This is a genomic window from Pseudomonas sp. RL_105y_Pfl2_101 (assembly GCF_963970585.1).
Lineage (GTDB): Bacteria > Pseudomonadota > Gammaproteobacteria > Pseudomonadales > Pseudomonadaceae > Aquipseudomonas.
In genome coordinates this window covers 1-57,671 of record NZ_CAXAPG010000004.1, presented here as the reverse complement: position 1 = coordinate 57,671, position 57,671 = coordinate 1, and the positions used below count along the sequence as shown (strand labels likewise).

Here is a 57,671-nt window from a genome sequence, read left to right as displayed (position 1 = left end):
GGCGGGCGCGTTCGAACAGGCCCTGCAGATCCCCCAGCTCGGGCAGAGTTCGGCGCAAGGTCAGCAGCGTGGCACCATCGAATTGCAAGACCACGTCACGCCCGGGCAGGTGCTCGCCCGGTGCCAGGTCGCCCATCCAGTCGTGGGGCAAGTGCGGGCCAATCATCGCCACATGGCCAGGGCCAAACGGGCCGATGTAGTCGCCCGCCAGCAGTTTGCCGCAGCCCTGGCGGATCAGGTGGATTTCAAATTCAGGGTGATGGTTCCAGCGCGCCATCGGGTACGGGTAGTCATGCTCGTACCAGCGAAAACTGTGTTCGGGCTCAGGCAGGATGACTTCCAGTTCGGCGGGTCGCTGCTCGAACAGGGGCGTTCGGTGTTCAGGCATGTCGCGCCTCTTTTATCGTTATAGCGGGCACCTTACGCCGAGTGCGCGGCGGTTCGCCAGCCTCGGGCTGACCGGCCACTGATACTTTTTTAACCCGGATCTGTTGCACTCAAGGGCGTTAAAAAAGCATCAGCGCACGATCCTCCCTGCGTTTGTCGGCGTCCACGGGCGCTGCTGTAATCGGCTTGCCATTGGCGACGAACCGCATTGATTTCTACTCTAAAAGGAGCAAGCCATGAAACGATTGGAAGGAAAAAGTGCCCTGGTGACCGGCGCCGCCCGTGGTATCGGCAGGACGTTCGCCCTGGCCTATATCAACGAGGGTGCCACGGTGGCGATCGCCGATATCGACCTGGAGCGGGCCCAGACCACCGCCGCCGAACTGGGCGACAGCGCCTACGCGGTCAAAATGGACGTGACGGACCAGGCTTCGATCGACCAGGCCATCGAGGCCGTGGTGGCCCGGGTGGGCAAGCTGGATATCCTGATCAACAACGCCGCGCTGTTCGATCTGGCCCCCATCGTGGAAATCACCCGCCAGAGCTACGAGCGGCTGTTTTCCATCAACGTCGCCGGCACGCTGTTCACCCTACAAGCGGCGGCGCGGCAGATGATCCGCCAGGGCCATGGCGGGCGGATCATCAACATGGCCAGCCAGGCCGGTCGGCGCGGTGAAGCGCTGGTCGGCGTCTATTGCGCCACCAAGGCAGCGGTGATCAGCCTGACCCAGTCCGCCGGGCTGGATTTGATCAAGCATCGGATCAACGTCAACGCCATCGCCCCTGGCGTGGTGGATGGCGAGCATTGGGATGGCGTGGACGCGCTGTTCGCCCGCCACGAAAACCTGCCGTTGGGGGAGAAGAAGCGCCAGGTCGGGCAACAGGTGCCCTATGGCCGGATGGGGACAGCGGAGGACCTCACCGGGATGGCGATTTTCCTCGCCTCGGCGGAGGGCGAGTATGTGGTGGCACAGACCTATAACGTCGATGGCGGGAGCTGGATGAGCTGATAATCTGCGATTTTATGGCCTTGAAACGACGGAAATGGACTTATTCGCCTCAAAGTTGATCCCACTATTTGAGGATCATCCCGAACGCTACCCAGCGGTACCGTTCCAAGGGATTTCAAGAGAGCGTGAATACCGTTGCCCCAGCGGGGCAAAAATTGCGCATCATAGGCGCCGTCCGCTCAAGGGAGATTTACATGCGTGCCATTTCATCCGTCATGGGTCTTGTCGTGTTGTCGCTGGGCCTGGTGTTCGCCACCAGTGCCACGGCCACCGAAGAGACGCAACTGGTCGAGTCCATCAACCTTTACCGTAGCCAGTCCCAAAGCTGTGCCGGCCAGGCCTCGCTGGAGTTGCCACCGCTGGCGATGGATTCCCGACTGATCCTGTCGGCCAATGGCATCGGCGACCTGCAGCAGGCGCTGGCGCAGGCGGCCTATCCAATGGTCAACGTGCAGGCCATCAGCCTGTCCGGGCCACGCGATGCGCAATCGGCCATGAAAGCCGTCCAGGAAAGCTTCTGCCAGGTTGTACTCGACCCGCAGTTCATCGACATCGGCGTCAGCCGCCTGGGACGCGAATGGCGCATCGTGCTGGCGCGTCCACTGTTGTCGGCGCGCCTGGGTGACTGGCAAGCCGAGGGCCAGAAGCTGCTGAAGCTGATCAACAGCGCCCGTGCCCAGCCGCGTCGCTGTGGCACCGAAGCCTTCGCCGCCACCACGCCGCTGGCCTGGAACACCAGCCTGGCCCTGGCCGCCGTCACTCACACCCGGGCCATGGCCAACAACAATTTCTTCGACCACAAGGACCGCGACAACCGCATGCCGGGCGACCGCGCCGAACTGGCTGGCTATCTGGGCCAATTGATCGGCGAGAACATCGCCGCCGGACAAGACACCGCGCTTAAGGTGGTGGACGGCTGGCTGGCCAGCCCGGGGCACTGTGCCAACTTGATGAACCCGCGGTTCCGCGAATTGGGCGCCGGGTACGCGACCGATCCGAAAAGCGATGCCGGGATCTATTGGACGGCGATGTTTGGCACTCAATAGCGCGGTGGCCGGGCCACCGCTATCGCGAGTAGGCTCGCTCCCACAGATCTGATGAGGTGTACGACCGGGAGAACCAGGTCGTCTGTCAGGCCGCCTCGCTTTTGATCTTGATCTGGGGCGCCCCGTTAACCCCGATGGCCGAACGCAGGTATTGTGCGGTGGGCCCACGGAGCAATGCCTTCGTTCTGGCACACCAAGCCTAAGCGAGGTGCCGAGTGGTGGGGCAAAAGCGTTTTGCCGACTTTTGACTGGGCCGGCTTCCGGGCTCTTCAAAAGTGAGCCGCCGTCAGGGCGCAACCCTAAGTCGCCGTTACCGCAGCAAAGGATATGTACCCAACCCAACACCAACACCAAAGAAAACGGCGCCTTCCCCTCCCTCGGAAAAAGCGCCGTTTCTTTAAGTGAACAGCAATACGCTCAATGCGCAGCGTTCTTGTACCTCACCAGACAGCGTCCGGTTTACAGCGCCATGTCAGCCGCTGGATTCGCTTCCGAGGCGGCGGCCGGCTTGGCCGGTACCACGGCAGCGCCTGGCTTGCCGATTGCCGGTGGCGGATTCAGTTGCAGGGCCTCGCTGGTGTACGCCCATTCCTGGGCGACACGCTCAGGGCTTTCGTTGAGCTTGGTGCCGTAGCTCGGCACGATCTGACGCAGTTTTTCCTGCCAGGCCGGGCTGGCAACCTGGTCCTTGAAGACCTTCTCAAGCACGCTCAACATGATCGGTGCCGCCGTCGAGGCGCCTGGCGAGGCCCCCAGCAGGCCAGCGATGCTACCGTCCTGGGACGCGACCACTTCGGTGCCGAGTTTCAGCACGCCGCCCTTCTCTTCGTCACGCTTGATGATCTGCACGCGCTGGCCAGCCTGCCACAGGCGCCAGTCTTCCTGCTTGGCCTCCGGGAAGTACTCTTTCAGGGCGTTGAAGCGATCTTCATCCGACAGCATCAGTTGACCAGCCAGGTACTCGACCAATGGGTACTGTTCGATACCGACCTTGGTCATTGGCCACACGTTGTGGGTGGTGGTGCTGGTCAACAGGTCGAAGTACGAACCGTTTTTCAGGAACTTGGTGGAGAAGGTTGCGAACGGGCCAAACAGGATCACGCGCTTGCCATCGAGCACGCGGGTGTCCAGGTGCGGAACCGACATCGGCGGAGCGCCCACCGAAGCCTTGCCATACGCCTTCGCCATATGCAGCTGGGCGACGGTCGGGTTTTCAGTGACCAGGAACGAACCACCCACCGGGAAACCTGCGTATTCACGCGCTTGCGAGATGTCAGACTTCTGCAGCAGGTGCAAGGCACCACCGCCGGCGCCGATGAACACGAACTTGGCGTCGGTTTCGGTTTCAGTACCGTCCTTCAGATTCTTGTACGAAACGCGCCAGGTGCCGTCTTCGTTGCGGGTGATTTCTTCCACTTCGCTGGACAGCTTGAGGGAGAAATTCGGCTTGGTTTGCAGGTAAGCCGCGAATTGGCGCGTGATTTCGCCGAAGTTCACGTCAGTGCCCAGTGGACTCCAAGTGGCCGCAACTTTCTGGCTCGGGTCACGCCCTTGCATCATCAGCGGAACCCACTTGCTGATCTGCTCGCGATCTTCGGAATACTGCATACCGGCGAACAACGGGCTGGCCTGGAGGGCTTCGTAGCGCTTCTTCAGGAACGCGATGTTGTCATCACCCCATACGAAGCTCATGTGCGGCGTGGAGTTGATGAACGAGCGCGGGTTCTTCAGCACACCGTTTTTGACCTGCCAGGCCCAGAACTGACGGGATATCTGGAAAGCTTCGTTGATCTCGATAGCCTTGCCGATCTCGACCTTGCCGTTCTTGTCTTCCGGCGTGTAGTTCAGCTCAGCCAACGCAGAGTGACCGGTACCGGCATTGTTCCAACCGTTGGAACTCTCCTCGGCAACACCGTCCAGGCGCTCGACCATTTCCATGGTCCAGCCCGGCTCCAGCTCATTGAGCCAGACGCCGAGTGTCGAGCTCATGATGCCCCCACCAATGAGCAAGACGTCCACTTTTTTTGGCTCGGCGGCGTGCGTGGTCGCAAGACCCATCGCCATCGCCAGGCCCAGTAGCGCCGTGTGTGTTTTCTTCAACATGTGTGTATCCCTAGGATGAACGCCATTCCGTCCACCTGTCCTGCTCAAGGATGGACCACATACACAGCGGCAATGCCAGCAAGATGGGGATCGAGACGGATAGGAGGACGGACCTACAGGGCCGAGCAATACGTCGGCCTCTCGTTTATGTCTCTCCGGCGCTGACTTCTTGTAGGTCTTGGCTTCAGCTGGGGTGAGGGACGCTGCAAACGGTGTGCATCGGGCCAGACGTGGCCGTGCCCGATTGTCGCAGCGGGGGGAGTTTACATAAGGAAATAAACAGACCGAAGCGTCTTTTTACATTCCTGGCAAAAACGCCGACCCAATGAAGGCATATTTGCCGGCTCTCGCAACTGATTCGTGTGATCTGTGTAGGAGCTGCCGAGTATCTACGGCACCAACCTACCCGAGCATCTGACTCACCACCGCCCGCAACTTGCCAGGCTTAACCGGCTTGTTGAGCAGCGGTGCATCCAGCTTGCGCAAGGCGCGGCGGCATTGGTCGCTGCGGTCGGCGGTGATGATCACCGCCGGGATCGCCTGGCGGAAATGCTCGCGCAGATGCCTGACCACTTCACACCCCACAACCCCGTGATCCAGGTGAAAATCCGCCAGGATCAGCTCAGGCGCACGCCCTTGCAGCACATCAAGGGCGCCCGCTTCGTCGGTGGCGGTCAAGACTTCGCAGCCCCACTGCCCCAACAACGCCGCCATGCTTTGCAAGATGCTCAGTTCATTATCGATCACCAACAAACGCCGCCCCGGCAGCGGGTTGCCGGCGACCGCCTGTACTGGGACCTGCGACACCGGTAGGAGTTTTTCGCTGGACAGCGGCACCTCGATACTGAACACCGAGCCGCGTCCCAGCCGAGAACGCACCTGGACCCGGTAACCGAGGATATGGGCGATACGTTCGACAATCGCCAGCCCCAGGCCCACCCCCTTGCGATCCGCCGCCCGGCCGACGTCGAGCTGGTTGAATTCGAGGAAAATCGACTCCAGGCAATCGGCCGCGATGCCACGCCCCGTGTCCCAGACCTCGATGCTCAAGCGCCCTCCCCGACGCCGGGCCGCCAGGAGAATACCGCCCTGAGCGGTATAGCGGCAGGCATTGCTCAGTAGGTTGCGCAGGATACGGCTGATCAATCGCAGGTCGGTCAGCACGGTTTCGTCGCCAAACCGCACCCGCAGTTCCAACCCCGCGGCGCCAGCCACCGATTGAAACTCTGAAACCAGCGGCCCCAACAACTCATCCAGCCGATACGGCGCCAGGTCAGGCTTGACGGCGGCCTGGTCCAGCCGGGAAATGTCCAGCAGGTCGGTGAGCAGGTCTTCGGCCCCTTCGAGCGCCTGGTGGGTCCGTTCGACCAGCACATGCTCGGCGGTAGGCAGCTGGCGTTCACGCAACGTGGCGATCAGCAGGCGTGCCGCGTTGAGTGGCTGCAACAGGTCATGGCTGGCGGCAGCCAGGTATTTGTCCTTGCTGCGGTTGGCGGCCTGGGCAGCGTCCCGGGCATCGCGCAACTGTTGCTCGATCAGTTCGCGCTGGACAATCTGCTGCTGCAGGTTGTGGTTGGCCTCCAGCAACGCATCGGTGCGCTCGGCCACTCGCTGCTCCAATTGATCATTGAGCTGTTGCAGGTGCTGCCGAGCCTGCTCCAGCTCATCGAGGCGCGCGGCCAGTTCCGGATAGTGACTCTTGCGCGTTGAGTGATTGCCCAGTCCCAGCAGCCCGGCCAGGGCTTTTTGCTGCTCGTCAGAGGGCTTCGCCATAGACGACCTCGACATCCCGCTGGCTCGACTCCCGAGGATTGGTGAGGATGCACGGGTCGTGCATCGCATGCTGCGACAGGAACGGAATGTCCGAGGTGCTCACGCCGTGCAGGCCCAGGGTCTCGTGAAAACCGATGGTGTGCTTGAGGGCAATCAAGTGCTCCACCAGCCGAGTGCGGACCTGCCGGTGGTTGAGCCCCCGGCAATCGATGCCCAGCGTTTCGGCAATCACCTTGAAACGGTCCGGAGCCGAGTTGTAGTTGAACGCCACCACATGCTCCACCAGTACCGCGTTGCACAAGCCATGGGGCAAATCGAGGAAGCCGCCCAGGCTGTGGGACATCGCGTGCACGGCCCCAAGGATTGCGTTGGAGAACGCCAGCCCGGCCTGCATGCTGCCCAGCATGATTTTTTCCCGCAGGGCGACGTCCGCCGGGTTGGCGATCATTTGCACCAGGTTGCCGTTGATCAGGCGCATCGCTTCGAGCGCATGAGGGTCAGTCAACGGGCCATGACCGGTGGACACGAACGCCTCGATGGCGTGCACCAGGGCGTCGATGCCGGTACAGGCGGACAGGAACGGGTCCATGCTCAGGGTGGTTTCCGGATCGATCAACGAGACGTCCGGCACCGCCGCCTTGCTGACAATGGAGAATTTCATCCGCTCTTGCTGGTTGGAGATGATCACAAATTGCGACACGTCAGCCGACGTCCCCGCCGTGGTGGGAATCAGGATCAGCGGCGGGCTGGGTACGTGCAGGGTGTCGACGCCTTCGAACTCGAGGATGTTGCGGCCGTGGGCAACGACAATACCGATGCCTTTGCCGCAGTCCATGGGGCTGCCACCGCCCACCGCGACGATGACATCGCAATGGTTTTCCCGGTAAAGGTCGGCGCCGAGCATCACTTCTTCGACCCGAGGATTGGGCGAGACCGCGCTGTAGACACAGTACTCGATGCCTTGGGCCTGGAGACTGGCTTCGACGTCCGCCACCCAACCGGCGGCGATGACCCCGGGATCGGTGACGATCAGCACCTTGCGTGCACCGAAGGTCTTGGCGTAATTGCCGACATTGTGCCGACAACCGGCACCGAACATGATTTCAGGGGAAACGAACTTGCGCAGCGGGCTGAGGCTCATCTTTTCAGGTACGTGGCTCATCGGGAAGCCTGTTGTTATTGTCTTGGAATACCTTGAGCCTAAAGCATCCCACCGTGATTGCAATCAGACCAATGGGTAGCCCGGCCTGAACGCATCAGACCGGGCCGGCACTCATCGGTTGGCGAAGTACATCGTCACTTCAAAGCCAATACGCAGGTCGGTGTACGCGGGTTTAGTCCACATGGGTCTTTCCTCTTCTTGTACCGGGCGATTCCGGCAAGGTCATTAATGCACGCCACGCCAGGGGCTCGAATGCTACTTTCGAAGCGGTGGATGGGGTGCGTTGGTACTACTGGAGAAGCGAGCACCTATGGCGAGGAACACTTGCTCGCGCCAAGCCATGTAGGAGCCATATAGGAGCTGTGTAGGAGCTGTGTAGGAGCTGTGTAGGAGCTGTGTAGGAGCTGTGTAGGAGCTGTCGAGTGCAACGAGGCTGCGATCTTTCCCAATACACTTGAATCTCAAGCGAAAGATCAAAAGATCAAAAGATCAAAAGATCGCAGGCTTCGCCAGCTCCTACAGGGCTCTGTTTGCTCTTTTCAGGGTTAGAAGAACCCCAGCGGATTGATGTCGTAGCTCACCAGCAGGTTCTTGGTCTGCTGGTAGTGGTCGAGCATCATCTTGTGGGTTTCACGTCCCACGCCGGACTTCTTGTAGCCACCGAACGCAGCGTGCGCCGGGTACAGGTGGTAGCAGTTGGTCCACACGCGACCGGCCTTAATCGCCCGGCCCATACGGTAGGCGCGGTTGATGTCGCGGGTCCACAGGCCAGCGCCGAGGCCGAACTCGGTGTCGTTGGCGATCGCCAGGGCTTCGGCTTCGTCCTTGAAGGTGGTCACACCCACTACCGGGCCGAAGATCTCTTCCTGGAACACGCGCATTTTATTGTGGCCCTTGAGCAGGGTCGGTTGGATGTAATAACCGCTCGACAAATCCCCCTCGAGTCGTTCGGCAGCACCGCCGGTGAGCAGCTCGGCGCCCTCTTGCTGGGCAATTTCAAGGTACGAGAGGATCTTGTCAAATTGCTGCTCGGACGCCTGGGCGCCGACCATGGTGTCGGTGTCCAGCGGGTTGCCACGCTTGATCTTGGCGATCTTTTTCATCACCTCGGCCATGAACGGCACGTAGATCGACTCTTGCACCAGGGCGCGAGATGGGCAAGTGCAGACTTCGCCCTGGTTGAAGAACGCCAACACCAGGCCTTCGGCGGCTTTCTCGATGAAGGCCGGCTCGGCCTGCATGATGTCTTCGAAGAAGATGTTCGGCGACTTGCCGCCCAGTTCCACGGTGGACGGGATGATGTTCTCGGCGGCGCATTTCATGATGTGCGAGCCCACCGGGGTGGAACCGGTGAAGGCGATCTTGGCGATGCGTTTGCTGGTGGCCAGGGCTTCACCGGCTTCGCGACCGAAACCATGGACGATATTCAGCACGCCGGGCGGCAGCAGGTCGGCGACCAGCTCGATGAAGACCATGATCGACAGCGGCGTCTGTTCAGCCGGCTTGAGCACGATGCAGTTACCAGCGGCCAGGGCCGGGGCGAGTTTCCAGGCGGCCATCAGCAGCGGGAAGTTCCACGGGATGATCTGCCCGACCACGCCCAGCGGTTCGTGGAAATGATAGGCCGTGGTCAGTTCGTTGATCTCGGCCGCCCCACCCTCTTGGGCGCGGATACAGCCGGCGAAATAACGGAAATGGTCGGCCGCCAGCGGCACGTCGGCATTGAGGGTTTCACGCACGGCCTTGCCGTTGTCCCAGGTTTCGCTGACAGCGAGTATTTCCAGGTTCTGCTCGATGCGGTCGGCGATTTTCAACAGCACCAGGGAACGGTCCTGGACCGAGGTCTTGCCCCAGGCGTCGGCTGCGGCATGGGCGGCATCCAGGGCCTTGTCGATGTCGGCGGCGCTGGAACGCGGGAATTCGGCAATGACCTCGCCATTGACCGGGGAGGAATTGGTGAAGTACTCGCCGTTGACCGGCGCGACAAATTCGCCACCGATGAAATTGCCATAGCGCGGTTTGAAGGAAACGACGGCGCCTGGGGTTCCGGGTTGTGCATAGATCATGATGGGGCCTCTGCCTGGTCGATGCCTGTCACAGGACAGGCGATAGGCCGATGGTAGAGAGCCCCGCCTGCCGGACGAATGCGTCGTTGGCAGGGGGACTCTCGTTATTTGGTCGTAGATTTCAAGCATTGGGACGAGGGTATTTGGCGAAACGTCTGTGGGAGCGAGGCTTGCCCGCGATGAAGGCGATGCGGTCTTCCAGGAAACCGAGGCGACTGCATCGCGAGCAAGTCTTGCTCCCACAGAGCAGTCGCCACCAGGGCAACGCCCGGCTCATTGTTTATTAGCGCTTGGCCACCAAGTCCTTCGGCAACTTGAAGGTCCAGAGCATGCCGCCCTGGTTGAAGTCCTTCACGCGCTTGGCCACCTCCCCGCCCCACAGCGGCACCGCGCCGCCCCAGCCGGAAAGCACGGAGACGTATTGCTCGCCATCCATTTCCCAAGTGATGGGTGAACCGAGCACGCCGGAGCCGGTCTGGAATTCCCAGACCTTTTCCCCGGTCTTGGCGTTAAATGCCTGCAGGAAGCCTTCAGGCGTGCCGGTGAACACCAGGTTGCCCTTGGTGGTCAGGACCCCACCCCACAGCGGCGCGTAGTTCTTGTGGCGCCAGACTTCCTTGCCGGTCTTGGGGTCGATGGCCCGCAGCACGCCGATGTAATCCTCGTTCAGCGGCTTGATGGTGAAACCGGCCCCGAGGAACGCCGCACCTTTTTTGTAGGCGATGTCTTCGTTCCAGATGTCCATGCCCCACTCGTTGGACGGCACGTAGAACAACCCGGTGTCCTGGTTGTACGCCATCGGCATCCAGTTTTTCGCGCCGAGGAAGGCCGGTGCAACAAACACCGAACTGCCCTTGGCTTCGCTGCCCGGTGCCCCCGGACGGCTGGCGTCGTTGTAGATCGGCCGCCCATCCTTGTCCAGGCCAGTGGCCCAGGTGATCTTGTCGACAAACGGGAAGCCGCGGATGAACTTGCCGTTGGTGCGGTCGAGCACGTAGAAGAAACCGTTACGGTCCGCGGTCGCTGCCGCCTTGATGTCCTTGCCGCCTTCTTTGTAGTTGAACGAGATCAGTTCATTGACGCCGTCATAATCCCAGCCGTCGTGAGGCGTGCTCTGGAAGTGCCATTTGATGCTGCCATCGTCTGGGTTAAGGGCCAGACGCGACGACGAATAGAGGTTGTCGCCAGGGCGCAGGTGGGAGTTCCACGGGGCCGGGTTGCCGGTGCCGAACAACAGCAGGTTGGTTTCCGGGTCGTAGTAGCCGCCCAGCCAAGGCGCGGCACCGCCGGTTTTCCAGAGATCGCCCGGCCAGGTCTTGCCGGCCTCGCCGCCGGAAATACCGTTCTCGATGGCTTTGCCATCCTTGTAGACGTAGCCCATATGGCCTTCGACGGTCGGGCGGGTCCACAGCAGGTCACCGTTCTTCGGATCGTAGGCGCTGATCCGGCCGACCACGCCGAACTCGCCCCCGGCCACGCCGGTGATCAGTTTGCCGTTGATGACCAGTGGCGCGGCACTGATCGAGTAGCCTTCCTTGTGGTCGGCCACCTTCTTGCTCCACACCACTTTGCCGGTGTCCTTGTTCAGGGCCACCAGCTTGGCGTCGAGGGTGCCGAAGAACACCAGGTCGCCGTACAAAGCCACGCCACGGTTGATCACGTCGCAGCAAGGACGGATGTCATCCGGCAGGCGCGCATCGTATTGCCACAATTTCTTGCCGGTGCGCGCATCAACGGCAAACACTCGCGAATAGGAACCGGTGAGGTACATCACCCCATCCTTGATCATCGGCTGGGCTTGCTGGCCGCGCTGTTTTTCACCACCAAAGGAAAACGCCCAGACCGGTCTCAGGTCCTTGACGTTGTCGGTGTTGAGGGTGGCGAGTGGGCTGTAGCGTTGACCCTGGACCCCCAGGCCGTTAGTCACGATCTGTTGCGGGTTGTTCGGGTCTTGGAGAATTTCCTGGTCGGTCACGGCTGCAAGGGCCGAACCAGACAGCAGCATGGCACTGAGCAGCAGGCTCACGGCGAAGGGTTGGCGACGTGCGGGATGACTCATGACGGCTACCTCTGCGGTTATTGTTATACCCGGGAATTTTTCCCGGTCTGCCACAGATTCTTGGCCTCTGGGCCGCCGCCAACAATTGCCCGCAGTGTTGAGTTTTCTAGTTCCTTGGTACATACCAGAGAGAAGACTGGGTTCATTGCCGCGAGAAGATCCCCCACAGGAATGCAGGAGCCGTAGGAGCTGACGAGTGCAACGAGGCTGCGATCTTTCCCCAAACACTTGAATCTCAAGCGAAAGATCAAAAGATCAAAAGATCGCAGCCTTCGGCAGCTCCTACAGGATCAGGGGGCATCCACCCGCGTCATCCCCGCCCGCTCGTAGCGTGGATAGAGATGACTGACGCTGCGAATCAACTCATACCGAGTCAAGCTGATCCCGGCAAAGCGCTCGGGTATGGGGCTGCGGATCATTTCGACCATATCATCGCCCCGCGCCGCGCCGTTGCGCATCAGTTGATCGAGCCAGCCCAGGTAGTCGCGCATCTGCGAGAAAGGCCGGGCGTCGGTCGCGACCGGGCCATGGCCGGGCACGATCTGCTTCCAGGGCAAGCTCTGCAAGGTGTCCAGGTCCTGGAGCCAGACCTCCAGCCCCGGGCTGTTCGGGGTAGTCAAGGCCCGTTCGTAAAACACCAGGTCGCCGGCAAACAGCACGCCAGTGGTTTCGTCGAGAATCGCCAGGTCGGCCCCGGTGTGGCCGGCTAATGCCAGCAGACGTAACGAATGATTACCCACCGTCAACGTCCCGTCCGCCAGCACCTGGGTCGGCAACACCACCTCAGTACCGCGCATCCAGTCGCCCACCAGCCGGTACATGTTTTCCGCCAGCGCTTCACCCTGTTGTCGCAGCAGGTCGGTGGTACCCGCCAAGGCGCCAATGGGCACGTTGCTGAAAGCCTGGTTGCCCAAGACGTGGTCAGGGTGATGATGGGTCAGCAACACCTGGATGACGGGTTTATCGGTGGTCGCGGCAATAGCCTGGCGCAGCGCCTCGGCGTAGCGCTTCGACGGCCCGGTGTCGATCACCACCACGCCGGCATCGGTGACGATGAACGCGGTATTGACGATGTTGCCACCGTTGGCCTTGGCAAAATTCTCGGTGCTGCCTTCCAGCAGCCAGGTACCTTCGGCGATCTGCCGGGGCTTGAGTGCATAGTCCGTCCCGGCCCACGTCGGCCAGCACAAGCTCAGGAACATCAGCAACAACCAGCGCATGGCGCGCTCCTTGTGGTCAGGGGATCGCCGCCTCGAACGTATTGCCGCTGTTGTCGCGCAGCAGCAGGCGGGTCTGGCCCGGGCCTCGGATGTCGAAGCCCAGGTTGGGGTTTTCACTGACCGCCGGGAACAACTCCAGGCGCGCCAGCACCTGGCCGTCGGCGTCCAGCAGTTGCGCCTGGTTGAGGAAAAACTCCGGGATGCCGCTCACCAGACCGTTATCCATCGGATGGGCCACCTGCAGGCGCAGGCGACTTGAATCACCCCGGGGATAGCGGGCGCCCAGTACCTCGCCCAAGTGTTCCTCCCAACCCGGCTGGGTGCGCACCACGCTGGGCGCGGTGCAGCCGCCACCGGCCGCGTCGATCAGGGTCGAACCGACGTGCCACAAGCCATCGCGGGTCTGCACGGCGGCGCGCAATGGCGTGGCTTGCTCAATGCGGATGCGGATCGACAGCCAGGGCAGCACTCGCTCCCCCGGTTGGAAGTCGACGATTTTCGGCAACGGATTCAGCTCGGCCCACGCCAGCACCCGTACGACGTCGCCGGTAAAGGCCCGGGCATCTATTTCCAGTGGCACTTGGCGTGCGTTTTCGGCAAAGGGTGGCGCCAGCAGCCGCACCCGGTCGTCGAACACGAACGGCGCATCCCCCAGCAATTGCTTGTGATAAAAGGCCCACATCACCGACGGCACCGGATCTTTCCCTGGCTCGACCGCCGCCCACGTGGTCATCGACAGACCACACCACAGCAGGCACCACATGACCCATTTCATCCCGGCGCTCCTATTGATACATCTCCGGCACTTCGTAACGCAGGCCGTAATGGGCATAGACGGTCTTGACGCTGCCGTCACGGATCAAGCCTTCCAGCGCCTCCTCCACCGCATAGGCCAACTGACGGTTGCTTTCATGCACCGCCATGCCGATTTCCCAGCGTTGCTTGCCCATGTTCGGGTAGGCGTTTTCCGCCAGCGCCAGTTGCGGATCAGCCGCCTCGTGCACTTGCCAATCGACCTCACCGCGCATGGCCATGACGGCATCCACCTCCCCGGCCTGCATGGCCTTGAAGGCTTGGCTGACACCGGGGTAATGGTGGGTCCTGGCCCGGAGCATGCCGTTGAACACCGACGTCAGGTAGAACGACGGCACGCTGTCGACTTCAACGCCAATGGGGTGCTGCTGGAACACCGCGACACTGCCCACCGACTCCAACCGGCGCCGGTCGTACGCCACCTGCCAGGACTCCTGCTGATAAGGCCCGAACATCACCACCTGGGCGTTTGCCAGTTCGCCGATGTCGTTGCGCTTTTGCGCGTAGTCGTGATCGTAAGGCACGCGCATCATCAGGTCGGCCAATTGCCGCTCGTGCAACGGACTGCTGCGCCAGATGTAATCGCGCAGGTCGTCATCGAGTTTTTCACCCGGCGGTGCCCACATCAGTTGCAGGCGCACGCCAAGCGCTTTGGCCAGGGCCTGGGCCAGTTCCACGTCCACGCCCCTGGGTTGACCGTGGTCTTCGAAACTGTAGGGTGCGAAATCCTTGTAGACCGCGACCTTCAACTCACCGGCGGCGATCATCTGGTCGTAGCTGCGCACCTGCGCCTGCACCGCCTGGCCACACAGGAGCAGGCTGCACATTACCCACCCGAACAGGCGCATGGCGATCACTCCTCCACGTGCACGCTGTCGAGATAGGTGCGCACCGCCCACAAGGCTTCCTGGCTCAAGTAGTCGGCCATTTTCGGCATGTAGACCCGGCCGTCGCGCACCGCACCGTGACGTACGCGCTCGACAAACCACTCATCCCCGGCGTCGGCGGCGTCGAGCAGACGCAGGTCCGGGGCGATGCCACCAGACTTGGCTTCCAGGCCATGGCAAGCCGCGCAGTTCTGGTTGTAGGCCGATGAGCCGATCTCCAGTGCCCGGTCGTGTTCGGGTGAGGTGCGATAAGGGTTCACCGTCGCCCAGCCGTCACCGTCCAGTGCGACACCGGTGTCCTTGATTGGGGTCAGTCCCTTGGTTTCCACTGCTTGGGGCACCACGTTGCCATGGGCCCATGCGGAGCCTGCGCCGGCCAGCCCCATCAGCAGTGCGCTAGCGATGATGGCGTTGCGTTTTGTTGTCATTGTTATGCCCTCTAGATTGCACGCAAGACCTCTGTGAAGAAGCCGTGCCTTCATCTTAGGAACCCCCTGCCGCCAGCCGAATGCTGCTTTGGTGGTCGCGTTCTAGTTCCTTGGTAGCAGGCCATCCGACGCAGGTCGTAAAGACAGGCCGTTCGGGAAGTCTTCCCGGCAAGGGCGGGACTTTTTCCGTATCGGCAAGGGCGTGGTGCGACTCACCCTAGTCAGGCCAAAACCTTTCACTGGGAACTGCCACCATGAGAATAAAAACGCTACCCGCCCTCTCCTCCCTGACCGTTGCCTTGCTGCTGGCCGGCAGTCTGTCGCTGAGCCCCTTGGCCAGCGCCGCGGCACCAGGCGTCAGCTGGGAAGACATCGCCAACGACCACCTGACCACCCAGGACGTGCTGCAATACGGCATGGGCACCAACGCCCAGCGCTGGAGCCCGCTGGCCCAGGTCAACGACAAGAACGTGTTCAAGCTCACCCCGGCCTGGTCCTACTCCTTCGGCGACGAGAAGCAGCGCGGCCAGGAATCCCAGGCCATCGTCAGCGACGGCGTGGTGTATGTCACCGGCTCGTACTCGCGAGTGTTCGCCCTTGACGCCAAGACCGGCAAACGCCTGTGGACCTACAGCCACCGGTTGCCGGACAACATTCGCCCCTGCTGCGACGTGGTCAACCGCGGCGCGGCCATCTATGGCGACAAGATCTACTTCGGCACCCTGGACGCGCGCGTCGTCGCCCTGGATAAAAACACCGGCAAAGTGGTGTGGAACAAGAAGTTCGGCGACCACGCCAGCGGCTACACCATGACCGGCGCCCCGGTGCTGATCAAGGATAAGACCAGTGGCAAGGTGCTGCTGATCCACGGCAGTTCCGGCGACGAGTTCGGTGTGGTCGGGCAGTTGTTCGCCCGCGACCCGGACACCGGTGAAGAAGTCTGGATGCGGCCATTCGTCGAAGGCCACATGGGCCGCCTCAACGGCAAGGACAGCACGCCGACCGGCGACGTCAAGGCGCCCTCCTGGCCCGACGACAAGACCACCGAGACCGGCAAGGTCGAAGCCTGGAGCCACGGTGGCGGCGCACCTTGGCAGAGCGCCAGTTTCGATGCCGAGACCAACACCATCATCGTCGGCGCGGGCAACCCTGGCCCATGGAACACCTGGGCGCGCACGGCCAAGGACGGCAACCCTCACGATTACGACAGCCTCTACACTTCCGGCCAGGTTGGTGTCGACCCAAGCACGGGCGAAGTGAAGTGGTTCTACCAACACACGCCCAACGACGCCTGGGACTTCTCCGGCAACAACGAGCTGGTGCTGTTCGACTACAAGGACAAGAACGGCAAGGTGGTCAAGGCGACCGCCCACGCCGACCGCAACGGTTTCTTCTACGTGGTGGACCGCAACAACGGCAAACTGCAGAACGCCTTCCCTTTTGTCGACAACATCACCTGGGCCAGTCATATCGACCTCAAGACCGGTCGGCCGGTGGAAAACCCCGGTCAGCGCCCGGCCAAGCCATTGCCGGGTGAAACCAAAGGCAAGCCGGTGGAAGTCTCGCCACCGTTTCTCGGCGGCAAGAACTGGAACCCCATGGCCTACAGCCAGGACACCGGCCTGTTCTACGTTCCCGGCAACCACTGGAAAGAGGAATACTGGACCGAGCAAGTGAACTACAAGAAAGGTTCGGCCTACCTGGGCATGGGCTTTCGCATCAAGCGCATGTACGACGATCACGTTGGCAGCCTGCGGGCAATGAACCCCACCACCGGCAAAGTGGTGTGGGAACACCAGGAAGCGCTGCCGCTGTGGGCCGGCGTGCTGGCGACCAAGGGCAACCTGGTGTTCACCGGCACCGGCGACGGTTTCTTCAAGGCCTTCGACGCCAAGACCGGCAAGGAGCTGTGGAAATTCCAGACCGGCAGCGGGATCGTCTCCCCACCCATCACCTGGGAACAGGACGGCGAGCAGTACATCGGCGTGACCGTCGGTTACGGCGGCGCCGTGCCGTTGTGGGGCGGCGACATGGCCGAACTGACCAAGCCCGTGGCCCAGGGTGGTTCGTTCTGGGTGTTCAAGATTCCGAGTTGGGATAAGGCGACGGCGCAAAAATAACTGCTCCAACCTGGGCCCCGACTGCATCACGGGGCGGAGCCACACCACACCCCCTGTGGGAGCGAGCTTGCTCGCGATCGCGCAGTATCAGTCGATATCAATGCAGGCTGAACCACCGCGATCGCGAGCAGGCTCGCTCCCACAGTTACCGAGTTCCAACCATGAAATATTTCCCTGCTGTACTCCTGCTGACCATTATCCATGCCAACGCTGACGACTCTGCCCCCTCTCTGACAATCAACGGCTGCACCATCGCCGAATCCAGTCAATGCCCCGGCGCCAACCTGCGAGGCGCAAAACTGGCGAACCAAGACCTGAGCAAAATGAACCTCAGCGGTGCCGACCTGCGCGACGCCGACCTGCGACACGCACGGCTGGACCTGGCCAATCTGGAGCGCGCCCAGCTTCAAGGCGCCAACCTGACCCGGGCCAGCCTGCAACAAAGCAACCTGCGCCTGGCGGACTTCACCGGCGCCACCCTCAAGGCGATCCAGGGTTGGGGCCTGTTCGCCCAGGGCGCGCAACTCCAGCGGGCCGACTTGACGGCGGCCTACCTGCAATTCGCCCGCCTGTCCGGGGCCCGCTTGCACGAGGCCAACCTGCAGGCGGCAGACCTGGAAATGGCCTGGCTGAGCAAGGCCGACCTCAAGGGCGCCGACCTGCGCGACGCCAACCTACAGGAAGCCAAGCTCGGCGAAAGCAACCTGGAACAGGCCAACCTGAGCGGTTCTCGCCAGCATTACGGGAATTTCCAGGATGCGAACATGCAGGGCTGTACCGGGTGCCCGACATCCTGGGATCAGTGAAGACTTGATCGTTCCTACGCTCCGCGTGGGAATGCCTCAACGGACGCTCCGCGTTCGGCTCTGTCATTTCACCCCGCCACCCGCACCACCCCCATATCGATCCCCAGGTGCACCAGCTCAGCATGGGAGCTGACCTGCAACTTGCTCTTGAGCAGCGTCAGGTGGTTGGACACGGTCTTGGCGCTGATGCACAGCTGTTCGGCAATGGTCCGGGCCGGGGTGCCCTTGGCGAGCATGACGAAGATCTCCAGCTCTCGTTGGGTCATGCATTGCAGGCGCGGGTCGACATCCTGGCGCGAGCTGGCGCAGGCCAGTTGCGTGGCCAGGGATTGCTCGATGTAGACATGCCCGGCCAACACTCGCCGCACCGCCTCCACAAGCACCTGGGGTGCCGAATTCTTGGTCAGGTAGCCCGCAGCGCCGGAGTCCAATGCCTGGCGCACCAAGGGCAATTCATCGTGCATGCTGAAGAACAACACCCGCAGTTGTGGCAGGCGCTGGCGTAGCCGGCGGGTGGTTTCCAAGCCACTGATACCGGGCAGGCCGAAGTCCATGATCACCAGATGCGGCACCTGCTCCTGCACCTGACTCAACGCCTCCTCGCCGGTGGCCGCCTCGCGGACCTGCAGGTCCGGCATCAACACCCGCAAAAGGCTGGCATAGCCCTGCCGAACCACCGCATGGTCGTCCACCAACAAAATGTTCATCACGCCTCCAGGGCAATATTCAAGGCCAGCGCCCAACCGGCGCCAGGCTGGCTGATGATGCGCAGCTCACCGCCCAGGCTGCGCGCCCGCTCGGACATCGAGTGCAAGCCAACACCGGCGCGCGATGGTTGTGTCGCTCCGCAACCGTTGTCGCGCACCAGCAACCGCAGGCGCCCGGCGCGGCGTTGCAGACGAATCCGCACCTGCGTGGCGCCGGCATGCCGGGCAACGTTGGTCAACGCTTCCTGCAGCAAGCGATACAAATGGGTCTTGTCCGGGCCGGACAAGGGCGGCAGTGCTTTGTCGATCCACACCTGACAGGTGATGCCCTGGCTGGCCTGCCATTGCCCGGCCAACAGCCTGATGGCCTCGCACAACGGCAGGTGTTGCAACACCACTGGGTACAAGTCATGCACCAGTGCCCGGAAACCCAATTGCAAATGCTCGCAATGCTCTTCGAGCTGGCTGACGGTCTGCTCCAGCGCCGGCGGTTGATCCATCACCAGCCGCAGCAGGCAGGCACGGGCACGAATACCGGCCACGTATTGGCCCAAGTCGTCGTGCAGGGTCTGCGCCAGCTGGGTACGCTCCTGCTCCTGCACGGCCAGCAAGGCCTGGGTAAGCCGGGCGTTATCGGCCTGGGCCTCGGCCAGGGCGGCGGTCATGCGGTTGAAATGCCCCGCCAGATGCTGCGCCTCCGCCCCCCCTTCAGTGCCCAGGCGCACCTGCAGGTTCCCGGCAGACACCTGACGCAATGCATGCAGCAACTCATCGAGCAAACGCATGGCCCGGCGTACCCCCCAGCGAATCACCAACAGGCTGAGCGACAGCGCCAAGGCGCAGACGTACAACAGTTGCACCAAGGAATCGAGAATCTCATCGATTTCATCGCGCGGATCGACGGCAATCCAGGCCCGTCGACCGTCCGGCAAATCCACTACCTGGGCCGCGGGTCCGTCATCCAATAGGCGGCGACCGAGCCAGGCCTTCATCCCGGCTTCATCCGCCGGGAACCATTCCCCAGGGGCCAGCCAACGAACCCGCACATGACGCAGGCTGCCGGTCAAGCGCGGTTGGAGACTGGCCGGATCGCGCTCGGCGGTTTCACCCAGGTAATGCACCACCGACTCGGCCGATTGCAGCTCTCGTTTCACATCGGCCATGGCCTGGTGCAACAACAGGACTGCACAGGCCAGGGTGACCAGGGCGAAAAAGGCGGAAACCCAGAGATTGATGCGCCACAGGGCTGACATGGCTAGCGGCCCATTGCCGGAATGAGCTCGCAGTGTGTATGCACGCCACAGATCCCTTGCGGGTGTTTGCAGGTTTTGTGTTTGCCAGGCAACCGATCAACCCCAATCAAACTCAGAATCAGCAGAAACGGTAGCAGCAGCGCTTTGAGAATCCGCATGGTCTGTCCCTTCCTGGTCAATGACGATGCCTTGCATGCTAAAACCCCGGCCTCCAAGGTGAGTTACTACCTTGGTACTGCACTGGCGGTACTTTCTGCATATTTCCCCATGAGCCTGGGCTTTCTATGCTGACGCTACCTGCAATGGAGGATGTCATGCGCCGGCTCGTCAGTTACGCCTTGGTTTCTCTGCTGGCCGCGGCAACCGCTCACGCGGACGATGCCATGCCGCTGCAAGTACGCATCGGCTATCTGGGCTATCGCCCCGATCCAGGCCCGTTGCTGTCCAACGTCATTACCGAACCGACCGATGCCGGGTTACGCGGCGCTGAGCTGGCAATCGTCGACAGCAACAGCACCGGACGTTTTCTCAAGCACGACTACCGCCTGGAAAGCGCCCGCGCCGACACCCCCGAAGCGCTGCTCCAAGCCGCCCGAGCCCAACACGATCAGGGCCTGCGACTGTTCGTGGTCAACGCACCGGCCGCCAGCCTGCGCCAACTCAGCGCCGCCCTGCCCGACAGCCTGCTGTTCAACGCCGGCAGCCCCGACGATAGCCTGCGCAGCACCCACTGCCTGGGCAACGTGCTGCACAGCCTGCCCGACCGCGCCATGCTCGCCGATGCCCTGGTGCAGTTCAGCGTCGTGCGTAAATGGCGGCGGGCCTTGCTGATCGTCGGCCAGACGCCCGAGGACCAGGCCTATGCCGCCGCATTGCACCGGGCCATGAAACGCTTCGGCATGAAGATCGTCGCCGAGAAGGTCTGGCAGTTCGACAACGACCAGCGCCGCAGCGCCCAGGCCGACATGCCGCTGTTCACCCAGACCGCCGAATACGACGTGGTGCTGGTGGCTGACGAGCGCGGCGACTTCGGTGAATACCTGCCCTACCAGACCTGGTACCCACGCCCGGTAGCCGGCACCCAAGGGCTGACCCCCACCGGTTGGCACAAGACCGTGGAAACCTACGGCGCGGCGCAACTGCAAAAACGCTTTGAAGCCCTGGCCGGACGCTGGATGAACGACCGCGATTTCGCCGCTTGGATTGCCGTGCGCAGCATCGCCAGCGCCGTGAGCAAGTTACGTCAGGACGATCCACTGGCCATCCGCCAACTGGCCCTCAGCGACCAGTTGCCCCTGGACGGCTTCAAGGGTCGCAAGCTCAGCTACCGGCCCTGGAACGGCCAGTTGCGCCAACCGATTCCCCTGGTCCAGCCACGGGCACTGGTCAGCACCTCGCCCCAGGACGGTTTTCTGCACCCCTCCAACGAGATGGACAGCCTGGGCTACGACCAGCCCGAAGTGAGCTGCCGTTACCCCTGATCGACAACAACAATAAGGAAAACCGCCATGCGCCGCGCCCTGACTTATCCGGCCCTGTTATGCAAATCCCTCGCCCTGGGCGCTGCGCTGCTCGCCGCCGGTCCTTGCGCCGCCGCCAGCATCGCCTGGGTCTCCAATGAGAAAGACAACAGCCTGAGCCTGATCGACATGCAGAGCCTGGAAGTCATCGAGACCTTGCCGGTGGGCCAGCGCCCCCGAGGCTTGCTGCTGTCGCACGACAATCGCCTGCTGTACATCTGCGCCAGCGACTCGGACCGGGTCCAGGTGATGGACGTCGCCACCCGCAAGATCATCAAGGAACTGCCCTCCGGCAAGGACCCGGAGCAGTTCGCCCTGCACCCCAATGACCGCTGGTTATATGTCTCCAACGAAGACGATGCCCTGGTCACAGTGATCGATACCCAGAGCTCAGAAGTGCTGGGCCAGATCAGCGTGGGCGTCGAGCCCGAAGGCATGGCCGTCAGCCCTGACGGCAAGTGGGCGGTCAACACCAGTGAAACCACGAACATGCTGCACTGGATCGACACCAGCACCCAGACCCTGGCCGACAACACCCTGGTGGACCAGCGGCCACGCTTCGTCGAATTCAATCGCGACGGCACGCAGCTCTGGGCCTCGGCGGAGATCGGCGGCACGTTGACGGTGCTCGACGTGGCGACGCGCAAAGTCCTCAAGACGCTGACGTTCCAGATCAAGGGCGTGCACCCGGACAAGGTCCAACCGGTGGGTATCAAGCTCAGTGCCGACGGCAAGCTGGCGTTCGTCGCCCTGGGCCCGGCCAACCATGTGGCGGTGATCGACGCCAAGACCTTCGAAGTGCTGGAGTACCTGCTGGTGGGTCGGCGGGTCTGGCAGCTGGCGTTCACCCCAGACCAGAAGCAACTGCTGGCGACCAATGGGGTGAGCGGCGATGTCTCGGTGATCGACGTGCAGAGCCGCAAGGTCCTGAAGTCGGTGAAAGTCGGGCGCTACCCTTGGGGCGTGGTGGTCACGCCATGAACGCCCTGGAGGTCAGCGACCTGAGCTTTGCCTATGGCGCGCGCGAAGCCCTCAAGCAGATGAATTTCAGCCTGCCCGCCGGACACTTCGCCGCGCTGCTGGGGCCCAACGGCGCCGGCAAGTCAACGCTGATTGCCCTGCTCACGCGCCTGTACGACCTGCAACGCGGCGACATCCGCGTCGGTGGTCATTCCCTGCAGAAGTCGCCGCGCCCGGCCTTGCGACAGTTGGGCGTGGTGTTCCAACAGAGCACCCTGGACCTGGACCTGAGCATCGAACAGAACCTGCGTTATCACCTCGCGCTACACGGTTTTTCGCGGCGCCAGGGCAGCGCCCGCATCGACGCTGAACTGACCCGCCAGCACCTGACGGAGCGCCGTCACGAGCGGGTACGCGACCTCAACGGTGGCCATCGACGCCGGGTTGAGATCGCCCGCGCCCTGCTCCACGAACCGCGCCTGTTGCTGCTCGACGAACCCAGTGTCGGCCTTGATCCGGCCAGCCGCCTCGCCCTAGGCTTGCACATCCGACAACTGTGCAGCGAGCAAGGCATCAGCGTGCTCTGGACCACGCACTTGCTCGACGAGGTGCAGCCCAGCGACGACCTGTTGATCGTACACCAGGGCCGTCTGGTGGCCAGCGGGCAGGCCGACGCAGTGAGCCTGGAATACGGGGGCACTCTCGGCTCGGCTTTCACCCGCTTGACCGCCTCGGGAGTCCGCCCATGAATGCGTACTGGCAATGTTTCAGCGGCATCGTAACGCGCGAATGGCTGCGCTTCGTGCTGCAACGCACACGACTGCTCAGCGCCCTGGTACGACCACTGCTATGGCTGCTGGTGTTCGCCGCCGGCTTTCGCGCGGCACTGGGCATCGCCATCATCGCGCCTTACGACACCTACATACCCTACGAGGTATACATCGTGCCCGGGCTGGCCTGCATGATCCTGTTGTTCAACGGCATGCAGGGTTCGCTGTCGATGGTCTACGACCGGGAAATGGGCAGCATGCGCGTGTTGCTCACCAGTCCCCTGCCCCGGGCGTTCCTACTGGCGAGCAAATTGTTGGCGACTTCGCTGATCTCACTGTTGCAGGTCTATGCCTTTCTGGCCATCGCCTGGCTGTACGGCATCCAGCCGCCGACCATGGGCCTGCTGCTGGCCCTGCCGGCCCTGCTGCTGGTGGCCCTGATGCTCAGCGCCCTGGGATTATTGCTGTCCAATGCCATCCGGCAACTGGAGAACTTCGCCGGGGTGATGAATTTCGTGATCTTCCCGATGTTCTTCCTGTCTTCGGCGCTGTACCCGCTGTGGAAAATGCAGGAAGCCAGCCCCTGGCTGTACTGGCTCTGCGCAATCAGCCCGTTCACCCATGGCGTGGAGTTGGTGCGTTTTGCCTTGTACGAGCAGTTCAACCTGCTGGCGATGGCGGTGTGCGTGGGGTTGACCCTGGTGTTCGCGCTGTTGGCGGTGTGGACGTTCAATCCGCAGCATGCGGCGCTGCGCAAGGCCAGTTGAACTGCCTGACACAATTCCCCTGTGGGTGGACTCACCTGTGGGCGAGCTTGCTCGCGATAGCAGTGCATCAGTCAACATCATTGTCGAATGACCCGTCGCTATCGCGAGCAAGCTCGCTCCCACAAGGTTCTCCACAAGGGTTCTGTGCAGGGCCCATGGCTAAAATTACTACTTTAGTACTGGTTTTCCTGTCTATGGTCGCATTCACAAGACCTCGACCCTGGCATGTAATGGGCGCATAACAAAAAGGATAAATCCTATGCCCCGCTTGCTGGCGTTCCTCCTGCTGGGTCTGGCGCTAAATGTCGCACAGGCCGATACCGCGCTGTTTTCAGCGCAGGGCTATCGCATCGCCCAATACCGCAGCCCGACGCCCGCCACCATCGACGGCGCCCAGACCCTCGACACCCAGGCCCTGCAACACCTGCTCGGCCAAGCCTCGCCCCCCGTGCTGATCGACGTTTATCGTCGTCCGTGGCTCCAAGGGCGTTTCATCGACAACGAACCCCACGCCAACCTCCCCGGCAGCCTGTGGCTGGCCAATACCGGTGACGGCGATCTCGACCCGACCTGGCAGGGCTACTTCAGCCATCACCTGCGCACGGCCACTGGCGGGCGGCTGGATCTACCGCTGGTCTTTTATTGCCGCGCCGATTGCTGGCTGAGCTGGAACGCGGTAAAACGCGCCGCCGCCATGGGCTATAACCATGTGTACTGGTATCGCGATGGCCTCGATGCCTGGGAGGCGGCCAACCTGCCCCTGCAAGCGGCCCGACCCGAACCCTTTCCCTGATCTTGCAAGAAGTGCGTGTAACTGCCTTGCCCCACACGACAATAACGAGGTGAATGGCCATGTATAAAATCCTGATAGCCGACGATCACCCACTGTTTCGCGAAGCCATCCACAATGTCATCAGCGACGGCTTTCCTGGCAGCGAGGTCATGGAGACCGCCGACCTGGACAGTGCCCTGGCCTTGACTGCCGAGCACGACGACTTGGACCTGATCCTGCTGGACCTGAACATGCCCGGCATGCACGGGCTCAATGGCCTGATCAACCTGCGCAACGAGGCACCGACCATCCCCGTGGTCATTGTCTCTGCCGAGCAGGACAAACAGGTGGTACTGCAAGCCATCACCTATGGTGCGGTGGGTTTCATCACCAAATCCTCGCCACGCTCGCAGATGACCGATGCCATCGAGCAGATCCTAAACGGCAACGTGTACCTGCCCCCCGACATCATTCGCACGCAAAAAAGCCCAATGGGCCGGCGCCTGAACGAAACCCCGGCGTTCCCGCCGGAACTGCTCCAGGCCTTGACCCGCAAGCAACTGCTGGTGCTCGAACGCATGACCAAGGGCGAGTCGAACAAACAGATCGCCTACACCCTGGACATCGCCGAAACCACGGTCAAAGCTCACGTCTCGGCGATCCTGCGCAAACTCAATGTGCACAACCGGGTGCAAGCAATCCTCAGTGCCGGGGATATTGATTTCGGGGCTTATTTGCGGCGTTGAACAGCCGACACAACCCCCTGTGGCGAGGGCGCTTGCTCCCGCAGGGCTTTGTGTAGGCGCTGCCGAAGGCTGCGATCTTTTGGTCTTTCGCTTGGGATTGGGATTCAAGTGTCTGGGAAAGATCGCAGCCTCGTTGCACTCGACAGCTCCTACACAGCTCCTACATAGCTCCTGCACAGCTCCTGCACAGCGCCTGCAGGACCGGCGGGAGCAAGCTCCCAAGGCGGTGCGGCTTAACAACTCGTTGCCCCACCCAACAGATGACTCATCGCAATCTTGAGCTTCATCGGCCGCACCGGCTTGTGCATCAGGGTGTGCCCACGCTCGCGGATCTGCTGCTTGAGTTCGTTGCTGTAGTTGGCGGTGATCATCATGGCCGGGATCGGTGAGGCCCGGCGGGCGTTGATCCGGGCCACGGCATCGACGCCGTTCTGATCGTGGTCCAGGTGATAATCGGCGATCAGCAAATCGGCCTCGGCATGGTAGTTGTCCACCTGGCGGGCCAGGTCCTGTTCCGACAACGCGGTCACTACCTGGCAACCCCAGCCCTCCAGCAAAGTACGCATGCCGGCACAGATCGCCGCATCGTTATCCAGCACCCAGACCCGAGCCCCGCGCAGTCGTTCGAGCATCGGCTCGCTCATGTCCAGGCACGGCAACGGCTTGGGCGCCGTGGCGCTCAGCGGCACGTCGATGGCAAACATCGAGCCCTTGCCGGGCCAGGAGCGCACCTGGATCCGGTGGCCGAGGATCCCGGCGATTTTCTCGACAATCGCCAAGCCCAGGCCCAACCCACGGTCCTGGTTCGGGCGCTGCACGTCGCCGCGCTTGAACTCTTGGAATATTTCCTCCAGGCGGTTCTCGGCAATGCCAATGCCGCTGTCCCAGACCTGAATCGACACGCGCTGGCGGTGTCGCCGGCAACCCAGCACCACCCGGCCGCTGGGGGTGTAGCGAATGGCGTTACTCAGCAGATTGCGCAGGATCCGCGCCAGCAATTGCATGTCGCTGTGCACCAGCACCGAACAGCCGACAAAGTGCAACTCCAGCCCTTCGCTGCGGGCGACCTGGGCGTATTCGGCGGCCAGGTTGTCGAGCAGCTCGCTGAGGCCGAACGGCGCGACATCGGCCTTGATCACCCCCGCGTCCAGCTTGGATATGTCCACCAGGGTGCCCAACAAGTTCTCCACGTCCTGCAGCGAATTGCTGACGTTGCGCACCAGTTGCGCGTTGGCGACCGGTTCGCGGCGCTCAAGCAAGGCACTGGTGAACAGCCGGGCGGCATTGAGCGGTTGCAGCAGGTCATGGCTGACTGCTGCGAGAAACTTGGTCTTCGACAGGTTGGCCTGCTCGGCCTCGCGCTTGGCCTCCCGCAGACGCAGTTCCACCCGGCTACGCTCGTCGATTTCGCGCAGCAACTGATCGTTGAGGGTGGTCAGTTCGGCCGTGCGCTCCTGGACCCGTTGTTCCAGGTTCTGGTAGGCCTGGTGCAGCGCTTCAGCGGTGCGCCGGCGTTCGGTGATGTCGCGGATCAGCACGAAAATCCCGACCACTTCACCGTTGGCCAAGCGGTTGGGTACGTAGGAGCGCAGCATGTAGCGCTCCTGGTTATTGATGTTGGTCTCGGCGAACTCGAACGTCACGCTCTCACCCGCCAACGCCCGCGCCACGTAGGCTTCCAGGCGCTGGTAGTGCTGCTCGCTATGGGCTTCGCGCAGGTTCTGGCCGAGCATCACGCCACGGGGCCAGCAGTACCACTGCTCGTAGACCTTGTTGGTGAATTCATAGACCAGGTCGGCGTTGAGGTAGGCGATCAGCGCCGGCACATGGTCGGTGATCAGGCGAATCCAGCGTTCGCTTTCGCTCAGCGCCTCGGCGTGCTGGTAGCGTTCGGTAATGTCGGTGAAGGTGTTGACGTAACCACCCGTGGGCAATGGATGTGTACGGATCTCCAGGACCCGGCCATCGGACAGGCGCTGCTCGGATTCGTGGATCAGCCGGCCGTTGCTGTCGCGACTGGCCGGGGTCAGCAGTTGCAACTCGCTGTCGGCAATCACTTCGTTGAACGGCCGGTGAGCCGCTACCGGTGCCAGGCCGCTGAGTTCCAGGAAACGCCGGTTCCACAGCTCCAGCACGCCTTGGGCATTGACCATCGCCACGCCCTGGGACAGGTTGTCCACCGCCCGCTGCAACAGGTGGGACTTCTGCGCGATGGCCTGCTCGCGGCGCACGGTTTCACTGAGCTTGACGTCGGTGATGTCGGTAAACAGGATGACCCGGCCGCCCTCCTGGGTCGGCCGCTCGCTGACTTGCAGCCAACGCCCGTTCTGCAAGCGATACAACACGTGCTCGTCGGCTTGTCCGCGGGGTTCTTCGCTGAACAGCCCGTTGGCGGTCATCAGGCGCTTGACCTCGGAAAGCCGCATTCCGGCGATGATGCGCACCCGGCTGTTGGCCCAGAAGGCCTTGAAGCGGCTGTTGAACAGTACGATGCGTTGCTGCTCGTCGAACAGCACAAACGCATCGGAGATGCTTTCGATGGCGTCGATCAAGTGCCGGTGGGCCGTTTCTGCCCGCAGCCGCGCCTCGCCCAGCAGGTGATTGCCGGCCTTGAGCTCAGCCATGGCCTGGTTCAGCGCATCGGTGCGCTCGCGAACCTGCTCGGCCAGCACCACCGAGTGCTGGAACGCCGCATAGGGATCGTTGCCCCGGGTTACGCCGGACTCCACCCGTTCGATCAGCGCATCGTTGATGCGCCGCAACTTGCGGTTTTCATGCTGCTGGGCAGCGAGCTGGGCCTGCAGCTCAACGATGGCCGGGGACGCGATGTCGGGCAATGGCAACTCCGGTGAACGTCTGGTTGATGTGCATGCCATTGAACTGTTCTCCATAGGTGTTGAAGCCCATCACCCGTTGTTCACGCAGGAACTGGCCGATCTGCTCCAGGCCGCCACGGTCTTCCAGCTCCAGACGCCGGAGAAAGCAATCGCAGCCGATGGTCAGCAGCAAGTCACCGAGGCGCGCCTGCAAACCGTCGAACAGCGTTTGCAGGTTCTGCAGCAAGGGGCCGGGGGTCATCGCAGTGAGAACGATGCCGTTCTCCACCGCACAGTAAAAACTCAGGCTCAGGTCCGAGTGCACCTGCTGGATCGCCCGCACGTAGTACTGGTCATTGATGCGCACCGCCAGTGGATGGGCGGCGAAGACCCGGTAGTCGAGGGCGCTCACCGGCACGCCGATGTGCCGGGCGTATTCTTCGGCGGCGGGTTCGGCGTTGAGCTCGTAGACCCGTCGCGAGGCGCTGTCGGCACCGGTCACCACCAGTTTCTCCTCCCGGGGCAGGATGTGATGGGTGGTGAAGACTTCGAATTCCAGCCAGGTATTGATCAACACCACCACCGCCGCGCCGCTGTGGAACTGGCCTTCGAAGTACACGTGGGTGTGGGTCAGGTAGTTGTCATCGCCGGCCGAACCGCCGAAATGCGGGATGTCCCCCAGCGCGGCGCTCAAGGCCGCCAGCACCATTTCTTCGCGGCTGGACAGGCCATCGAGCAGGGTCAAGGCGAAACTGTGGCCCTTGATCGGTGCCAAGGCGTTACTGCGACAGCCGCTCGCCAGGCGCTCGACCATTTGCTGGGCGTCGATCAGGCTGAAGTGCTCCATTTCACCGATCAGTTCGGCGGCAATGGAAAAGTGCCGATGATCGAACCCCACCGCCGTCACACAGTTGCGACCATATCCCTGGGCGGTGATTTCACCGGCGCTGGTACAGCCCACCAGGCGAATTCCACCGAAACTCTGGGACAACGCCTGGCCCAGGGCCGGCAGGTCATATTCGGCAGAACAGAAAAACAGCACGAAGCCCAGGTGCGGGTGCAACAACTGCCGCGCCAACGCTTGGGCCACCTGCTGGACGTCCGTCGCCTGGGACATGGCGCTCACCACACCTTCGCTCTGGGCCTGCTGCATCTTCGCCTCCGGCGGGTGCGTGATAGGAGCCCTGAGTGTACGAAGCCGCGCCCGGTCGACGAATGCTACTTGGGTAGTGGGTGGACGCTTCCATGGGATGAGATTGATGCACAATGTGGCGAGAGCTTACTCCCGCCAAGGTCACCAGGAGCTGTGTAGGAGCTGTCGAGTGTAACGAGGCTGCGATCTTTCCCCAGACACTTGAATCTCAAGCGAAAGATCAAAAGATCAAAAGATCGCAGGCTTCGCCAGCTCCTACAGACCTCAGCAAGGGCACGTTCCCTCACCGCAAAGAGCGGTTCGTTGCCCAGGCTATATCAGTGGCTCATCGGCGACATGGCGGTGGCCTGCCCCAGCAGTTTCTGGTCGATGTCTTCCAGGCGCAGCACCCGGCCGCCGCTGTCGCTGGCGAGTTTTTGTGCCGCCTGGGGGTCGGAGAACGAGGCCAGGACCACACCCATGGCGCCTTTAAGCCCGCTGCCGATGACGAAGTAGGCGGTTCGGGCGTCGATCAGATGGGTGTCATCCGGTGTATCCCAATGGCTGCGGCCCATGTCGTGGACATACAGTTTGACGTCGGCTCGATGGTTTTCCGGCTGCAACCACCAGCCCAGCATCTCCGCCGGCGAGCAAAATTTCTTTACCCCCCCTGCCCCGACCGCCGCGCCCTTGGGCCCGGGGAAGTCAGTGATGACCATGCCGCACACATGGCACTCGTCACTGGGATGAAACGCCAGCGCCGCCTCGCTGGCCGCAGGTGGCTCGGCTTTGCCGCAGGCCGCCAGCGCCAAACACATCAACACCCCGGCCAAGAGGCGCCCCCCCATGAGGTACATCTTGTTCATCGTTGCATGCTCCCTTATCAAGATTGAAATTCACGGGCACCGGCGATTGAACAACCGATAGGCCAGCCACAACGGAACCGTCATCCACAGGCCCAGGCACAGCCAGAGCAAAGGCGCCGACACCGGCAGGTCGCTGCCCAAGGTCAACACCGCGGCGCCGCTGGACGCCTCGAACCCGGACAGGTTGATCAGCCGATACACGTCGGTAGGGTTCAATAGCAGCAGCCATGGCAACAGTTCCGGGCTGAAGCGCCCCTCGCTCAGCACCAGCAACGCCAGCAAGGCCAGGTCGAACACCAGCACGAAGAAAAACCAGACCCCCAGCGCCAATCCGGCCGCGGTGGATTTCTCTGCCGACACGCAGCTCAGCACATACGCCAACCCGAGGAACACCCAGCCCAGCAGCGTGCTGGATGCCATGAAGCGACCGAAGGCCCAGAGCAGCTGGCTCAACTGGACATCGTCCACCAACAGGGCGATGGCAAGCATTGCGCAGCCAAAACCGATGAAGGTGGCAAGGGCCAGGATCAAGCCGTGCCCCGCAAACTTGCCCAGCAGCAATTGGCCGCGCCCCAACGGGTAGGTCAGCAACAGCAGCAAGGTGCCGCTCTCGTCCTCGCCGACAATCGCGTCATAGGCCAGCAGCAAGGCAATCAAGGGCATCAGGAAGGTCGCCAGGCTGGACAGGCTCGCCACCGTGGCAGGCACCGAGGTGAACCCCAGTTGACCGGACGCCGCCGCGCCGAGCCAGGCGATGCCAATCGCCAGCACCGCGAACAACAGGCTGATCGCCAACAACCAGCGATTGCGCAGGCCGTCGCTGAACTCCTTGCGGGCCATGTTCCAGACCGGATTCATAGGCTGGTCTCCTCGGCAGCGGCACGGACCATGTAATGACGATACAAATCCTCCAGCGACGGCGGCTTGATCTCGACATCCGACGGGTCATCCTGGGCCAGTAGCTGGCGCAGCAATTTAAGCTTGCTGCCATCCGGCGCGGACACCTGCACCCCTTCGGCCCCCCACCCTTGGGTGGCGTGCCCTTCACTGCGCCAATGCTGGCGAAGCCAGTCGGCCCGCGATAGGCCCGAGGCCCGGATCAGCGTCGGCAACCCCGCGTCCTCCCGCAGCCGGGCCAGGCTGCCCAGGGCCAATAGACGCCCTCGGGTGAGAATCGCGGCGCGGTTGATGTGAGCTTCCACGCCAGGCAAGACGTGAGAACAGAGAATGATGCTGCTGCCCTGCCAACGCAGGCGGTCGAGCAACTGATAGAGGTCCTGGGTGGCGATGGGGTCCAGGCCTACGGTCGGTTCATCCAGCAATAACAGGCGCGGCTGGCCGAGCAGTGCCTGGGCCAGACCAAGACGCTGGCGCATGCCCTTGGAATACGTCTTCACACGCCGTGTCGCGGCAGCCGCCAGCCCGACCTCCTCCAGCAAACGCTGCACCTGCTCCGGTGCGGCACCTTTGAGCCGGGCAAAATGGCGCAAGGTTTCCAGCCCGCTCAACTGCGGATAGAACATCACGTTCTCGGGCAGATAACCGAGCATCTGCCGCACGCTCGGGTCGCTGGGCGCGCGCCCGAAGACACGTACCTGCCCCTCGCTGGCCCGCAGCAAACCGAGGATCAGCTTCATCGTGGTGGTCTTGCCCGCACCGTTATGCCCGAACAGGCCGAGCACCTCGCCCTGACCCAGGTTCAAGTCCAGCCCGCGCAGCACGGCGACATCGCCATAGTACTGGCTGACACCTTCGATCTCGACGACGTTCAAGACACATCCTCCCGGATACTGTTGCGTGGCGGGGGCTGGACAGGCGTATCCATCAGCGGATGACTGTCCATCACCCCGGGGGATTTCATCACTGGGAAGGCTCGCTGCACCCAGCGCAGCAGTTCGATCCCCGGACTGTTCATCAACAACCGCACCTGGGGATACAGCCACAGCAGGCGATCCACGTTGTCGTTGGGTTCATAGGCCACATCGCCCAAGCCGTCGCCGTTGCGATCCCAGCCCAGGTAGTCGCTCCAGTAATTGCCGCGGCCATCCACCGACCACTCCTGCAATCGCGTGGCAACGTATTTGACCTGACGCTGGTTGTGGACGAAGGCATTGCCGGCGATGCGGTTATCCTCCGAGCCGGCCGTCAGGTGGATGCCCACGGCGCTGCGCTGGAAATGATTGCCTTCGATGCGGTTGAACAACGAGTTGTAAATGAACAGGGCCTTGCCCTCGGCACCCGTGATCATGGTGTCGCCGGTGGACCCGTCGCGCACGTCGGTGACGACGTTGTCGCGCAGTGTGGAATAGGTGATGTAGTTCATCAGGATCCCGTAGTTCTGATCCTGTTCGGAGCGATTGCCGATGACCGTCAGCTGGCGGCTTTGCATCAAGGCATAGCCAGTGCGGGTGCGCCGGGTGACGTTGTCCAGCAGGCGATTATCGTTGGCGAACATGTAATGCACGCCGTAGCGCAGGTCCTCCAGGACATTGCCCTGGAGCAGATTGCCATTGGACGTGTCGATGTAGATGCCGTCGCGGGTTTCGCGCACTTGGTTGCCGATGACCCGGGCGCCGTGTACCGCATACAAATGGATGCCATTGCCACGGTCCTGGGAGCGCAGGCTGGGGTCGCCCTGGATGCGGTTGTCGATCAGGCTGACGTCCCGGGTGCCATCGACCCAGATACCGAAGCCCTGGCCCTGCATCCGGTTGCCACGCACCACGGCCCCTTGGGCGAGCGGTTGGATGAACACGGCCGCATTCATGGCCGTCAGGTCGTGGCCCCAGTCCAGGAACGTACACCCCTGAATCCGCACGTTCGGGGCACGAATGATCACGCCATTGCCCTCGCCCTGGCCCTGGAATACGGCATCCGGCGCACACGTGAGGGTCATGGGTTGATCGATGCTGAACGAGCCCCGGTACTGGCCCGCAGGCAGTCGCCATTGCTGATCGCCCTCGGCCTGCAAAGGCAAATCGGTGATCGGCTGCGGCGCACCGAGCGCGCCGCCCGATAGCAGGCACAGCACCAGCGCAATGACCGATTGGCAAGCGTGGCCTGCAGGTTGCGGCTTTTTCCCGGTCATTGCACCTGTCTCCTTGACGAGCCGTCTCAGGCCTTTTCAACCAGCATGCGCCCGACCATTTCCATGTGCAGGGCGTGACAGAACCAGCTGCAGTAGTACCAGTGCAAACCAGCCTTGTCGGCGGTGAACGTGATGGATGAGGTCTGTTGCGGGCTGATCTCCATGCTTGCGCCATGGTTGGTCATGACAAAGCCGTGGGACACGTCCTCGATCTGGTCGATGTTGGTGATGGTCACCGTCACCTCGTTGCCTTGCTTGACGGTGAACTCCGTCAGGCCATAGGTCGGCGCCATCGAGGTCATGTACACCCGCACCTTGTTGCCGTCGCGGATGACCTTGTTGTCGGTTTCCAGGTTGATGCCGTCCTTCTTCGCCCGCTCCACGGTGCCTGCGAAGAACGGATCGTTGCGGTTCCAGATTTTCTGGGGCTTGATCTGGTCGCGTCGCGCGAGAATGCAGTCATGCGGTTCGGCGAAGGCCGGGCCGTCGTGCACCAGCTTCATTTCGTCACCGGAAATATCGATCAGTTGATCGTTCTCCGGGTGCAATGGGCCGGTAGGCAGGAAGCGGTCCTTGGAAAACTTGCACAACACCACCAGCCACTTGCCGTCCGCCTCGCTGGTTTCGGTGAGGGATGCATGGTTGTGGCCGGGCTGGTACTGGACGTCGAGCTTCTGCTTGATGTAATTGACCTTTTCGCCCTTGTAGGCGCGGATGGCATCCTCCATGTTCCACTTCACCACTTGGCTGTCGATGAACAGCGTCGTGTAGGCATAGCCGCGCCCGTCGAACGTGGTGTGCAGCGGCCCGAGCCCCAGTTCCGGCTCGGCGACGATCACTTCGCGTGGATCCTTGTAACGGTCGTTGAACAGGTCATCCAGACGGTCGATGGCGATCATCGAAACCGTGGGCGACAGCTTGCCGTTGGCGATGAAGTATTTGCCGTCCGGCGAGGTATTGAGCCCGTGGGGGTTCTTCGGCACGGGAATGTAGCGAGTGAACTCGGAGTCCTTGCCATCGGTCTTGCGGCCATCGACCACCGGCACCTTGGAGCCGTCCAGGTTAATGAACTTGCCGGCCTTGATCGCCGCCTCGATACGCGCAATGTTGAACACCACCACCCAGTCGCGCTCGTTGCGCATCATGCCGCCCAGGTCGTAGGCCTTCTCGGAGTTGTAGCAGGTGCTGGCGGCGTATTTGCCGGTGTAGTCAGCGTCGGAGTTGTCCAGGTTGCCGTCGACGATCACCTGGAACGCCATTTCCATTTTCTCGGCATCAATGGCGTTGAACATCGTGAAGCTGTTTTTGTCTTGCAGGTCGAAGGTATGACCGTCGTTGGGGTGCGGGATCACGAACTCAGCGTTGGCGAACACGTACTTGGTGTACGGCACCTTTTGCAGGCGCAGGCCGTGAATGGCTTGTACGTTGGGCACGGTGAGGATCTTGTCGCACTTCATGATGTCCAGGCGAATGCGCGCGACCCGGGAGTTGGCCTTGTCGTTGATGAACAGGTATTTGCCGTCGTACTTGCCGTCAGTCATGGAGATGTGCGGGTGGTGGCAATCGCCGTTCTGGTACTTGGCGCTGTCGCCCAGGATGTCCTTGCTTTCGTTGGTCAGGCCCCAACCGGTGGCCGAATCGACGTTGAACACCGGGATGCGCATCAGTTCACGCATCGATGGCACACCCAGCACCCGCACCTCGCCCTGGTGGCCGCCGCTCCAGAAACCGTAGTATTCGTCCAGCTCCCCAGGCCCGACATGGATCTTCGACTTGGCCTCCTTGGCCGCCGCCGCCCAGGACTCACGGGTGAACGTCCCGGCCCCCAGCGCCGTCGCGCCGGCCAGTACCGCACCCGTTATCGCGCCGGTGCCGAGAAAACTGCGCCGACTGACCCCCCTGGGCTCTTCCTCCGAGCCTGGGGTTTGGTTTTTTTTGTCGCTCATGCTGTGTGCTCCATAAAGAATGAAACGGTCAAGGGACAGGCCATTGGGGTGCCTCAAGGCGCCGGGTTCACCTGCACCACGGGAATCAGTTGCGCATCGGTCGCGGTCGCCTTGCCGCGCTTCTTGCGCTTGTTGATCAGCGGCGGGCATTTGTTTTCGTTGTGCCAGGTCATCTGGCAGTCGAGGCAGTAATGGCATTCGTTGGCATTGATCCGGCCGTCGGGATGAATCGCCTGGATCTCGCATTCCTTGGCGCACAGTTGGCAGGGGTTACCACACTCCTTACGCCGCTTGAGCCAGTCGAACAGCCGCAGCCGGGTCGGCATCGCCAGGGCCGCGCCCAGCGGGCAGACGTAGCGGCAATAGACCTTGCGGGTAAACAGGTTGATCACCAGCAGGCCCACTGCGTAGGCCACGAACCACCACTGGCGGTCGAACCTGAGGGTGATGGCGGTCTTGAACGGTTCCACTTCGGCCAGCCGTTCGGCGGTGGCCATCGATTCCAGCGAAACGCCGAACAGCACCAGCAAAATGATGTATTTGATCGCCCACAGTCGCTCATGCACGGCGAACGGCAACTCGTATTGGGGCACCTTGAGCTTGCGCGCCAGTTCGTTGATCAACTCCTGCAATGCACCGAACGGACACAGCCAGCCGCAGAACACCCCGCGCCCCCACAGCAAAATGCTGGCGGCGGTGAACACCCAGAGGATGAAGATCAGCGGATCGGTGAGGAACAGCTCCCAACGAAAGCCTTCGAACAAGGCGTGGACGAAGGTCAGCACGTTGACCACCGACAACTGCGCCAAGGCGTAGCCGCCGAGAAACACCACCGTGAAGACCAGGTAACCGCGGCGCAGCCAATGCAACAGCGTCGGCCGTCGGGCCAGTGAATCCTGGAAAAACAGGATCGCCGTCAGCACCAGCAGGGCTACGCCAAGCACGCTGATTTCGACACTTTTCTGATACCAGAGCGTCAGCCACATCGGCCGGCTGGCTTCTTCGGCGGCCGCCAGTTGTTCGGCGGTCGGCAATGGCCGCTCCAGGTAGGGCTCTGGCAACTGATAGGCCAGCTCAAAGCTGCTGAAAATACCGCTGACCGGCCCGGTCTGGCGACGGATCAGCAGCTCCAGGCTCCAGGGTGAACCGGGGTCGAAACGGTGGGACGCGCGAACGATGAAGACCGCCATTTCGTCGAACTCAGGCATGTCCTCGGCGGCCACATCATCCAGACGTTGGAAGTCCATGTCGCGGAAGCTGATGACGTCGCCGAACTGGCGCACCAGCACCCGGTCGAAAATGCCGCCGCGCACATAACCCGAGCCCTTGAAGGAATACCGCCCGCGGCCCATCACGGCAATGGCTTGCTCGCCGGGCTTGAGCTCGCTCATCAGCGAGCGGTACTGCGTATCGCCCAATAAATTGCGACCGATGGTGGGCGGGTTGAGGTGGGTGACGTACAGGTCGATGAACGTGTCGTCGGCCTGGGCGGCGCTGGCGACTTCAACCTGCTCGGCGTCGGTACCTTTGAAGGTGGCGTCTACTTGACCGCGAGTCAGGTGCAAGCGCCGTACAGCGCCGTTGCCGGTCAAGGTCTTCCAGTCGGCGGGCTCGTAGATGTCCTGACGCACACGTGCCGGCGCCACGGCCAACCCCGCATCGCCCTTGACCAGGCCCAGGGACACTGCGACATCGTGGGCGGCGCGCATGATGACTTCATTGACCACCATCGCCGTCACGGTGGCCCCGGCGATGGCATCCACGGTCACGGCATTCGGATCGCTGGAATGCCCCACCACCACCCGTTGGTTGACCTTGATGCCGCTGTAGCGCGCGCTGAACGCGTGAAGTTTTTCTTCGGCGATGCCGATCAGCAGAATCGGCTCATGGTGTTCGAGCACATAGGCATCGAGAATCACACCGGCCGGATCGAGAATGACCTGGACATTAATTGGCTTGCCTGAATAGGCGGGAATGTCCACCACGTCCAGGCTTTGGAACACATAGCCCAGGACCTTGCCGGCAGCGGACAGCTTGCGCACCTTGAACCGCCCTTCGGGCTCGGAGATCGAATCGGTCTGATTCAGGACATGGTGGATGCGCTGTTGCGGGGTGTCGCCGTAGTCCCTGGCCTGGGCCAGGCCCGTGAACAACAGCAGGAAAACGAACAGCCCACGGAGCCAGAAGCGGGATAGGTGCAGCATCACAAAAGGAGGGGTCATGGAAGCCAGGGCTTAAAGACAGGATCTTGGCGATCATGGTAGGGGTCGGCCCCTTCTTCGGCCCTTGATTGAAATCAACTTGGGAAAAACTTAAGCCCGAATCCATGTGCAGACGCGAGCCCCCGTTGCGGCGAGCGCCCCCCGCTGGAGCAGTAGGTGCTGCACAGGAGCCGTGCAGGAGCTGTGTAGGAGCTGTCGAGTGCAACGAGGCTGCGATCTTTCCCCAAACACTTGAATCTCAAGCGAAAGATCAAGATCAAGATCAAGATCAAAAGATCGCAGGCTTCGCCAGCTCCTACAGAGCCCTGCGCGGGCAAGCGCCCTCGTCAGCTATCGGGGGGCCGTATCCTTGGGAGAAATCTGCAGATGTGTTTCTCATCTCTTGCGCCCAACGTAAATTTTTATCGCACGTGAACGGTTGAACCCGGTCGCATAATTGTCAGCGCTGTGATCCAGTCCACTCTGCCCACGCCATAATGCAGCGCCATAACGCCCTGAAGCGTTGCACCAACGTCCACAAGGAATGCCCGATGCCCCCACGCTCCGCCCCCGCTTCAACCGCTGACTTGGCACAAGCCACCGGTTTCGTCCGGGTGCGTGGCGCCCGCGAACACAACCTCAAGAATGTCGACGTTGACATCCCCCGCGATGCCCTAGTGGTGTTTACCGGTGTGTCGGGGTCTGGTAAGTCGTCGCTGGCCTTCTCTACGCTCTACGCTGAAGCCCAGCGTCGTTATTTCGAGTCCGTTGCGCCTTATGCGCGGCGCCTGATCGACCAGGTGGGCGTGCCGGACGTGGACAGCATCGAGGGCTTGCCGCCGGCAGTCGCCTTGCAGCAACAGCGCGGCACGCCCAGCGCACGCTCATCGGTAGGCAGCGTCACCACCCTGTCGAGCCTGATTCGCATGCTCTACTCCCGCGCCGGCAGCTACCCTGCCGACCAACCGATGCTCTATGCCGAGGATTTCTCGCCCAACACGCCACAGGGTGCCTGCCAGCAATGCCATGGCCTCGGCCGGGTCTATGAGGTGACCGAAGCGTCCATGGTGCCAGACCCGTCACTGACCATCCGCGAGCGCGCCGTGGCCGCCTGGCCCATGGCTTGGCAGGGCCAGAACCTGCGGGACATCCTGGTGACCCTGGGCTATGACGTCGACATCCCCTGGCGCGACCTGCCGAAGAAGCAACGGGACTGGATTCTCTTCACCGAACAAACCCCGACTGTTCCGGTATACGCCGGGCTCACCCCAGCCCAGACCCGTGCGGCTCTCAAACGCAAGCTCGAACCGAGTTACCAGGGCACGTTCAGCGGCGCCCGACGCTACCTGCTGCACACCTTCATGCACTCCCAAAGCGCGCAGATGCGCAAACGCGTGGCGCAATACATGCGCGCCAGTCCTTGCCCGGTGTGCGATGGCAAACGCCTCAAACGCCAGGCGTTGAGCGTGACCTTTGCCGGCCTGGACATCGCCGAGCTGTCGCACCTGCCGTTGCTTGAGCTGGCCGAAGTGCTCAAGCGTGTCCTGGCGCCCGACTATCTGGAACAGGCCGATGAAACGGGAGACGTCCTCAGCCACCGACAAACCCGAGAAGCCCGCGAGCAACGCGCCGCCAGGGGCGACAACCCGCACGCGGGTGGGCCCGACGCGCGCCACACGCCCAACCTCTCCCTGGAGAAACGCCTGGCCGCCCAACGCATCGCCGCTGAACTGCTGGAGCGGATCGTCACCCTGATCGACCTGGGCCTGGGCTACCTCGCCCTGGAGCGCAGCACGCCGACGCTTTCGTCCGGCGAACTGCAACGCCTGCGCCTGGCGACCCAGCTCAATTCCCAGCTATTCGGGGTGATCTACGTGCTGGACGAACCCTCCGCCGGCCTGCACCCAGCCGACAGCGAAGCGTTGTTTGGCGCCTTGCAACGCCTCAAGGCAGCGGGCAACTCGGTGTTTGTGGTCGAACATGACCTCGATACCATGCGTCGCGCCGACTGGCTCATCGACGTAGGCCCGGACGCCGGCGAACAAGGCGGAAAAGTCCTCTACAGCGGTCCGCCGGCAGGCCTTGGACAAGTGTCTGAATCACGAACCCGCGCCTATCTTTTTGACGAAGAACACACTGCGCCGCGCAGCCCACGTGCGCCGAGGGATTGGCTGCGCCTGGAAGGCATCACCCGCAACAACCTCGACAACTTGAGCGCGGCCTTCCCCTTGGGTTGCTTCACCGCCGTGACCGGCATCTCCGGCTCAGGCAAATCCAGCCTCGTCAGTCAGGCCCTGCTGGATCTGGTCGGCGTCCACCTGGGCCAGGCCAGCCCCAACGCCGAACCCGATGAGCAAAGCCTGGAAGACGAGCCCGTGCAAACCAGCGCTGGTCGCGTCACCGCCGGACTCGACGCGGTCAAGCGGCTGGTGCAGGTAGACCAGAAGCCCATCGGCCGCACCCCGCGCTCCAACCTCGCCACCTACACCGGGCTGTTCGATCACGTGCGCAAACTGTTCGCCGCGACAGAGCAGGCGCAGGCACTGGGATTCGATGCCGGGCGATTTTCCTTCAATGTCGCCAAGGGCCGTTGCGAGACCTGCGAAGGCGAAGGCTTTGTCAGCGTTGAATTGTTGTTCATGCCCAGCGTGTACGCCCCCTGCCCCACCTGCCACGGCGCGCGCTATAACCCGCAGACCCTGGCGGTGAGCTGGCAAGGCCTGGATATTTCCCAGGTGCTGCAACTGACCGTAGACCAGGCGCTTGAGGTGTTTGTCGAGCAAGCGGCGGCCAGGCGCTCATTGCAGGTGCTGCAGGATATCGGGTTGGGCTACTTGCGCCTGGGCCAACCGGCTACGGAACTGTCCGGCGGCGAAGCCCAGCGGATCAAGCTGGCGACAGAACTGCAGCGCAAGACCCGGGGAATGACGTTGTATGTGCTGGACGAACCGACCAATGGCTTGCATCCCCAGGACGTGGATCGCTTGCTGGTGCAGTTGAATCGCTTGGTGGAAGAAGGTCATACGGTGGTTGTGGTGGAGCATGACATGCGGGTGGTGGCGCAGAGCGACTGGGTCATCGATATCGGCCCGGGGGCTGGAACCCAGGGCGGAAACGTGGTGGTTTGCGGGGCCCCTAAAACCGTGGCGAAATGCCAGACGAGTCGAACGGCAGCGTTCTTGAAAAGGCTTTTGCAGCGTGACGATCAAAAGGATTCTTAATGTTTCCCGCTGTTACGAAAAAGCTGTCTATACTGCCCTCCAGTTAATCGTTTCAGTAGTCGAAATTAACTACAACCTCAGGGTAAAGGCTGAGGTTGCCAGGCAAGGATGCAAAATGACATCACCCCAGTTGAGAGAACAACAATTACACAGCGGGATGAAAGGTTATGATCGCGCTCTGAAGCGAACCCCGATGAAACGCAGGCCCCCACCCGAGACGCCTACGACAGCGGCCCCAAACCAATATGGGGCGGTTGATGCCAGCGCTGTAAAACTTCCCTCCTCCGCTTGGCGAATATCAAGGTGAAACCTCTGACTACATAAAGGTATTCACATTAATATTTTCGAGCGCATCCATTATGCTCAAACACATCTCCAGCCACCTGCTCAGTTTAATTCTAGAGGTGGAGAATAATATTCCAGGAAAAAGCCAACACGAGTACACCGAGATATTGGGTTGGACGTTCTCGAAGCTAGGGCTTGAAAAATTTGCTTATGTTCACCTGGAACCCATGCCCTTCGATAACTGCAAAGTATCCATCCACAGCAATTATCCCGCCGAATGGGTGGAAACCTACCGCAAGAACTCACTTCACAAATCAGACCCGGTCATGGCCAATACAGCCATTACCGCCACGCCGTTTTTCTGGAATGAAATCCCACAAAAAATAGACAATAATCCGGAAATATTTGATCAATCCGCGCCCTATGGCATCAAGCAAGGATTCACCATTCCGATTCATGAACCGGGCCGATCATTCGGCTCTATTCATTTATCTTCGGAAGAAAATGATCCCGATTTCCCGACCATTGTCCGTGAGAACATGGTGATCATTCAAACGCTCAGCATTATCGCCAATCAACACCGCCCGATTGAAACGGGCGTAGAGCACAACCTCAAACTATCGTCCAGGGAAACTGAATTCCTGCGCTGGCTGGCGCTTGGGAAAAACTATAAGGAAATCGGCCTGATCATGAACATCACTGAGCGAACAGTGAAGTTTCACGCCAAACATATGACTGAAAAAATGGAGTGTACCAATGTCAAACAAGCCATGTTCAAAGCGGCGCAGCTGAACCTTATCTAAAAACGCCTTGCGCTGGATCGTAACTACCTGCATAGCCGCGGCGGCGATTCAATTATTCGAATCCACCCCCTCAAGCGCAACATCAGAACACAGTCAGGCAAAATTCACCTGGGATGCGATATTGAAAAGCATGCCGCAAGCGAACAACCCAATCACCAAAGAAATGGCGCGATTCAAAAATCGCCCAGACACAATTGCGTGAAATTTCCGGCTACAAAAAGCGCCCGTCGCGATCCACACAAGCCCCACCGGAAAGATAATCCCTGTAAATAGCAGAATGAATGACAGCCAGTTGTCCAGCGCCAGGAATGTGCCTGCTGGCGCAACGAAGGAAACAAAAAACAATCCTTTGGGATTGGTCAGCGTTGCAACAAACAGAAGCGGAACGGTAATCCCCGGTGCTGCACCAGACGCATTGTCTTTTACCGAAAACCAAAGCTTCAAGGAAATATAAAACAAAAAGCATACGGCAAAAATCTTGGTCGCGATCACCACCCACGAGTGATCAGTCATTAACAAGTCAATGAATACCCCCCACAGCGTCATCTGAATAACGTATGCCAACCACTCGGCTGCGACAAAACGCATTGAGAGCGTACTGAGCCCCCTACTTATACCGGCTTGCAACAAGAGTGAGTTCGTTGGCCCCGGCACCATCAATACGGTCAACAACGAGAGCGCAATATAATTCATAGCATCCATCCATAGCAGAAGCCTATACGGCTAACTTTGAGGGTCTGACCAATCCATCATCTTTCTACATGACATCAAGCATGAGTCACATGAGGCTCGTTTCGGGCCTTATTTGGAAAACTCCAAGTTATACGAGGTCATACAACACGCTTAATAGAGCAATAAGACTAGACCGACATCAATGTGCCACATACCAATCCTCACTCGTCGATAGATATCCTTTGAGCTCACAGGCAACAAGTCACCCCGTGAACGAAAGGCAGCGCGTTCGTCACTAGATGACGCGTTGATGACAATCATCGGGCCAGTCTCAGCAATCGCCATTTTTTTGACCCAATAACTATCAAACAGTTACGAACTTAGTTTTGTATCAGTCAATAAAACAACACATGAATTCTGTTTCATCACACCCGACATTACTTGAGCAACAGCAACTAGCCGCTATGCCAACCCTGCACTTTTTTGATCCACTGCGATACAAGCCCGCAACTAAATAGCACCTCCAATGACTATAAGGCCATCGCAGAAGCCGACCTACTAAATTAGGCTGCGCACTCTACAAGTCAAAGACTGTACTTTAGGACAGTTGAAATACCTTAATGCAACGTTAACAGTAGCTTCACCTGCAGCCAAAAAGTCGCACTCATGAACTACTTCCCCCACACCTATGGATTTTCCGGCGTATACACCAGCATCGTAAGCCACTCAAAAATCCCACTCAAAATCCTCGAACAAATATTATCCATTCGCAAACTTGCCTTTATCGACCGAAAGAAGTGGGACATTGAAAGCTATCAAGGCAGCAACTATGAGTGGGATGAATACGACGACCCCGACGCGATCTATATCTACACCCATCAAAATGGCCGAGTCACAGGCTGTGTTCGACTACGCCCCTCCAATAAACCCACGCTGATGAGTGGCCCCTTGAGCTTTATCCTTCCAGCCGAAGAAGCCAGACCTCGTCTGGACAAATGTTGGGAGGCCACAAGATTTGCACTTTCAGCCAACAACTTCGCCACAGGACAACTAACTCAAGCCAATGTAGACATTCGCACAGCGGCACTTTTTTTGTCAATGATTAAGTTTGCCCAACAACAAAAAATACACACTTATGAAATTGTCGTTGACACCCTGATGGAAAAAATCCTGAAGCGTGCCGGATGGACAGTTGAACGACTCAATACAGCCTTAGGTTCGAAAGGAGAGAAGATCATCTATGGCGCATTGCCTTGTACACTCAAAACTTATGAAGAGGTCCTTAACAAGAATGCAATCAACAGCACCATCGTATTTAATCAAGCCCTGATACCCCACCACTCGTCGGATACACTTCAGATATCCAGGACCATCGCCCAGACACTCCCAGACCGAAACATTCCAGCAAAGACACGCATGCACACTGAACTGCAGCTATAATCAAATACTTGGATGATTTTGGAGAAAGGATGAACCTGCAACGATTATTCCCGCACGTTGGCAAAGTTATTGCCAGTACAGGTAGCCGCAATTTCCCTCGTCTGTTGCACGACCTGATACTCACGGAAATTCCCGTGGACGCAACACACATTACCGAGCAACGGATCGGCACAAGTAACATGTCAGAACCAAGCACCTCCAGCATCGGCTGCGTCGGTATGGACAACGCCTGCATCGATGCCCTCATGGACACTCATACCGCCAAGCCTTTTTTCCTGGCGGACGACATTCTCTTTGAAGACGCAGCAGCGCAAAAAATACCCAACTTTTCCCGATGCCTGCTGACCTGCGAGCGTTCGGAAAAAGCGCCTGGTCACAACGCAACGTCGCAGTTACACCTGACCACCCGAAAGAATGGTCGTCGTTATGTGCTGTCCATATATCGATCGCCTCTTTCAAAGGGATTTTCCGCTCAGGAACATGCACTGCTAAAAGACTTTTCCTGTCTTTTATTGCCCATGGTCGAAGAACATGTAGCCGCCCTTATTTCACCGGAACCCACTCGGCAGGACCCTTTCCTGACATTGGACGCGTCGGAAAACGGTGGCATGGAAGCGCTGCGCCAAAGGTTCGCTGATCGACTGCTTTTATCGGGATTGAGTTTGTCCTCTCGTGAAACGGAAGTGTGCGTCGGTCTGCTCGCCGGGCGCACAGCTCCCGAACTTGCTGAACAACTGAACCTGAAAGTCAATACGGTCGAAAGTTATCTGAAGCGCGCCGCTATCAAGATGGGCATTGGCGGGCGTCGTTCGCTGATCCGTTGGATGCATTCGATGGATGCCACACCGGCTCACATGGAATGGAATGACAGTACCGCGATTCAACAAGCCGTATAACCTACCCCCAACGATTGCTCGTTCATTGACCGAATCGAGTACTTGTTGGGGGAATACTGTTTTGCCCCTCAGCCTCCCCTGCCGCGCCAGCTTCCACTGGCGTTCGAGTGCGACGCTTCAACCCTTCCAACGCATCGTCCACGTAAGTAAAAATCACCGGCACCACCAATAGGCTCAACAGCGTCGACGTCAGTAACCCCCCCATGACCACCACCGCCATCGGTTGTCTGAAGCTTGGATCCTCGCCCATGCCCATTGCCGTCGGCAACATCCCGGCGCCCATCGCAATGGTGGTCATCAGGATCGGACGGGCACGCTTGTGGCAAGCATCCACCAGGGCATCGTATCGACCCAGGCCATAATCGCGGCGAGCCATGATGGCGTACTCCACCAACAGAATGGAGTTCTTGGTCACGATGCCCATCAACATCAACAAGCCAATGACCGATGGCAGGGAAAAACTGAAGTTGCACACCAGCAAGGCCAGTAAAGCGCCCCCCAGCGACAGCGGCAGTGCCGACAGAATGGTGGCCGGTTGCAAGAAGTCGTGAAACAACAACACCAGGACCGAATAAATACAGAACACGCCGATGGCCATGGCCAGGCCGAAGCTGGCGAACAACTCCGTCATCAATTGCAGTTCGCCTTGCTCCACAACTTTCACTTCGGCTGGTAAGTTGCGCATCACCGGCAGTTGGCGGGCCTCGCCCATGACCTCACCCAGGTTACGACCGTTGAGTTCGATAGACAGGGTGACATTGCGCAGGCGGTCCAGTCGGCTGATTTGCGCCGGCCCGCTGCCCATGCTGATATCCCCCAACGAGGCCAGGGCGACCTGACCGTCTCGACCGGTTACCCGCAATTGGCTGATCGCCTGCAAGTCGTCGCGCAACAGCGAGTCCATGCGCACCCGCACGTCTACCTGGCGCTGGGACAAATTGATCTTGCCCAGTTGCGAGGAATATTCGCCATAAGTCGCCATGCGCAAGGTATCCGCGATGTCTTGACTGGTAATGCCCAGTTCCGCTGCCCGGGCAAAATCCGGTCGCATCTGGATTTCCGGTCGTTGCAAGGCGCTGCTGGACGAGACATTGCCGATCCCGCGCAACTCACGCAACTGAGGCTCAAGGGCACTAGCCGTACGCTCTAGCAGATCACCGTCGTCACTGGCAAGCACGATATTGAGCTTCTCTCCGCTGCCATCGCCGCCAACGTTGATGCGTACCCCCGGGAGTGTGCGCAGCACCTGGCGCATCTGCGCTTCGACCGCCACCTGCTTGCGCTCACGCTCGTCCCGGGGCGCCAGTTCCACCGTCAGGACCGCATCGCCGGCGCCGGTGATATCGGCGGGCCCGGCGCCCGAGTTGCTGGCGGTCCCCACCGAGCTGAACACATGCGTGACGTCGGGTAGCTCGCGCAGCCGTTCGCTGGCCTGCAAGGCCATCGCGGTGGTGTGTTCCAGCGTCGTTCCCGGTGGCAACTCCAATGTGATTTTGCTGCGCCCGGTGTCCTGCGCTGGCAGGAAGCTGGTGGGCAACGACGGGACCAACGCCAGAGCACCGACGAAGCACAGGCCGGCCAGGCACATCGTCGTCTTGCGCCGGGTCAGGCTGGCGTGGATCCAGCCCAGGTAGCGGGTCATCAAAGGGCTGTCTTGGTCGGTTTCATTTTTTGCCTTGAGAAAATAAGCCGCCATCATCGGCGTCAGCAGTCGCGCCACCAGCAGTGAAAACAACAGCGCAACCGACGCCGTCACACCGAACTGGCGGAACAGTTTCCCGGCGATGCCCCCCATGAACGCAGTGGGCAGGAACACCGCGACCAAGGTGACCGTCGTGGCGAGCACCGCCAGGCCGATTTCATCCGCCGCCTCGGTGGCGGCTTGAAGCGGGGTCTTGCCCCTGCGCAAATGTCGCGCGATGTTCTCGATCTCGACGATGGCATCGTCCACCAGCACGCCGATGACCAGCGCCAGGGCCAGCAGGGAAACGGCATTGAGGGTAAAACCGGCCAGGTACATCACCCCGAAGGTGGGGATGATCGACAGCGGCAGTGCCGTGGCGACGATAAGCGTGGCGCGCCAATCCCGCAGGAACCACCAGACCACCAACACCGCCAGCAGCATGCCTTCGTAAAGCAAATTCATCGAGTCGTGATAATTGGCGAGCACGGCCTTGACCGTGTCACTGGCTTCAACGATCTGCACGTTGGGATGCTGTTTCTCAAACGCGCTCATGGCCTTGCGCACGTCGTTGGCGACGCCGACATCGGAGAATCCCAGGGAGCGGGTGACCTGGAAACCGATCACCGGCCTGCCATCGTGAAACGCCCGGGTGCTGCGTTCGGCGTGGCTGTCACGAATGTCGGCCAACTGACCCAGGGCAAGCAGGCGGCCATCGCCGCTGGGAATGTCGATCGCACCGAGAGCTGCCGGATCGTCGATGGCGCCCAAGGTGCGCATGGCTTGCTGGCCGCTGCCCAAGTTGCCCTGGCCACCGGAGTTGTCTTTTTGCATGGCCCGCAACTGGTTGGCGACGTCCGTGACGCTAATGCCCAGGCCCGCCATCAGCGCTGGATCGAGATTGACTTGGACTTCCCGGTCGACACCGCCCATGCGCGCAATCATCGCCACCCCGGGCACCGCCAACAGCTGTTTGCTCAACTCATTGTCGACGAACCAGGACAAGGCTTCTTCATCCAGGTTGTCGGAGTCGATGACATAAGTGAGCAACGCCGAGGCACTGGTGGTCAACCGGGAAACCGACGGTGTGTCGAGGCTCGCCGGCAGTTGCGCCATGGCGCTGTCGACCGCGTTGCGCACCTCGTTGAGCGCCTCGTTGCCATCCTTGTCGATGTCAAAACTGACGCTGATGTTGACGGCACCGTCGGTAATGGTCGTCGTCACGTGTTTGAGCAGGCGCAGGGACGTCAACTTGTCCTCGATCTTGCGCGCCACTTCCGTTTCCAGTTGCTCCGGGGCCGCGCCTTCCAGTGAGGCGCTGATCACCACCACCGGCAGATCCATGTCCGGAAAGTCCTGGATGGCGAGCTTTTCAAAACCCGACAAACCAAAAAGTGTCAGCAGAATGAACAGCATGACAGCCGGGACCGGGTGGCGGATCGACAAGGCTGAAATGTTCATGGTTGGGCGACCTGGGATTGAACGAGGGTCACACTCGCACCATCGTTGAGGAACGCACCGCCGGCGCGCACGATGCGCGCAGGTTCATCGAGACCGCTGAGGATTTCCACGGCCTGATGCATGCGCCGACCGATCACCACCGCTCGCTGGACCACATGCATGTCGTCATTAAGCGTGAACACATAGGAACGCCCGTCCCGCAGGATGACGGCCGTATCCGGTACCGTGATGGCCTCGCGCGGCGCCAATTCGATCTGGCCGCTGGCATACATGCCGGCCTGGGCGGCGCTGTCGGTTGGCAGGGAGACGTAGATCAGCCCCCGGCTGGTCTTGGTATTCAACGTGGGCGATACCAGTCGCACGCGCCCTTCCAGGATCTGGCCGTCGGGCAATGTCATACGGGCGACCTGGCCAGGCTGCACTTGGGCCAGCTGGCGGGCATCCAGCTCGGCCTGCCATTCGATGCGGCCGTCGCGCACCATGCGAAACAACTCGTCGCCGGCAGAGAGCACCTTGCCAAGCAACGCCGTGCGCGCCGAAATGACGCCATCGTCCACCGCGACGACACGGGTCTGTCCGAGTCTGATCCGCGTGCTCTGTAATTCAGCACGGGCGCTGGCGAGGTCAGCCTCGGCGAGCGCGACCTTGATTCGGTAGTCTTCGCGCTGTTGCTCCGATAATGCCCCGCCCTGTCCGACGACCCGGGCACGACGATCATTGGAACGGGCCTGTTCCAGGTTGGCATCAGCCTGAGCGACGAGCGCCTTCTGTTTATTTTCCTCGGCAACCACCGTTTCGCTGGCCAGCGTGGCGAGCAATTGACCTTTCTTCACCCGGCTGCCCACATCGGCCTCAATGCTGGCGATGCGCAGGTTACTGGTCTCGGCATTGATGACGGCCTCCTGCCAGGGGGCGAGCGCGCCATTGGCAAACAACAATTGCGGCCAGATCTGGCGTTGCGCCTGAACGACTTCCACGCTCAAGCTGCTGACCCGGGGGGCGGCCTCGACCGGTTCAGCGCCTCGACGAAAATAGATCAATGCCACCACGATCGCGCACACCACGATTGCCAGCGCGAATTTGCCCGGTCTCGACCTCACGCGCCGTCTCCGCCCAACGCCCGGTTCCGCGCCAGGGGCTGATCGGCTTGCCAGCCACCTCCCAGCGCCTTGTACAGGGCGATCCAGTAACGCACTTGATTTTGCTGCAAGGTGATCAATTCAATCTCGGCAGTCAGCGCCTGGCGGCGTGCGGTTTCTCGGTCGAGCAGGCTGACGTTACCGGCCTGCCAGCTGCGATCGATGGCCTCGAAAGACTCCCTGAAACCCGCAGTGGACCGCTCCACATCCGACTCCCGGCGACGTGCCGCATCGAGGCGCACCAGGGCCTGCTCCACCTCCATCACACCGGTTCGCAGCGTTTGGCGATAGACCGCCAGGGCTGCGTCATACGTGGCTTTGGCACCCTCCGCCGCCGCGCGACGCTTGCCACCGTCGAACAGCGGAATCGACAGCACCGGGCCCAGCGACCAGGAGCGGTTGCGCTGGCCCACCATGGTACCCACGGAAATCGTCCCGGAAAGACTCAGGCTCGGCAGACGATCCGCCTGGGCCACGCCGATCTCGGCATTCGCCGCTGCCAGCTCGCGTTCGCGGGAGGCGATGTCCGGGCGCTGGCGCAGCAAGTCGGCTGGAATCTGTTGCACGTTGAGTTCGGCCGGTTGCGGCAGTTGCGCCGGCGTGTGTCCGAGCACCTCCAGCAGTCGCCCCTCATCACTGCCTGTCAGCGCCACCAGGCTCTTGAGCAGCACCTGGCACTCACTCTGCTGCTGGACCAGCGTCGCGGCGCTGCTGGCTGCACTGGCATCGGCCAGCGCCGCGTCGGCGGAGGACGTGAAGCCGGCCCCGAACGACTGGCGCGTCATGCGCGCGGTGTCTTGTTGTGACTGGGCCTGGTCGCTGTAGGCCAGTACCAGCTTTTGGCAGCCCCGGTATTGCACGTAGTAATCACCGACCTGGGCCGCCAGCGAAACCCGCGCGTCATGCCAGTCGTCAACCCGTGCCTCGACGCGGGAGCTGGCTGCTTCATTGTTGCGACGCAACTTGCCGAACAGATCGAGTTCCCAGGCGGCATCCATCATTGCTGAGGAGCCTGAGCCCCCGAGACGCGTCGAACCCGTCTGCTGCCCGCCTCGGCCACCGGACACTCTGCCGTCGAACTTGGGCAAGGCATCGGCGGCGTCACTGTCGGCCGTCGCACGGGCCAGCGAGATATTCGCCCAAGCCTGATCCATGGACGGACTATCGGCTTCGGCTAGGCGCAACAGCTCGGCCAGCGCCGGGTCATCGAATTGCCGCCACCAGTCGGCCAACCCGGCGACGGACGCGCCATGGGGCACCGGCGCCTGCCACTTGGCAGCGATCGGGATGTCTGGCACCCGGTAGTCAGGGCCCAATACGCAGCCACTCAAGGCCACCGCACACAGCGTCACCAGCATTATGCTCTCTGGGGGCTTGAAGACATGCATAGCGTTCTCTAGGGGTGTCAAAGGTGAAAACAGCAAGGCACCCGGCACCGGCACCGCTCAGGGAGGTGGCAGATTATTCACGATGGCTTGATGAGGCTCATGTGGCAGATATTTAACCCCGCGCGCGCTCCGATGTCTGGCGTGGAAATTGGGGACAGCTGCCGGCTGGAAAACTCGCGATAACGTCGAGGGCCTGTTGAAATGAGCCCGACCTGCCCAGTAATGGCTGCACTTGCTGTCGAGCATGAATGGCCCCGCTCGGTTCACTCTCCATAGCCAATGGATGATCGAATATGGAAGCACTCACTTACCTCGAAAAAATCGAATCGAACGCACGCACCTATGCGCAGACTTTCCAGCGACTGTTCGTCAGCGGCAAGGGCATGCGTATCAAGGACGCCAGCGGCCAGGAATTCCTCGATTGCCTGTCAAACGCCGGGACACTGGCCCTCGGGCACAACCCGCCCGAAGTCCGGGATGCGGTGATGCGCTTCCTCGACAGCGACCACCTGCAGCAGGCACTGGACCTGGCCACGCCGGCCAAACACGTGTTCGTGCAGGAGCTGTTCTCGATGTTGCCGGCGAAAATGCGCGACACCAGCAAGATTCTCTTCTGCGGGCCCAGCGGTTCGGATGCCGTCGAGGCCGCCATCAAGTTGGCCCGTTACTACACCAAGCGCTCGCCACTGATGGCGTTCCACGGTGGCTACCACGGAATGACGGCCGGCGCGCTGTCGGCGATGGGCAAGCTGACGCCCAAGACCGGCGATGGCTTGATTGCCCAAGGCACGCACTTTCTGCCCTTCCCCTACAGATTTCGCTGCCCGTTCGGCACCAATGGTGAGCACACCGATCAACTGTCCATCGACTACATCCGCACCGTCCTATCGGACCCGGAAGGCGGCGTCGCCAAACCGGCGGCGGTCATTGTCGAGGTGGTGCAAGGCGAAGGCGGTTGCATCCCGGCCTCGGCCAACTGGCTGCGGGCCCTGCGGGAAATCACCCTCGAACAGGACATCTTGCTGATCGTCGACGAAGTCCAGACCGGCCTGGGCCGCACCGGCAGCACATTCGCCATCGAGCACGCCGGCATCGTCCCCGACATCCTAGTGCTGTCCAAAGCCATCGGCGGTGGCTACCCACTGGCGGTGATCGTGTATGCCGAGCATCTGGATACCTGGGGGCCTGGCATGCATGCGGGCACCTTCCGCGGAAATCAGGTGGCGATGGTGGCCGGCGCGGCCACCATGCAGCAAATCAGGAAAGACCATCTCGTCGCTCATGCCGCCCGGATGGGTGAACGACTGGAGAGCGGCCTGCAGGACATCGCGCAGCGTTTTCCATTCATTGGCGACATCCGCGGTCGCGGGTTGATGATCGGCGTGGAAATCACCCAGCCTGCAGACAACCCGCGCACCGGCCAGGCTGACGGCGCCCGTGCACACGCCATCAAGCTCAACTGTTTTGACAACGGCTTGATAATGGAAACCGGCGGGCGCCATGGCGCAGTGCTCAGGTTCCTGCCACCCCTGACCATCACAGAGACCGAGGTCGGCATGGTGCTGGAGCGTTTCGAACAGGCGGTGAGGAAAGTGGCTGAAGCTCGCCCGCATGCGGCACGCGTAGCGGTATAAAGGAGCCAGGCACAACCTATGGGGTATATGGCCAGGGAGCTTGCTCCCTGGCCACAGAGATCTATGCCAGGCTTCAAGCCTGGCGGGCCGACTCAATCCCTTGCCAATGCATTGATCGGATCGAGCCGCGCGGCATTGCGCGCGGGCACGAAGCCGAACACGATTCCGATCAGGGTCGAACAGACGACAGCAGTGACGATCGATCCCATCGAGAACACCATCTGCCATTCCTTGACGAAGATCGAAAAGACGTAGCCGATACCAAACGACAGGGCGATTCCAATCATCCCGCCCATCAGACACACCATCACCGCCTCCACCAGGAACTGCTGGCGGATGTCGGACTGGCGTGCGCCGACGGCCATGCGGATACCGATTTCGCGGGTACGCTCGGTCACCGAGACCAGCATGATGTTCATCACACCGATGCCACCGACCACCAGCGAGATGATCGCAATCAACGAGAGCAACAGCGCCAGGGACTGACTGGTTTTCTGCACCGTCTGCAGCACGCTGTCGAGGTTGTAGGTGAAAAAGTCCTTGATACCATGGCGTTGGGTCAGGAGCTTGACGACGTTGTCTTCCACGACCTTGCTCGGTTGACCATCCTTTATCCGCACCGTAACGCTGTCCAGGAAGCGCTGGCCCAGCAACCGGCCGGCCGCCGTCTCATAGGGCATCCATACGTTCAGGTTCTTGTTGGTATTGAATACGCTTTTACGATCTTCGGTCACGCCGATGACCGTGCAAGGCAGGTTGTTGATGAGAATCACCTTGCCCAGCGGATCGGTATTCGGGCCAAACAGTCGCTGGCGGGTGTTATGGTCGATCACCACCACTTGTGACTGCCGTCGGGCATCGTCCTTGCTGAACGCGACGCCTGCGCCGATCTTGATCCCGCGCACCTGGAAATAGCTCTCGCTGACACCGTTGACGGTCGCGTTGACGTCGATGTTTTCAAAGCGCAATAGCAGATTGCGGCCAACGTTGGGGGTCGCGCTGTCGATGTAATACTGATCGCTCAGGGCCGTGACGTCGGACAACACCAGGGTTTCGATCGCGGTCGAGCGACTGTCCCCCCAGTCAGCCCCCGGCATGATCTCGATCGTATTGCTGCCAATCGCCTGGATGTCCTTCAGGACATACTCCTTGACCCCTTCGCCGATGGCCACGATCGAAACCACCGAGGTGATGCCGATGATGATGCCCAACATGGTCAACAGGGTACGCATGCGATGGGAAATCAGCGCCACCCAGGCCATGTTGAACGCTTCGCTGAACAGGCCGAAGCTGGCGAGCAGGCTGTTCGCCGGCTTGACCTTGGGCGGGCGTGTGCCTTGTGGCGCCTGGTCCTCCAGCGGTTGCTGCGGATTGGGCCGATCACTGACAATCTCGCCGTCGCGGATCTCGATGATGCGCTGGGCATGGGCGGCCACTTTTTCATCGTGGGTCACGATGATAACTGTGTGCCCCGCCCGGTTGAGTTCCAGCAGGATCTTCATCACCTCCTTGCCACTGGTGGTGTCCAACGCACCCGTAGGTTCGTCTGCCAGAATGATATCGCCGCCGTTCATCAGGGCCCGGGCGATACTCACCCGTTGCTGCTGGCCACCCGAGAGCTGGCTGGGCCGATTGCTCAAGTGCCCCACCAACCCCAGGCGTTTCAACAACTCCCCGGCACGGCTGTGCCGTTGCGACTCGGCGGCACCGGCATAGATCGCCGGCATCTCGACGTTGTGCAAGGCGCTCAGGTGCGGCAACAAATGGTAGCGCTGAAAAATGAAACCAAAGTGATCACGGCGCAACACCGCCAGTTCCTGGTCGTTCATCGAACCGGTTTCGCGCCCGTCCACCTTGTAGCTTCCGGCGCTCGGATGGTCGAGGCAGCCAAGCACGTTCATCAAGGTCGACTTGCCGGAACCGGACGCCCCGGTGATCGCAACCACCTCGCCGGCATTAATCGTCAGGTTGATGTCCTTGAGGGCGATAAAAGCCTTTTCGCCGGCGAGGAAACTGCGGGTAATGCCCTTGAGTTCCAGCAATGGTTGGGTCATGGTCAGGCTCCCGCCACGGCCGGGGTCGGCTCACCAATGACAACCTTGTCACCTTCGGCCAGGCCATCCTTGATCTCGACCCTGACGTTATTGTTGATGCCCAGGCGCACGTTACGCGGCTGGGCCTTGCCTTCGGCATCCAGCACACGCACCACGTAGCTGCCATCCTGGTTTTTCCCACCCAGGGCGGCGACGGGAACCGTCAACACGTCCTTGGCCTTGTCCAGGACGATACGGACCTGGGCCGTCATCGAAATGCGCAGGCGATGATCAGGGTTCGGCACGTCGAAGAGGCCGTTGTAGAACACTGCGGTATTTTGCTTCGGTGTCCCGGCAGCTTGGGTCTCGAGGAAGTTCTGCGGCGCCGGTTCAGTGCCGCGCAGCTTGGCGTAATACCGTTTTTCCGATTCGCCCAGGATGGTGAAATACACTTCTTGGCCCGGCACGATGTGAATCACATCGGCTTCCGACACTTGCGCCTTGACCGTCATGGTGTCGAGGTCGGCGAGCTTGAGCAGGACCGGCGCCAGTTGCTCGGCGATCACGGTCTGGCCTTCCTGCGTCACGATCCCCACCACATAACCATCGATCGGCGCGACGATGTGGGTGTAGGCCAGATTGACCCGCGCGGTTTCCACCTGGATGCGGGCGTCCTTGATCTGGGCATTGAGGGACAGCAGGTTTGCCTCTTCCACCCTGTAGTTGGACTCGGCGGTCTCGTACTCCTGCTTGGAGATGGCATCGTCCGGTTGCAGTTTTTTGTAGCGATCATAGGTGGCCTTGGCGTCCTTGAGTTGCGCCGCCGTGGCCTGCCGCTTGGCCACCAGGTTCTCTTCGTTGACCAGGGCCTGGCGCAGTGAGTTCTGCGCCAGCATCGGGTCGATTTCCGCCAGCCACTGGCCCTTCTTGACCTTGTCGCCCAACTTGACCTTGAGCGATTTCAGTTGGCCCGACACCTGGGCACCGACGTCGACTTGCTTGACGCCCTCGAGCGTGCCGGACGCCAGCACCGCGTTCTCGATGTCTGTGCGTTCGACCGCAGCGGTCAGATACTCCGGCGGTTTGCCCGGCGATTGCGCGCTGTAGAAAATCAGACCAGCCACCACGACCAGTACGAGCACGATAGCGATTTTGCGAAACTTCGACTTTTCCATAAATAACCATGAGTGCGTTGATTTCAGAACCGACCAGCGTGGCGCCGGGTTCCGTGGATGCGTGTCAAGGAAGGACAGTCATACGCAATCACTGGCAGCCTCCTCGTCGAGCATGGGGAGGCCGTCCTGCCACCAGGCTGCCAGGTTGTGTACGTAAGGGGCCTTGAGGATCGTGAAGTGGTTGCCCGGACCGTACCAGATACTGAGGTCAGGGATATGCTTGCGCCATCCTTCGATCATTTGTTCCTGTTCACGCTTGTTACCAGCCGTGTCCAGGGTCGGATCATTGGCCAGCACCAACCGCACCGGCCCGGTGTAGCGATGTTGCGGCTGATAAACCGTGCGCAGGGCCGTACCGAAAGCCCGCGCCGGACCGCGCATCGAATCCACCGCCGAACGCTGCGGTAGCATGCCGGCCCGAACCATGCCGGCATGCAGCAAGCGCATCTGCACGGTATCGTCCTGGGTTCCGAAAACCGTGGTATCGATACCCAGGGACTTGCCGGAGGCCAACTGCATCGCCTCGATCAGCCGATTAAGCACCCCCGTCGCGGTATAGGGCTTGCCCACCACCCCGTTGCCGCCCGGGGACTCGCTGTCGATCAGCGTCAACGAAGCCACCTTGCGACCGCGAGCATGCAGGCGGGCCGCCATCTCGAACACGATCCAGCCGCCGAAGGAATGCCCCAGCAGATGCACCGGCCCCTCCGGCTGCACCTTATCGATCGCTTCGAGATACGCCTGGGCAGCGGTTTCCACGAGGCTGAAAGGTTCTGTGCTGCCGTCCAGTCCACGGTGTTGCAAACCATGGATAGGCCATTCCGGACCGAAGGCATCGGTCAGCCCGATGAAACCGGTCACGCTGTCGCCAGCTCCCGGAACACAGAAGATCGGTGCCCGGTCGGCGCGTCCGCCCTGAATCGTCAGCAGCGGCTGGTAACGGTTCCTCGGCGAAGGTGCCGGACGTGCGGCGGCAGTACCCAGTGCAATGGTGATGGCTTGGCCCAATGCCTCGACCCGCGGGGCCTGCATCATCGTCTGGTGGTTGCCCGGCACCTTGACGCAGTGCATCTGCGTCTTGGGCAGGACAGCGTCCCAACCCAGGTAGCCGGAATGTTCAGGCGCGTCGTCTTTGCGCTCCTCGGCAATCAGCAGGTGGACCGGCACGGAGATCGGATAGACCGAGTAATGGGCCAACGCATGACCGTGGGCGACCTCGCGATCCAGGTACTGCCAGAGCTGGGCCACGCTATACTCCGCCAGCTCAGGCGGGAGAAGGCCTTCGTCGTAACAGTGTTGCACCAGGCCTTCGAACGCGAAGTCGTTCAGTCGAGTCTGCAGGCGGGCCAGTTTTTCGAGCACCAAGGCGAGCTCCGCCTCCTTCAGGACACCGGCGTTCCAGAACACCTCGCAGCGGTCCAGCAAATGCCGTGCGTGGGCTTCACCCGGTGACCAGCGTTCCCTGCCCTGGTCCACCAGCCGTGGCAGGTAGCTGTCGATCAGGCCGAGGAACTCGACCTCTTCGTCCAGGCCAACGAGCTGGATGGCGATCTCGTAGGCCAGCACGCCGCCGAACGACCAGCCAGCCAAGCGATAAGGGCCCTGTGGCTGTACCGAGCGGATGACGCCCACCAACCGTGAGGCCAGGCACTCCATCGTCAGCAACTGCGGTTCGCCCCACGGGATGGCAGGCAGGCCATAGACTGGAATATCCGGATCGATGTGCTTGCCCAGCATCGGGAAGTAAAGATCCAGGCCGCTGAACTCATGCACCAGGAACAGCGGGTTCTGCTGGCCGGTGGTGCGCACCGGTATAAACGCCTCCTGCACCTGAATTTCGCTGGCACGGGTCTGCAGCCACAACGCCATGGACGCGACATTTTCGTGCTGGAACAACTCGGCCAGCGACACCGTCAAGTTGGCTTCGGCCAGCCGCCCCAGCAAACGAACCGCCAGCAGCGAATGCCCACCCAGTTCGAAGAAGTTGTCATGGCGACCGACCTGTTGCAGGCCCAGCACGTCTTGCCAGATCTGCGCGAGCACGGTTTCGAGCTCACCTTGCGGAGCCTCGTAGACACGGCTGAAGACAGAGGCCTGGTCCGGTGTTGGCAAGGCCTTGCGGTCGAGCTTGCCGTTGACGGTCAACGGCAAGGCATCGAGCCGCACGTAGGCCGCCGGCACCATGTAATCCGGCAATTGCCCCTGCAAATGAGTACGCAGCGTCTCGATGTGTGGCGCAACGTCCAGGTCCCGCGGCGTGAAGTACGCCACCAGTCGTTTCTCGCCCGGGGCGTCTTCGCGCACCAGCACCACGGCGTCCTTGACCGCGTCATGCTGTCCGAGCCGAGCTTCGATCTCGCCCAGTTCGATACGGAAACCGCGGATCTTCACCTGGTCGTCGTTGCGGCCCAGGTAATCC

General features: G+C 61.2%; 43 protein-coding genes (1 of these 43 running past the window's edge). 15 read left to right on the top strand and 28 right to left on the bottom strand.

What is annotated here, in order from left to right:
• Positions 1-388, bottom strand: the 5' portion of a protein-coding gene (locus AACY31_RS06625) for an AraC family transcriptional regulator (RefSeq protein ID WP_339479269.1). It extends 515 nt beyond the left edge of the window; the window shows 388 of its 903 coding nt (coding positions 1-388); its start codon is at positions 386-388; the stop codon falls past the left edge of the window.
• Positions 389-623: 235 nt separating this feature from the next.
• On the opposite strand from AACY31_RS06625, the gene AACY31_RS06620 reads away from it, so the two are divergent.
• Entirely contained in the window at positions 624-1,397 is a 774-nt protein-coding gene (locus tag AACY31_RS06620) for an L-iditol 2-dehydrogenase (protein WP_339479267.1), read from the top strand.
• A gap of 194 nt (positions 1,398-1,591) precedes the next feature.
• Positions 1,592-2,443, top strand: coding sequence for a CAP domain-containing protein (locus tag AACY31_RS06615; protein ID WP_339479265.1), 852 nt, complete (start codon positions 1,592-1,594; stop codon positions 2,441-2,443).
• Positions 2,444-2,902: 459 nt separating this feature from the next.
• On the opposite strand, the gene mqo is transcribed toward AACY31_RS06615, so the two are convergent.
• The 10 genes from mqo to pedF all read right to left on the bottom strand — a co-directional run bounded on the left by mqo (position 2,903) and on the right by pedF (position 14,954).
• Positions 2,903-4,546, bottom strand: coding sequence for a malate dehydrogenase (quinone) (mqo, locus tag AACY31_RS06610; protein WP_339479263.1), 1,644 nt, complete (start codon positions 4,544-4,546; stop codon positions 2,903-2,905).
• A 402-nt stretch (positions 4,547-4,948) separates the two neighbouring features.
• Entirely contained in the window at positions 4,949-6,319 is a 1,371-nt protein-coding gene (locus tag AACY31_RS06605) for a hybrid sensor histidine kinase/response regulator (RefSeq protein WP_339479261.1), read from the bottom strand.
• On the bottom strand, positions 6,303-7,460 hold the full coding sequence (ercA, locus tag AACY31_RS06600; RefSeq protein WP_339479449.1) for an alcohol dehydrogenase-like regulatory protein ErcA: 1,158 nt from the start codon (positions 7,458-7,460) through the stop codon (positions 6,303-6,305). The genes AACY31_RS06605 and ercA overlap by 17 nt, the downstream gene beginning before the upstream one ends.
• A gap of 132 nt (positions 7,461-7,592) precedes the next feature.
• On the bottom strand, positions 7,593-7,664 hold the full coding sequence (pqqA, locus tag AACY31_RS06595; protein ID WP_003243383.1) for a pyrroloquinoline quinone precursor peptide PqqA: 72 nt from the start codon (positions 7,662-7,664) through the stop codon (positions 7,593-7,595).
• A 362-nt stretch (positions 7,665-8,026) separates the two neighbouring features.
• On the bottom strand, positions 8,027-9,547 hold the full coding sequence (exaC, locus tag AACY31_RS06590) for an acetaldehyde dehydrogenase ExaC (RefSeq protein WP_339479260.1): 1,521 nt from the start codon (positions 9,545-9,547) through the stop codon (positions 8,027-8,029).
• Between the two features lie 283 nt (positions 9,548-9,830).
• Positions 9,831-11,606, bottom strand: a complete 1,776-nt coding sequence (locus AACY31_RS06585; protein ID WP_339479259.1) for a PQQ-dependent methanol/ethanol family dehydrogenase — start codon at positions 11,604-11,606, stop codon at positions 9,831-9,833.
• A gap of 290 nt (positions 11,607-11,896) precedes the next feature.
• Positions 11,897-12,826 (bottom strand): quinoprotein relay system zinc metallohydrolase 1, encoded by a 930-nt coding sequence (locus AACY31_RS06580; protein ID WP_339504192.1) that lies wholly within the window; start codon positions 12,824-12,826, stop codon positions 11,897-11,899.
• A 16-nt stretch (positions 12,827-12,842) separates the two neighbouring features.
• Positions 12,843-13,601, bottom strand: a complete 759-nt coding sequence (locus AACY31_RS06575) for a quinoprotein dehydrogenase-associated SoxYZ-like carrier (protein WP_445261526.1) — start codon at positions 13,599-13,601, stop codon at positions 12,843-12,845.
• 10 nt (positions 13,602-13,611) lie between these two features.
• On the bottom strand, positions 13,612-14,487 hold the full coding sequence (locus AACY31_RS06570) for a substrate-binding periplasmic protein (RefSeq protein ID WP_339479256.1): 876 nt from the start codon (positions 14,485-14,487) through the stop codon (positions 13,612-13,614).
• A gap of 5 nt (positions 14,488-14,492) precedes the next feature.
• Positions 14,493-14,954, bottom strand: coding sequence for a cytochrome c-550 PedF (gene pedF / locus AACY31_RS06565; protein WP_339479255.1), 462 nt, complete (start codon positions 14,952-14,954; stop codon positions 14,493-14,495).
• 254 nt (positions 14,955-15,208) lie between these two features.
• Here pedF and exaA point away from each other — a divergent pair, with 254 nt between their 5' ends.
• Together exaA and AACY31_RS06555 are read left to right on the top strand one after the other, a co-directional pair.
• On the top strand, positions 15,209-17,074 hold the full coding sequence (exaA, locus tag AACY31_RS06560) for a quinoprotein ethanol dehydrogenase (RefSeq protein ID WP_339479253.1): 1,866 nt from the start codon (positions 15,209-15,211) through the stop codon (positions 17,072-17,074).
• Between the two features lie 161 nt (positions 17,075-17,235).
• Positions 17,236-17,880, top strand: coding sequence for a pentapeptide repeat-containing protein (locus AACY31_RS06555; protein WP_339479251.1), 645 nt, complete (start codon positions 17,236-17,238; stop codon positions 17,878-17,880).
• A gap of 68 nt (positions 17,881-17,948) precedes the next feature.
• On the opposite strand, the gene AACY31_RS06550 is transcribed toward AACY31_RS06555, so the two are convergent.
• Entirely contained in the window at positions 17,949-18,587 is a 639-nt protein-coding gene (locus tag AACY31_RS06550) for a response regulator transcription factor (protein ID WP_339479249.1), read from the bottom strand.
• Entirely contained in the window at positions 18,587-19,840 is a 1,254-nt protein-coding gene (locus AACY31_RS06545; RefSeq protein ID WP_339479247.1) for a HAMP domain-containing sensor histidine kinase, read from the bottom strand. The genes AACY31_RS06550 and AACY31_RS06545 overlap by 1 nt, the downstream gene beginning before the upstream one ends.
• Positions 19,841-20,154: 314 nt before the next feature.
• Here AACY31_RS06545 and AACY31_RS06540 point away from each other — a divergent pair, with 314 nt between their 5' ends.
• The 6 genes from AACY31_RS06540 (at position 20,155) to AACY31_RS06515 (ending at position 25,375) form a co-directional block, all read left to right on the top strand.
• Positions 20,155-21,321, top strand: a complete 1,167-nt coding sequence (locus tag AACY31_RS06540) for an ABC transporter substrate-binding protein (RefSeq protein ID WP_339504190.1) — start codon at positions 20,155-20,157, stop codon at positions 21,319-21,321.
• A 27-nt stretch (positions 21,322-21,348) separates the two neighbouring features.
• Positions 21,349-22,341, top strand: a complete 993-nt coding sequence (locus AACY31_RS06535) for a YVTN family beta-propeller repeat protein (protein ID WP_339479243.1) — start codon at positions 21,349-21,351, stop codon at positions 22,339-22,341.
• On the top strand, positions 22,338-23,069 hold the full coding sequence (locus AACY31_RS06530; RefSeq protein ID WP_339479242.1) for an ABC transporter ATP-binding protein: 732 nt from the start codon (positions 22,338-22,340) through the stop codon (positions 23,067-23,069). The genes AACY31_RS06535 and AACY31_RS06530 overlap by 4 nt, the downstream gene beginning before the upstream one ends.
• Entirely contained in the window at positions 23,066-23,857 is a 792-nt protein-coding gene (locus AACY31_RS06525) for an ABC transporter permease (RefSeq protein WP_339479240.1), read from the top strand. Before AACY31_RS06530 ends, AACY31_RS06525 begins: the two co-directional genes overlap by 4 nt.
• A gap of 259 nt (positions 23,858-24,116) precedes the next feature.
• The gene (locus AACY31_RS06520) at positions 24,117-24,650 is read left to right on the top strand and encodes a PQQ-dependent catabolism-associated CXXCW motif protein (RefSeq protein WP_339479238.1); all 534 of its coding nucleotides are present in this window, start codon (positions 24,117-24,119) and stop codon (positions 24,648-24,650) included.
• Between the two features lie 59 nt (positions 24,651-24,709).
• Positions 24,710-25,375: a response regulator transcription factor gene (locus AACY31_RS06515; protein WP_053122521.1), complete on the top strand. Its 666-nt coding sequence runs from the start codon at positions 24,710-24,712 to the stop codon at positions 25,373-25,375.
• A 233-nt stretch (positions 25,376-25,608) separates the two neighbouring features.
• On the opposite strand, the gene nahK is transcribed toward AACY31_RS06515, so the two are convergent.
• The 8 genes from nahK to nosR all read right to left on the bottom strand — a co-directional run bounded on the left by nahK (position 25,609) and on the right by nosR (position 37,445).
• On the bottom strand, positions 25,609-28,251 hold the full coding sequence (gene nahK, locus AACY31_RS06510; RefSeq protein ID WP_339479232.1) for a hybrid sensor histidine kinase/response regulator NahK/ErcS': 2,643 nt from the start codon (positions 28,249-28,251) through the stop codon (positions 25,609-25,611).
• Positions 28,181-29,344 (bottom strand): nitric oxide-sensing protein NosP, encoded by a 1,164-nt coding sequence (gene nosP / locus AACY31_RS06505; protein ID WP_339479231.1) that lies wholly within the window; start codon positions 29,342-29,344, stop codon positions 28,181-28,183. Before nosP ends, nahK begins: the two co-directional genes overlap by 71 nt.
• A 317-nt stretch (positions 29,345-29,661) precedes the next feature.
• Positions 29,662-30,189, bottom strand: coding sequence for a nitrous oxide reductase accessory protein NosL (locus tag AACY31_RS06500; protein ID WP_339479230.1), 528 nt, complete (start codon positions 30,187-30,189; stop codon positions 29,662-29,664).
• 30 nt (positions 30,190-30,219) lie between these two features.
• On the bottom strand, positions 30,220-31,047 hold the full coding sequence (locus tag AACY31_RS06495; RefSeq protein WP_339479229.1) for an ABC transporter permease: 828 nt from the start codon (positions 31,045-31,047) through the stop codon (positions 30,220-30,222).
• A complete protein-coding gene (locus tag AACY31_RS06490; RefSeq protein WP_339479228.1) occupies positions 31,044-31,961 on the bottom strand; it encodes an ABC transporter ATP-binding protein in 918 nt (305 codons plus the stop codon). The genes AACY31_RS06495 and AACY31_RS06490 overlap by 4 nt, the downstream gene beginning before the upstream one ends.
• Positions 31,958-33,277: a nitrous oxide reductase family maturation protein NosD gene (locus tag AACY31_RS06485; protein ID WP_339479226.1), complete on the bottom strand. Its 1,320-nt coding sequence runs from the start codon at positions 33,275-33,277 to the stop codon at positions 31,958-31,960. Before AACY31_RS06485 ends, AACY31_RS06490 begins: the two co-directional genes overlap by 4 nt.
• A gap of 26 nt (positions 33,278-33,303) precedes the next feature.
• Positions 33,304-35,223 (bottom strand): TAT-dependent nitrous-oxide reductase, encoded by a 1,920-nt coding sequence (gene nosZ, locus AACY31_RS06480; protein WP_339479225.1) that lies wholly within the window; start codon positions 35,221-35,223, stop codon positions 33,304-33,306.
• A 53-nt stretch (positions 35,224-35,276) separates the two neighbouring features.
• On the bottom strand, positions 35,277-37,445 hold the full coding sequence (gene nosR, locus AACY31_RS06475; RefSeq protein ID WP_339479224.1) for a transcriptional regulator NosR: 2,169 nt from the start codon (positions 37,443-37,445) through the stop codon (positions 35,277-35,279).
• Between the two features lie 530 nt (positions 37,446-37,975).
• On the opposite strand from nosR, the gene AACY31_RS06470 reads away from it, so the two are divergent.
• Positions 37,976-40,645, top strand: a complete 2,670-nt coding sequence (locus AACY31_RS06470; protein WP_339504188.1) for an excinuclease ABC subunit UvrA — start codon at positions 37,976-37,978, stop codon at positions 40,643-40,645.
• 359 nt (positions 40,646-41,004) lie between these two features.
• The gene (locus tag AACY31_RS06465) at positions 41,005-41,733 is read left to right on the top strand and encodes a helix-turn-helix transcriptional regulator (protein ID WP_339479220.1); all 729 of its coding nucleotides are present in this window, start codon (positions 41,005-41,007) and stop codon (positions 41,731-41,733) included.
• Positions 41,734-41,826: 93 nt separating this feature from the next.
• On the opposite strand, the gene AACY31_RS06460 is transcribed toward AACY31_RS06465, so the two are convergent.
• The gene (locus AACY31_RS06460) at positions 41,827-42,426 is read right to left on the bottom strand and encodes a LysE family translocator (protein ID WP_339479218.1); all 600 of its coding nucleotides are present in this window, start codon (positions 42,424-42,426) and stop codon (positions 41,827-41,829) included.
• Between the two features lie 645 nt (positions 42,427-43,071).
• On the opposite strand from AACY31_RS06460, the gene AACY31_RS06455 reads away from it, so the two are divergent.
• Positions 43,072-43,845, top strand: coding sequence for an acyl-homoserine-lactone synthase (locus AACY31_RS06455; RefSeq protein ID WP_339479216.1), 774 nt, complete (start codon positions 43,072-43,074; stop codon positions 43,843-43,845).
• A gap of 29 nt (positions 43,846-43,874) precedes the next feature.
• Positions 43,875-44,741, top strand: a complete 867-nt coding sequence (locus AACY31_RS06450; protein WP_339479215.1) for a helix-turn-helix domain-containing protein — start codon at positions 43,875-43,877, stop codon at positions 44,739-44,741.
• 22 nt (positions 44,742-44,763) lie between these two features.
• On the opposite strand, the gene AACY31_RS06445 is transcribed toward AACY31_RS06450, so the two are convergent.
• The 3 genes from AACY31_RS06445 to AACY31_RS06435 are packed head-to-tail and all read right to left on the bottom strand — an operon-like array spanning position 44,764 to position 50,380.
• Positions 44,764-47,883, bottom strand: a complete 3,120-nt coding sequence (locus tag AACY31_RS06445) for an efflux RND transporter permease subunit (protein WP_339493114.1) — start codon at positions 47,881-47,883, stop codon at positions 44,764-44,766.
• Positions 47,880-48,929 carry an efflux RND transporter periplasmic adaptor subunit gene (locus AACY31_RS06440; RefSeq protein WP_445261528.1) on the bottom strand — a complete coding sequence of 350 codons (1,050 nt, stop codon included), beginning with the start codon at positions 48,927-48,929 and terminating at the stop codon, positions 47,880-47,882. The genes AACY31_RS06445 and AACY31_RS06440 overlap by 4 nt, the downstream gene beginning before the upstream one ends.
• 50 nt (positions 48,930-48,979) lie before the next feature.
• Positions 48,980-50,380, bottom strand: a complete 1,401-nt coding sequence (locus AACY31_RS06435; protein ID WP_339504185.1) for an efflux transporter outer membrane subunit — start codon at positions 50,378-50,380, stop codon at positions 48,980-48,982.
• A 323-nt stretch (positions 50,381-50,703) separates the two neighbouring features.
• On the opposite strand from AACY31_RS06435, the gene AACY31_RS06430 reads away from it, so the two are divergent.
• Positions 50,704-52,044, top strand: coding sequence for a diaminobutyrate--2-oxoglutarate transaminase family protein (locus AACY31_RS06430; RefSeq protein WP_339479212.1), 1,341 nt, complete (start codon positions 50,704-50,706; stop codon positions 52,042-52,044).
• Between the two features lie 92 nt (positions 52,045-52,136).
• Here the strand turns inward: AACY31_RS06430 and AACY31_RS06425 are convergent, their stop codons facing one another.
• The 3 genes from AACY31_RS06425 to AACY31_RS06415 form a co-directional block, all read right to left on the bottom strand.
• The gene (locus AACY31_RS06425) at positions 52,137-54,098 is read right to left on the bottom strand and encodes a MacB family efflux pump subunit (RefSeq protein WP_339479211.1); all 1,962 of its coding nucleotides are present in this window, start codon (positions 54,096-54,098) and stop codon (positions 52,137-52,139) included.
• A 2-nt stretch (positions 54,099-54,100) separates the two neighbouring features.
• Positions 54,101-55,252: a macrolide transporter subunit MacA gene (gene macA, locus AACY31_RS06420; RefSeq protein ID WP_339479209.1), complete on the bottom strand. Its 1,152-nt coding sequence runs from the start codon at positions 55,250-55,252 to the stop codon at positions 54,101-54,103.
• A 78-nt stretch (positions 55,253-55,330) separates the two neighbouring features.
• Positions 55,331-57,671 (bottom strand): non-ribosomal peptide synthetase (locus AACY31_RS06415; RefSeq protein ID WP_339504183.1); only part of this gene is annotated, 2,341 nt, incomplete at its 5' end.

Excerpts from the sequence above, each read along its gene's own strand:
- AACY31_RS06620 (WP_339479267.1), top strand. The coding sequence starts at position 624 with ATGAAACGATTGGAAGGAAAAAGTGCCCTGGTGACCGGCGCCGCCCGT.
- AACY31_RS06615 (WP_339479265.1), top strand. The coding sequence starts at position 1,592 with ATGCGTGCCATTTCATCCGTCATGGGTCTTGTCGTGTTGTCGCTGGGC.
- mqo (WP_339479263.1), bottom strand. The coding sequence starts at position 4,546 with ATGTTGAAGAAAACACACACGGCGCTACTGGGCCTGGCGATGGCGATG.
- AACY31_RS06605 (WP_339479261.1), bottom strand. The coding sequence starts at position 6,319 with ATGGCGAAGCCCTCTGACGAGCAGCAAAAAGCCCTGGCCGGGCTGCTG.
- ercA (WP_339479449.1), bottom strand. The coding sequence starts at position 7,460 with ATGAGCCTCAGCCCGCTGCGCAAGTTCGTTTCCCCTGAAATCATGTTC.
- exaC (WP_339479260.1), bottom strand. The coding sequence starts at position 9,547 with ATGATCTATGCACAACCCGGAACCCCAGGCGCCGTCGTTTCCTTCAAA.
- AACY31_RS06585 (WP_339479259.1), bottom strand. The coding sequence starts at position 11,606 with ATGAGTCATCCCGCACGTCGCCAACCCTTCGCCGTGAGCCTGCTGCTC.
- AACY31_RS06580 (WP_339504192.1), bottom strand. The coding sequence starts at position 12,826 with ATGCGCTGGTTGTTGCTGATGTTCCTGAGCTTGTGCTGGCCGACGTGG.
- AACY31_RS06575 (WP_445261526.1), bottom strand. The coding sequence starts at position 13,601 with ATGAAATGGGTCATGTGGTGCCTGCTGTGGTGTGGTCTGTCGATGACC.
- AACY31_RS06570 (WP_339479256.1), bottom strand. The coding sequence starts at position 14,487 with ATGCGCCTGTTCGGGTGGGTAATGTGCAGCCTGCTCCTGTGTGGCCAG.
- pedF (WP_339479255.1), bottom strand. The coding sequence starts at position 14,954 with ATGACAACAAAACGCAACGCCATCATCGCTAGCGCACTGCTGATGGGG.
- exaA (WP_339479253.1), top strand. The coding sequence starts at position 15,209 with ATGAGAATAAAAACGCTACCCGCCCTCTCCTCCCTGACCGTTGCCTTG.
- AACY31_RS06555 (WP_339479251.1), top strand. The coding sequence starts at position 17,236 with ATGAAATATTTCCCTGCTGTACTCCTGCTGACCATTATCCATGCCAAC.
- AACY31_RS06550 (WP_339479249.1), bottom strand. The coding sequence starts at position 18,587 with ATGAACATTTTGTTGGTGGACGACCATGCGGTGGTTCGGCAGGGCTAT.
- AACY31_RS06545 (WP_339479247.1), bottom strand. The coding sequence starts at position 19,840 with ATGTCAGCCCTGTGGCGCATCAATCTCTGGGTTTCCGCCTTTTTCGCC.
- AACY31_RS06540 (WP_339504190.1), top strand. The coding sequence starts at position 20,155 with ATGCGCCGGCTCGTCAGTTACGCCTTGGTTTCTCTGCTGGCCGCGGCA.
- AACY31_RS06535 (WP_339479243.1), top strand. The coding sequence starts at position 21,349 with ATGCGCCGCGCCCTGACTTATCCGGCCCTGTTATGCAAATCCCTCGCC.
- AACY31_RS06530 (WP_339479242.1), top strand. The coding sequence starts at position 22,338 with ATGAACGCCCTGGAGGTCAGCGACCTGAGCTTTGCCTATGGCGCGCGC.
- AACY31_RS06525 (WP_339479240.1), top strand. The coding sequence starts at position 23,066 with ATGAATGCGTACTGGCAATGTTTCAGCGGCATCGTAACGCGCGAATGG.
- AACY31_RS06520 (WP_339479238.1), top strand. The coding sequence starts at position 24,117 with ATGCCCCGCTTGCTGGCGTTCCTCCTGCTGGGTCTGGCGCTAAATGTC.
- AACY31_RS06515 (WP_053122521.1), top strand. The coding sequence starts at position 24,710 with ATGTATAAAATCCTGATAGCCGACGATCACCCACTGTTTCGCGAAGCC.
- nahK (WP_339479232.1), bottom strand. The coding sequence starts at position 28,251 with ATGGCATGCACATCAACCAGACGTTCACCGGAGTTGCCATTGCCCGAC.
- nosP (WP_339479231.1), bottom strand. The coding sequence starts at position 29,344 with ATGCAGCAGGCCCAGAGCGAAGGTGTGGTGAGCGCCATGTCCCAGGCG.
- AACY31_RS06500 (WP_339479230.1), bottom strand. The coding sequence starts at position 30,189 with ATGAACAAGATGTACCTCATGGGGGGGCGCCTCTTGGCCGGGGTGTTG.
- AACY31_RS06495 (WP_339479229.1), bottom strand. The coding sequence starts at position 31,047 with ATGAATCCGGTCTGGAACATGGCCCGCAAGGAGTTCAGCGACGGCCTG.
- AACY31_RS06485 (WP_339479226.1), bottom strand. The coding sequence starts at position 33,277 with ATGACCGGGAAAAAGCCGCAACCTGCAGGCCACGCTTGCCAATCGGTC.
- nosZ (WP_339479225.1), bottom strand. The coding sequence starts at position 35,223 with ATGAGCGACAAAAAAAACCAAACCCCAGGCTCGGAGGAAGAGCCCAGG.
- nosR (WP_339479224.1), bottom strand. The coding sequence starts at position 37,445 with ATGACCCCTCCTTTTGTGATGCTGCACCTATCCCGCTTCTGGCTCCGT.
- AACY31_RS06470 (WP_339504188.1), top strand. The coding sequence starts at position 37,976 with ATGCCCCCACGCTCCGCCCCCGCTTCAACCGCTGACTTGGCACAAGCC.
- AACY31_RS06465 (WP_339479220.1), top strand. The coding sequence starts at position 41,005 with ATGCTCAAACACATCTCCAGCCACCTGCTCAGTTTAATTCTAGAGGTG.
- AACY31_RS06460 (WP_339479218.1), bottom strand. The coding sequence starts at position 42,426 with ATGAATTATATTGCGCTCTCGTTGTTGACCGTATTGATGGTGCCGGGG.
- AACY31_RS06455 (WP_339479216.1), top strand. The coding sequence starts at position 43,072 with ATGAACTACTTCCCCCACACCTATGGATTTTCCGGCGTATACACCAGC.
- AACY31_RS06450 (WP_339479215.1), top strand. The coding sequence starts at position 43,875 with ATGAACCTGCAACGATTATTCCCGCACGTTGGCAAAGTTATTGCCAGT.
- AACY31_RS06445 (WP_339493114.1), bottom strand. The coding sequence starts at position 47,883 with ATGAACATTTCAGCCTTGTCGATCCGCCACCCGGTCCCGGCTGTCATG.
- AACY31_RS06435 (WP_339504185.1), bottom strand. The coding sequence starts at position 50,380 with ATGCTGGTGACGCTGTGTGCGGTGGCCTTGAGTGGCTGCGTATTGGGC.
- AACY31_RS06430 (WP_339479212.1), top strand. The coding sequence starts at position 50,704 with ATGGAAGCACTCACTTACCTCGAAAAAATCGAATCGAACGCACGCACC.
- AACY31_RS06425 (WP_339479211.1), bottom strand. The coding sequence starts at position 54,098 with ATGACCCAACCATTGCTGGAACTCAAGGGCATTACCCGCAGTTTCCTC.
- macA (WP_339479209.1), bottom strand. The coding sequence starts at position 55,252 with ATGGAAAAGTCGAAGTTTCGCAAAATCGCTATCGTGCTCGTACTGGTC.